Origin of the sequence: Wolbachia endosymbiont (group A) of Yponomeuta plumbellus, assembly GCF_947251575.1 — a bacterium.
GTDB lineage: Bacteria > Pseudomonadota > Alphaproteobacteria > Rickettsiales > Anaplasmataceae > Wolbachia > Wolbachia pipientis.
On record NZ_OX366353.1, the window covers coordinates 807401 to 865071 of the forward strand.

General features: G+C 35.2%; 48 protein-coding genes, 1 tRNA gene, 1 other RNA gene and 7 pseudogenes (2 of these 57 running past the window's edge). 22 read left to right on the forward strand and 35 right to left on the reverse strand.

Annotated elements, in window-relative coordinates; genetic code table 11:
- Positions 1–759 carry the 5' portion of a hypothetical protein gene (locus tag OPR39_RS04020; protein ID WP_406833344.1) on the reverse strand. It extends 588 nt beyond the left edge of the window, so 759 of the gene's 1347 nt are visible here — the first part of the coding sequence; the start codon lies at positions 757–759; its stop codon lies off the left edge, out of view.
- Between the two features lie 550 nt (positions 760–1309).
- On the opposite strand from OPR39_RS04020, the gene OPR39_RS04025 reads away from it, so the two are divergent.
- From OPR39_RS04025 to OPR39_RS04035, 3 genes are all read left to right on the forward strand, one after another.
- Positions 1310–2464: a hypothetical protein gene (locus OPR39_RS04025; RefSeq protein ID WP_265039153.1), complete on the forward strand. Its 1155-nt coding sequence runs from the start codon at positions 1310–1312 to the stop codon at positions 2462–2464.
- A gap of 93 nt (positions 2465–2557) precedes the next feature.
- On the forward strand, positions 2558–2785 hold the full coding sequence (locus OPR39_RS04030; protein WP_015589227.1) for a hypothetical protein: 228 nt from the start codon (positions 2558–2560) through the stop codon (positions 2783–2785).
- Between the two features lie 21 nt (positions 2786–2806).
- Positions 2807–5050, forward strand: a complete 2244-nt coding sequence (locus OPR39_RS04035; protein WP_265039156.1) for a hypothetical protein — start codon at positions 2807–2809, stop codon at positions 5048–5050.
- Between the two features lie 4 nt (positions 5051–5054).
- Here OPR39_RS04035 and terL read toward each other — a convergent pair.
- The 6 genes and pseudogenes from terL to OPR39_RS04065 all read right to left on the reverse strand — a co-directional run bounded on the left by terL (position 5055) and on the right by OPR39_RS04065 (position 10469).
- Positions 5055–6465 (reverse strand): annotated as a pseudogene (terL, locus tag OPR39_RS04040) (phage terminase large subunit).
- Positions 6466–6542: 77 nt separating this feature from the next.
- Positions 6543–6647: pseudogene (locus OPR39_RS04045) on the reverse strand (WPE palindromic element domain-containing protein); the annotation flags it as partial.
- 117 nt (positions 6648–6764) lie between these two features.
- Complete coding sequence (locus OPR39_RS04050; protein WP_265039158.1) at positions 6765–8258, reverse strand: DegQ family serine endoprotease; 1494 nt, start codon at positions 8256–8258, stop codon at positions 6765–6767.
- A 3-nt stretch (positions 8259–8261) separates the two neighbouring features.
- Positions 8262–9134, reverse strand: a complete 873-nt coding sequence (gene hflC, locus OPR39_RS04055) for a protease modulator HflC (protein ID WP_015589224.1) — start codon at positions 9132–9134, stop codon at positions 8262–8264.
- Between the two features lie 2 nt (positions 9135–9136).
- The gene (gene hflK, locus OPR39_RS04060; RefSeq protein WP_006279849.1) at positions 9137–10171 is read right to left on the reverse strand and encodes an FtsH protease activity modulator HflK; all 1035 of its coding nucleotides are present in this window, start codon (positions 10169–10171) and stop codon (positions 9137–9139) included.
- An 82-nt stretch (positions 10172–10253) separates the two neighbouring features.
- Entirely contained in the window at positions 10254–10469 is a 216-nt protein-coding gene (locus OPR39_RS04065; RefSeq protein WP_006279848.1) for a hypothetical protein, read from the reverse strand.
- Between the two features lie 155 nt (positions 10470–10624).
- Here OPR39_RS04065 and OPR39_RS07120 point away from each other — a divergent pair, with 155 nt between their 5' ends.
- On the forward strand, positions 10625–12547 hold the full coding sequence (locus OPR39_RS07120; protein WP_319606912.1) for an actin-bundling T4SS effector WalE1 family protein: 1923 nt from the start codon (positions 10625–10627) through the stop codon (positions 12545–12547).
- 252 nt (positions 12548–12799) lie between these two features.
- Positions 12800–13740, forward strand: a pseudogene (locus tag OPR39_RS07470) (IS5 family transposase).
- A gap of 106 nt (positions 13741–13846) precedes the next feature.
- On the opposite strand, the gene OPR39_RS04090 reads toward OPR39_RS07470, so the two are convergent.
- From OPR39_RS04090 to OPR39_RS04125, 8 genes are all read right to left on the reverse strand, one after another.
- A tRNA-Ser gene (locus OPR39_RS04090) sits at positions 13847–13933 on the reverse strand.
- 31 nt (positions 13934–13964) lie between these two features.
- On the reverse strand, positions 13965–14717 hold the full coding sequence (locus tag OPR39_RS04095; protein WP_255498595.1) for a DUF2163 domain-containing protein: 753 nt from the start codon (positions 14715–14717) through the stop codon (positions 13965–13967).
- Between the two features lie 489 nt (positions 14718–15206).
- On the reverse strand, positions 15207–17186 hold the full coding sequence (locus OPR39_RS04100; protein WP_265039160.1) for a WD0745 family porin: 1980 nt from the start codon (positions 17184–17186) through the stop codon (positions 15207–15209).
- Between the two features lie 207 nt (positions 17187–17393).
- Positions 17394–18215, reverse strand: a complete 822-nt coding sequence (locus tag OPR39_RS04105) for a 3'-5' exonuclease (RefSeq protein ID WP_015589180.1) — start codon at positions 18213–18215, stop codon at positions 17394–17396.
- Positions 18208–19092, reverse strand: coding sequence for a GTPase Era (gene era, locus OPR39_RS04110; protein WP_010082484.1), 885 nt, complete (start codon positions 19090–19092; stop codon positions 18208–18210). The genes OPR39_RS04105 and era overlap by 8 nt, the downstream gene beginning before the upstream one ends.
- Before the next feature lie 250 nt (positions 19093–19342).
- Complete coding sequence (gene cydB, locus OPR39_RS04115; RefSeq protein WP_265039434.1) at positions 19343–20365, reverse strand: cytochrome d ubiquinol oxidase subunit II; 1023 nt, start codon at positions 20363–20365, stop codon at positions 19343–19345.
- Positions 20358–21764 (reverse strand): cytochrome ubiquinol oxidase subunit I, encoded by a 1407-nt coding sequence (locus OPR39_RS04120; protein ID WP_006280502.1) that lies wholly within the window; start codon positions 21762–21764, stop codon positions 20358–20360. Before OPR39_RS04120 ends, cydB begins: the two co-directional genes overlap by 8 nt.
- A gap of 233 nt (positions 21765–21997) precedes the next feature.
- Complete coding sequence (locus tag OPR39_RS04125) at positions 21998–22141, reverse strand: hypothetical protein (RefSeq protein WP_265039161.1); 144 nt, start codon at positions 22139–22141, stop codon at positions 21998–22000.
- A gap of 412 nt (positions 22142–22553) precedes the next feature.
- Between OPR39_RS04125 and OPR39_RS04130 the strand changes: the two genes are divergently transcribed.
- Together OPR39_RS04130 and OPR39_RS04135 are read left to right on the forward strand one after the other, a co-directional pair.
- A complete protein-coding gene (locus tag OPR39_RS04130; protein WP_265039163.1) occupies positions 22554–23174 on the forward strand; it encodes a superoxide dismutase in 621 nt (206 codons plus the stop codon).
- The gene (locus OPR39_RS04135) at positions 23171–24442 is read left to right on the forward strand and encodes a M16 family metallopeptidase (protein ID WP_010962800.1); all 1272 of its coding nucleotides are present in this window, start codon (positions 23171–23173) and stop codon (positions 24440–24442) included. The genes OPR39_RS04130 and OPR39_RS04135 overlap by 4 nt, the downstream gene beginning before the upstream one ends.
- Before the next feature lie 23 nt (positions 24443–24465).
- Here OPR39_RS04135 and OPR39_RS04140 read toward each other — a convergent pair whose 3' ends face one another.
- The 4 genes from OPR39_RS04140 to nuoE form a co-directional block, all read right to left on the reverse strand.
- Positions 24466–25188 carry a hypothetical protein gene (locus OPR39_RS04140; RefSeq protein ID WP_265039165.1) on the reverse strand — a complete coding sequence of 241 codons (723 nt, stop codon included), beginning with the start codon at positions 25186–25188 and terminating at the stop codon, positions 24466–24468.
- The gene (locus OPR39_RS04145; protein ID WP_265039167.1) at positions 25185–26141 is read right to left on the reverse strand and encodes a hypothetical protein; all 957 of its coding nucleotides are present in this window, start codon (positions 26139–26141) and stop codon (positions 25185–25187) included. Before OPR39_RS04145 ends, OPR39_RS04140 begins: the two co-directional genes overlap by 4 nt.
- A gap of 733 nt (positions 26142–26874) precedes the next feature.
- Positions 26875–28092 carry a tRNA guanosine(34) transglycosylase Tgt gene (tgt, locus tag OPR39_RS04150; protein ID WP_015589173.1) on the reverse strand — a complete coding sequence of 406 codons (1218 nt, stop codon included), beginning with the start codon at positions 28090–28092 and terminating at the stop codon, positions 26875–26877.
- On the reverse strand, positions 28093–28593 hold the full coding sequence (nuoE, locus tag OPR39_RS04155; protein ID WP_265039170.1) for an NADH-quinone oxidoreductase subunit NuoE: 501 nt from the start codon (positions 28591–28593) through the stop codon (positions 28093–28095).
- Positions 28594–28817: 224 nt separating this feature from the next.
- Here nuoE and OPR39_RS04160 point away from each other — a divergent pair, with 224 nt between their 5' ends.
- Both OPR39_RS04160 and rnpB read left to right on the forward strand, forming a co-directional pair.
- Positions 28818–30833, forward strand: a complete 2016-nt coding sequence (locus OPR39_RS04160; RefSeq protein WP_015589172.1) for a hypothetical protein — start codon at positions 28818–28820, stop codon at positions 30831–30833.
- A 157-nt stretch (positions 30834–30990) separates the two neighbouring features.
- Positions 30991–31340, forward strand: an RNA gene (gene rnpB, locus OPR39_RS04165) — RNase P RNA component class A.
- 51 nt (positions 31341–31391) lie between these two features.
- Here rnpB and OPR39_RS04170 read toward each other — a convergent pair.
- Entirely contained in the window at positions 31392–32162 is a 771-nt protein-coding gene (locus OPR39_RS04170) for a response regulator transcription factor (protein WP_006280099.1), read from the reverse strand.
- 325 nt (positions 32163–32487) lie between these two features.
- Between OPR39_RS04170 and OPR39_RS04175 the strand changes: the two genes are divergently transcribed.
- Genes OPR39_RS04175 through OPR39_RS04190 form a run of 4 tightly spaced genes read left to right on the forward strand, consistent with a single transcriptional unit; the run spans position 32488 to position 35921 of the window.
- Positions 32488–33471, forward strand: a complete 984-nt coding sequence (locus OPR39_RS04175) for an NAD(P)H-dependent glycerol-3-phosphate dehydrogenase (protein ID WP_006280098.1) — start codon at positions 32488–32490, stop codon at positions 33469–33471.
- A 19-nt stretch (positions 33472–33490) separates the two neighbouring features.
- Entirely contained in the window at positions 33491–33973 is a 483-nt protein-coding gene (locus tag OPR39_RS04180; protein ID WP_141457025.1) for a phosphatidylglycerophosphatase A family protein, read from the forward strand.
- On the forward strand, positions 33963–34742 hold the full coding sequence (locus OPR39_RS04185) for a GNAT family N-acetyltransferase (RefSeq protein ID WP_006280097.1): 780 nt from the start codon (positions 33963–33965) through the stop codon (positions 34740–34742). The genes OPR39_RS04180 and OPR39_RS04185 overlap by 11 nt, the downstream gene beginning before the upstream one ends.
- Positions 34743–34784: 42 nt before the next feature.
- Positions 34785–35921 (forward strand): hypothetical protein, encoded by a 1137-nt coding sequence (locus OPR39_RS04190; RefSeq protein ID WP_265039172.1) that lies wholly within the window; start codon positions 34785–34787, stop codon positions 35919–35921.
- Positions 35922–35924: 3 nt separating this feature from the next.
- Here OPR39_RS04190 and OPR39_RS04195 read toward each other — a convergent pair whose 3' ends face one another.
- Both OPR39_RS04195 and ybeY read right to left on the reverse strand, forming a co-directional pair.
- Positions 35925–36713 carry a succinate dehydrogenase iron-sulfur subunit gene (locus tag OPR39_RS04195; protein WP_010082472.1) on the reverse strand — a complete coding sequence of 263 codons (789 nt, stop codon included), beginning with the start codon at positions 36711–36713 and terminating at the stop codon, positions 35925–35927.
- Positions 36714–36799: 86 nt separating this feature from the next.
- Positions 36800–37252, reverse strand: coding sequence for an rRNA maturation RNase YbeY (gene ybeY, locus OPR39_RS04200; RefSeq protein ID WP_010082473.1), 453 nt, complete (start codon positions 37250–37252; stop codon positions 36800–36802).
- Between the two features lie 24 nt (positions 37253–37276).
- Here ybeY and OPR39_RS07340 point away from each other — a divergent pair, with 24 nt between their 5' ends.
- A complete protein-coding gene (locus tag OPR39_RS07340) occupies positions 37277–37408 on the forward strand; it encodes a hypothetical protein (RefSeq protein WP_255322244.1) in 132 nt (43 codons plus the stop codon).
- A gap of 15 nt (positions 37409–37423) precedes the next feature.
- Positions 37424–37603: a hypothetical protein gene (locus OPR39_RS04210; RefSeq protein ID WP_022626337.1), complete on the forward strand. Its 180-nt coding sequence runs from the start codon at positions 37424–37426 to the stop codon at positions 37601–37603.
- A gap of 33 nt (positions 37604–37636) precedes the next feature.
- On the opposite strand, the gene OPR39_RS04215 is transcribed toward OPR39_RS04210, so the two are convergent.
- The 5 genes and pseudogenes from OPR39_RS04215 to OPR39_RS04240 form a co-directional block, all read right to left on the reverse strand.
- A complete protein-coding gene (locus OPR39_RS04215) occupies positions 37637–38035 on the reverse strand; it encodes an EVE domain-containing protein (protein ID WP_007549395.1) in 399 nt (132 codons plus the stop codon).
- Positions 38035–39231, reverse strand: a complete 1197-nt coding sequence (ftsZ, locus tag OPR39_RS04220) for a cell division protein FtsZ (RefSeq protein WP_010962790.1) — start codon at positions 39229–39231, stop codon at positions 38035–38037. Before ftsZ ends, OPR39_RS04215 begins: the two co-directional genes overlap by 1 nt.
- Before the next feature lie 238 nt (positions 39232–39469).
- Positions 39470–39934 (reverse strand): hypothetical protein, encoded by a 465-nt coding sequence (locus OPR39_RS04225; RefSeq protein WP_015589170.1) that lies wholly within the window; start codon positions 39932–39934, stop codon positions 39470–39472.
- Between the two features lie 83 nt (positions 39935–40017).
- Positions 40018–41489, reverse strand: a pseudogene (locus tag OPR39_RS04230) (YifB family Mg chelatase-like AAA ATPase).
- Entirely contained in the window at positions 41410–43041 is a 1632-nt protein-coding gene (locus OPR39_RS04240; RefSeq protein ID WP_265039177.1) for a recombinase family protein, read from the reverse strand. Before OPR39_RS04240 ends, OPR39_RS04230 begins: the two are co-directional and overlap by 80 nt.
- A gap of 318 nt (positions 43042–43359) precedes the next feature.
- Between OPR39_RS04240 and OPR39_RS04245 the strand changes: the two genes are divergently transcribed.
- Both OPR39_RS04245 and OPR39_RS04250 read left to right on the forward strand, forming a co-directional pair.
- Positions 43360–44556: a hypothetical protein gene (locus tag OPR39_RS04245; protein ID WP_265039178.1), complete on the forward strand. Its 1197-nt coding sequence runs from the start codon at positions 43360–43362 to the stop codon at positions 44554–44556.
- On the forward strand, positions 44522–45631 hold the full coding sequence (locus OPR39_RS04250; protein ID WP_265039179.1) for a hypothetical protein: 1110 nt from the start codon (positions 44522–44524) through the stop codon (positions 45629–45631). Before OPR39_RS04245 ends, OPR39_RS04250 begins: the two co-directional genes overlap by 35 nt.
- 12 nt (positions 45632–45643) lie before the next feature.
- Here OPR39_RS04250 and OPR39_RS04255 read toward each other — a convergent pair whose 3' ends face one another.
- From OPR39_RS04255 to OPR39_RS04285, 7 genes are all read right to left on the reverse strand, one after another.
- The gene (locus tag OPR39_RS04255; protein WP_265039181.1) at positions 45644–47665 is read right to left on the reverse strand and encodes an AAA family ATPase; all 2022 of its coding nucleotides are present in this window, start codon (positions 47663–47665) and stop codon (positions 45644–45646) included.
- Positions 47666–47687: 22 nt separating this feature from the next.
- On the reverse strand, positions 47688–48920 hold the full coding sequence (locus OPR39_RS04260) for an AAA family ATPase (protein ID WP_265039183.1): 1233 nt from the start codon (positions 48918–48920) through the stop codon (positions 47688–47690).
- On the reverse strand, positions 48917–49405 hold the full coding sequence (locus tag OPR39_RS04265) for a hypothetical protein (protein WP_015587751.1): 489 nt from the start codon (positions 49403–49405) through the stop codon (positions 48917–48919). The genes OPR39_RS04260 and OPR39_RS04265 overlap by 4 nt, the downstream gene beginning before the upstream one ends.
- A gap of 23 nt (positions 49406–49428) precedes the next feature.
- The gene (locus OPR39_RS04270; RefSeq protein WP_265039185.1) at positions 49429–50226 is read right to left on the reverse strand and encodes an ATP-binding protein; all 798 of its coding nucleotides are present in this window, start codon (positions 50224–50226) and stop codon (positions 49429–49431) included.
- A 51-nt stretch (positions 50227–50277) separates the two neighbouring features.
- The gene (locus OPR39_RS04275) at positions 50278–50769 is read right to left on the reverse strand and encodes an RNA polymerase sigma factor (RefSeq protein WP_182365598.1); all 492 of its coding nucleotides are present in this window, start codon (positions 50767–50769) and stop codon (positions 50278–50280) included.
- Positions 50770–51383: 614 nt separating this feature from the next.
- Entirely contained in the window at positions 51384–52184 is an 801-nt protein-coding gene (locus OPR39_RS04280; RefSeq protein WP_265039187.1) for a hypothetical protein, read from the reverse strand.
- A complete protein-coding gene (locus OPR39_RS04285) occupies positions 52162–52563 on the reverse strand; it encodes a hypothetical protein (protein WP_265039189.1) in 402 nt (133 codons plus the stop codon). Before OPR39_RS04285 ends, OPR39_RS04280 begins: the two co-directional genes overlap by 23 nt.
- A gap of 201 nt (positions 52564–52764) precedes the next feature.
- Here OPR39_RS04285 and OPR39_RS07265 point away from each other — a divergent pair, with 201 nt between their 5' ends.
- On the forward strand, positions 52765–52998 hold the full coding sequence (locus tag OPR39_RS07265; protein WP_406833339.1) for a hypothetical protein: 234 nt from the start codon (positions 52765–52767) through the stop codon (positions 52996–52998).
- A 279-nt stretch (positions 52999–53277) separates the two neighbouring features.
- Here OPR39_RS07265 and OPR39_RS04295 read toward each other — a convergent pair whose 3' ends face one another.
- Positions 53278–54342: an IS110 family RNA-guided transposase gene (locus OPR39_RS04295; RefSeq protein WP_458694311.1), complete on the reverse strand. Its 1065-nt coding sequence runs from the start codon at positions 54340–54342 to the stop codon at positions 53278–53280.
- A 219-nt stretch (positions 54343–54561) separates the two neighbouring features.
- Between OPR39_RS04295 and OPR39_RS04300 the strand changes: the two are divergent.
- The 4 genes and pseudogenes from OPR39_RS04300 to OPR39_RS04315 form a co-directional block, all read left to right on the forward strand.
- Positions 54562–54784: pseudogene (locus OPR39_RS04300) on the forward strand (IS5/IS1182 family transposase); the annotation flags it as partial.
- 568 nt (positions 54785–55352) lie between these two features.
- Positions 55353–55823 (forward strand): RuvC family protein, encoded by a 471-nt coding sequence (locus OPR39_RS04305; RefSeq protein WP_265039193.1) that lies wholly within the window; start codon positions 55353–55355, stop codon positions 55821–55823.
- 133 nt (positions 55824–55956) lie between these two features.
- Positions 55957–56434, forward strand: a pseudogene (locus tag OPR39_RS04310) (hypothetical protein).
- A gap of 3 nt (positions 56435–56437) precedes the next feature.
- A pseudogene (locus OPR39_RS04315) lies at positions 56438–57671 on the forward strand (ankyrin repeat domain-containing protein); it runs 213 nt beyond the window's last position.

Sequence of the window (57671 nt, forward strand, 5' to 3'; positions counted from 1 at the left end):
TTCTTCCTTTAATGATGTTTTTTCTGCTTTTTTATCTTCTTTTTCTGTAGATGCCTCTACCGCAGCCGCCAACTCAACTCCAAACATCTCTGCGAACATTGTAACAATCCATCCGACAACAGCCATTTGTAACCTGAGTTTCAGATCTTGCAATGCAGTTAATCTTTCTAACGCCCTTGCAAACTCTTCTTCTGATAACTCACCACTGCCTAATTTCTCCTGCAATTCTTTTATCTCTTTGTCCAACCTCTGATTGAAACTTAAATCGCGTGCAAAAATCTTCTTGATTAACTCCTTAAGCTTATCACGCAAAAACTTCATTATCGCAGCAATCAGGTTTTTTTCTTTCTTCTCCTTGAGCATTTGGTAGATTTTCGGATCATCTACATCTACTTCAAAAAGGGTAAAGAGAGATTCAAAGAAATTCCAGAAATCTCCGAGTACTCTTCCTTTTTCACCAGTGAAGTAATCCTCATCATCACCTTGCCCGATATGTAGCTCTGCTTGAGATGATATTTCATCGATACAACTAGAAGCCTGACGCTCACACTCGAGCCTCCCGAGCAAATCTTGTCTGGTGAGCTCCTCTATGGCTGCTTTTAGTTCATTTAGCTTCTGCTCTGCAGAGAAATCTTGCTCCCTGATTTTTCCTTGGAAGATCGAGCTACCGTTTCCGTTATTATCTGAAAAATTTTCCATTATTTTTGCCTCCTCAATAAAATTACTGCCTTTGTTGTTACCTGAAAAGCTTTCCACCATTTTTACTTCCTTCATAAAACTTAATAATTTAATTCTACAGTACTAAATATTTAAGAACTATTAATGTAAAGATGTCAATAAAATTATTTACATTTTTACACTATATATATATTATATCATGTGCTATTTAACCTTTCAATAATATTTTTTATTTTTACTGCTTCTTCAAACTCTAGCATGCACTTTTCTTAAATTATCCTTATTAATATTTGCTTTTGCCTCTATCCCACTTTTTCTTGTAAAGTATTTGATATAGATTTTATTATACTCTTTGGCATAACATTTGCAACATACTTTATCTATAAATGGAAATTATTATACTTGCAGCTAGACACAATTTGAAATAATTTACACTATAAAGTTAAGGAACGAGATCCCAGTGTCACGCACTGGGATGACAGCAGTCCTACGTCATACCGCGATTCATTCGCGGTATAGATTCCGCTAACAAGTAGCGGAATGACGAATTTTTGTTTTTCAAATTATCGTAAGTCACTTTAGCTATATCAGACAATAGAGGCAGTGCGTAGAGGAGCTCACCAGACAAGATTTGCTCGGGAGGCTCGAGTGTGAGCGTCAGGCTTCTAGTTGTATCGATGAAATATCATCTCAAGCAGAGCTACATATCGGGCAAGGTGATGATGAGGATTACTTCACTGGTGAAAAAGGAAGAGTACTCGGAGATTTCTGGAATTTCTTTGAATCTCTCTTTACCCTTTTTGAAGTAGATGTAGATGATCCGAAAATCTACCAAATGCTCAAGGAGAAGAAAGAAAAAAACCTGATTGCTGCGATAATGAAGTTTTTGCGTGATAAGCTTAAGGAGTTAATCAAGAAGATTTTTGCACGCGATTTAAGTTTCAATCAGAGGTTGGACAAAGAGATAAAAGAATTGCAGGAGAAATTAGGCAGTGGTGAGTTATCAGAAGAAGAGTTTGCAAGGGCGTTAGAAAGATTAACTGCATTGCAAGATCTGAAACTCAGGTTACAAATGGCTGTTGTCGGATGGATTGTTACAATGTTCGCAGAGATGTTTGGAGTTGAGTTGGCGGCTGCGGTAGAGGCATCTACAGAAAAAGAAGATAAAAAAGCAGAAAAAACATCATTAAAGGAAGAAAATAAAGAAGTTTGCGAAAACGTAGAAATGAAAGTGGATGAAAGAGAAAAACCTAAAGTGCCAGTTTTCCTTTTTGAAATTTCACCAGGATTTGTAAGGCCGGTTGTTCTGAGCAAACCAGAACTTGAAATTGTGTCAGATCCTTTGAAACATCTATTGCGTCTTACTGAGCTTGAAAGAAAATCTCATGAAAATTCACAAAAACAAAAAGTGGACAAAGAAGAGAAAAAAGCGAAGCCGGAGGAACAGAAGAAAGAGGTGTGTCCACAGAAACCTGCGGAGAAGGGGCCAATATTTGTTGAAAAGACAGGGCGGTCTAGTGAAAAATCAGAAAAGAAAAGCATGAATATTAGCGGGCAGACACCAACAGTAGGGTCAACTGGTGAGCAAAATATGAGAAATAGTGGTAATGCTAGCAAAGAAACAGTAGGGTCAATTGGTGGACAAAAGAGTAGTAATACTGGCAAAGAAACAATTGATATAGATAAAATTTGCGGTGAATTACTTGCTGAGCAGGATCAAATTTCACCAGAATCAGAACTTAATTCTATAAATGTTCAGCCTAAAGGAGGTTATAAAGGGAAATGAAAAAAAAATTTATGAAAATGCAAAAAAGTTGTTGCACTTATGATTTATTTATAATATATAGATTACATAATATTTTTATTAACGGAGGGTATTATGGATAAAAAACAACAAGCGAGCTCTAGTTCACAAGGAGATCCTCGTTTTAAGGTAGGCTCTGGTGGGTATGATTCTGCTGCCTGGCTAAAAGCTAATCCTAGAGAAGGTGGTGGACCAGACATGCACGAGGGTCGTAGTAGGTTTGATGATTGTGGTAAGTATCCTTATACGAGGATGAGTGGTACTAAAGCTGATAAGGCTGGGAGTAAAAATAAAGAAAAGTAATATTTTGATAGGGGAGGAGTTATGACTAGTTTAGATTTTGTTAAGGAGCTGGTTAATGCATTTAACGTTAGTAATTACGGCTCTAAAGTCAACACTAATTTTGTTGTGGAGGGCGATAATATCATCGTTAAGTTTAATTGTGGTCGGCGCTCTGCAAAGAGGTACTTATCACAGATGGCAAGAGACTTAGTAAGAGAATATTATTCTGATGAGTTTGTAGCTTGTCACGTTTTTGATCTTGAATCTTTTCCATTTCACTTTGATAAGAAATGGTTAAAGTATGACAAGAAAACAAGAATAACTAAGCTCACAGTTCCTATAGACTCTAGAGTAATTTTTAATCTCAAGGTGCACTTTGCTGAGGAATTTGAAAATGATGTCGAAGACCGAGTGATTAAGAAAATTGATGAAAAACATCATCTTGGTAAAAAACGCATTGAAGAGACTTTAAACGCAAGTATAAAGCAGGCAAAAATGGATCCGTCATCTAGTTATATAAAATGTCTGTTGTTTAATGGCCCAAATCTGCAAACGTATTTTGTGATGGCACTTCAAGCACAAATGGAGGAGCATGGTTGTAGTTATTCAGATTTCTATCATATTGATGGCAATAAGGTATATGTTAAAGATGTTGAAAATATTGGTTTCATTAGAAATATAACAGAAGCTTCTAAAAAAGAGGTGGGGTATAATTTTTACCTTCAGCACAGTGATAATTTAAAAGTGAAAGCTAAACACTACAAGGATGCTATAGGCGAGCTAATCTTTCGCTTAACTGAAATATCAATCCACAGGTATTACTATGATGAGTTTATCGATAAAGACAAGATAAGTAATGGAGATCGCTTTGCTTTTATACCTACAATCAAAGAGGGTAATATTTCAAGGTACCTAAATCGTGGTGAGGCAAATAAGATTAATGCTCAATTTGGTTATGATCTTTTGACTGATATTAAAGGTCAAACTGAAACCACACGATCAGGTAGATTTGGTGGTGTATATGCTTTTTCCAATAGACAGATTGCTCTTTTAATTCCTGTAATTATAGAAAACTCTGTAATCAATAAAGATGGTCAAATAGAGATTGATCCTGGGCTTCCTCGAACGCTATTAGCTGAAGCATCACCGACACAGAAGTTTCCCAAGCGAAGTTGTGGTGAAGGGTTAGAGAAGCATCCCAGGCAAGGATCAGAAAGAGAGAAAGAAACAGAGCCTTTTCGGGGGGTGCTGGGGGAAGAGATAGGTCAGGCTAGTACTTCTTCTCAGCAAACGGACATGCCATCCAGTTCATACGCGTACATAGATAAACGAGATGAAAGTATGCCAGAGGATTCGTACTTTTTGCCATCAACGTTAACTTCTTTTCCACGTGTTATAACTCCTCCAGTTCATTACACAATATCGACGAAACCAATTCTACTTACGACAAAGAATGATCAAAAGTCCTCAAGTCTTGAGTTTTCTGCACGTTCTCCATGTTTGAAAGATGTGAACATTTTGGGTATGAAATCTGAAGAACATGATAAAAGCGAGCAAGGGGCTTGCTCACAGGTGGGTGTGAGAGCATTGGAAGGTGATCAGGCAGATGATGAAAGTATGCTAATAAAGATTCAGGGTCAGCAAGTGAGCTATAGGCCATCATTGACTCCTTTTCCTACAGCATGGAATGATTCAATGTCCTTAAATTCTGTGGCTTCTAATGAGGAACCTGAAAAACAGCAAGTTACTGATGAAAGTGATCGAAAAAGTAGTGATGAGTATTCTGAAGCAAAGTCACAAGATAGTAAATCTCCGAAGAAACATGGGGGTGGTGTTCAAAAAATAAAAAAATTTTTCTTTTCACATTTTAAGAAGCAACATGACGTAAACCTTAAGCGACATGATGAAGGGCGTGATTCGGTGTGTTCGATATCTTCAAGTGTAAGTGCTCCTGGGGGTTCTGTAAGTAAAAAGCCACCTATTTCTAAACGACTTTCATTACCAAATAGAGTAAGAGCAGAAAATAATTCACTCTCAAAAGAGACTTCTCCTGTAAGTTCTCTAGATGGTGATCCAGGCCCGTCACAAGGTACTATTTCGGGGAAAGGGGAGGTACTACCTGTAGAGTATAGATCTGATAACTCTAGTTCTAAAAAAGTTGATAGAGATAGTGGTTTTTGTTCTATGGGTTCTCCTGATGTGCAACATAAGGGAAGTGTCTCTTCAGAGCTTAAACATCCGCAACAGGTAAAGCATACGTCAGAAGCTTTGGGGAAAGAAATTTAGGTTTTTAGATATATCTTAACCACCCAAGTGTTTTATTAGGGTTGGGACCAAAATCCCTGACCCTGAAAGCACTGGTGTTAGTTTTTCTCATCCATTGCAGATATTGCACCGTACTATCCACTTGATCATCGTAGCGAGCTTCTGGGAACATTAAAATTTCGTACTCAAAATCATTGAGCCATACCGCTTGATGCGGCAGAAAAACCCTGCCAGACTCTATCACCGGAACAATTTGATAAAATCGAGTGAGTTTGTCATTGTGTGGCACAATTTCAATAATCGGTAGATCGCTATTTGCTTTTAGCTCTTGTGTTAATTGTTGACTACTCGTTTTTGCTTCGATCAAAATTGCGTGTGGTGCCCATCTTGCAGCTAGTGACAGAACTTGCTCTTTAAGCTTTGGGTACTCAAGCTTTGCTCGATATACATCAAGTAAATAGAATTTATTATCTATTTTTGCCCAGGTGGTGCAGACGCTAAAGTCGCTGGAATCGTTTGTTGAAACTGCAGTGTCCCAGCTTTGAGTTACATGTGAGAGATTATCAGGGAAATTTTTATAGCGCTTTAGCCACTCTTGTTTTATTATACCACTTGAAAGCGGCAGGGGGTTTTGTTGATATTGAGCAGCAAAAGCGTAACTCCCGAGTTCAACTTTTATCATCTCAACTTCTTCTCTTTCTCCCTCCAGGGGATATAATAACTCATTCTCTTCTCTTGAATATAAACCTTTTTCTTGTGTTATAATTGAGTCGATTATCTCCACTTTTTCAGAAATCATTGGCAAACAAATGTGATGCCATATGTTTTTTGGCTTGGATAAGAGGTGCCCTGTTAAGTCTTCCAGGTGGAGCCTATGCATCACAAGCACAATTACTCCTTTTTTTCTATCGTTGAGTCTCGTTACTAAAGTCTGATCGAACCAGTTTGTGGCACGTTTTCTAAATGTTTCACTCAAAGCTTGAGCAGGGTTAAGCGGATCATTCACAATAATAAAGTCACCACCTTCACCGGTTAATGTTCCTCCAACTGATGTTGCGATTCTGTATCCTCTCTGTACTGTTTGGAATTTGTATTTAGTGTTCTGGTCTTTGGATAGTTCTACCTCTGGAAATAGCTTTTTATACCAATCAGATTGCATTATGCACCTGGTATCGAGCGAATGTTTTTCACTAAGCAACTTAGAATAACTTGCAACTATTATTCTTGCAGTTGCCCAGTATCCATGCGGGCCACGCAACACTCATACATATGGACTTCATTGAACGCGGAGGCATATTGAATATTATGCGCCTTACTTCGCCAGCATTCGCTGCTTCCAGCCTGTCTGCTATGACTTTTATGTACTGATAATCATTATACTCACATCCCGGCACCACTGTTTGAAAGCACAGTTCAATGAATTTTAGAAAGTTCATGTTAGACCTCCTATAGTATCACCCAAGTAACCCCTATGGTGTCATCCAAGTAGCCGACACTGGTTCCTTTATGACGGCGTCATGCAAGTAGCTGACACTGGAATCCAGTTTTTATTATACAGCTGCTCAATGTGCTCATTACAGTGAAGTTTCCAGTGTCTGGGCACTGGGATGACATCCTTTGGTTTTTTATATGGTTATGCAAGAAATCTAGTGTAGATTTTAATTTATTTTATAAGATTGAAGTGTTACAGTAGCGAGCTTACAACACTACTGTTTTGTAAATTTAGTGAATAAAATTACTTCTTTAACTTTATTGAAGCGAAAAATTGATTTCCATTGCGGTAAATGAGCAACATTATTGAATCTTTACCGTTTTTCTTTACTGCTGAATCAACTTGTTTTTGAAAATCATTAGTATTTTCTATATCGGTTCCATCTAATTGGATAATAATGTCTCCTTTTTTAATACCACGCAACGTGGCATTACTGTTACTATCTACATTGGTAACTATCACACCTTTTGTAGGTACATTATTTTTACTTTCTTTTGATTCTTTTGGCAGATTTGAAACAGTTAAACCGGTTACATAATCAGATGTTGATTTATTTTCTTCTTGATTGTTATCTTGGCCATCATTTGTAGATTCTCCGATCACAACTTTAATATTAACCTCTTTGCTCTTTCTAAGTAACTTAACTTGCACTTTTTTCTCAGGTCCAGCTCTTGAAACCATTTGAGGTAATTGTGTCATTCTATCGATTTTTTTACCGTCAAATTCTAATAATATATCACCTACTTTAATCCCACCTTTTTCTGCAGGACTATCCTTTACTATACTTGCAACCAATGCGCCTTTTATATCTTTTAAACCCAAGGACTCAGCAAATTCTTTCGTTATAGGCTGAACTTGCACACCAAGCCAACCATGTTTTATTTTTTTGCCACTTTTTAATGTGTCAATAATTGACATAGCTAAATTAGATGGTATGGCAAAACCTATACCCACATTGCCGCCAGACTCAGATGGAGAATAGATAGCAGTATTAATACCTATAACTTTTCCATTTAAATCAAATAACGGTCCTCCAGAGTTACCCCTATTAATTGCAGCATCAGTTTGAATAAATTCATTCATAGTGCCAATACTAATGTCCCTGGACCTTGCAGATATAATTCCTGTGCTTACAGAGCCACCCAAACCAAATGGGTTACCTATTGCCATAACCGTATCACCAACCCTTGCTTTATCAGAATCACCAAATGCAACAGAAGAAAGATCTTTATCAGAATTAATCTTAAGCACAGCAAGATCAGTTCTTGCATCATAGCCTAAAACTTCTGCTTTGAAATAAGTATTATCGTTCATAGTAACTGTGATATCTTTGGCGTTTTTAATAACGTGATAATTGGTTACTATAGTTCCACCCTTATCTATAATAAACCCAGAACCAAGCAACACCACCTCTTTGTTAACACTAGGGCCCCTATCCATAAAAAACTGATCAAAATGCTCAAAAAACTCTCTAAAATCATCAAAAAAATTATTTCCTGGCATAGATGGAACTCTAGTTCTGCTGTTATTTTCTTGTTTGATGATTTGTTCGCTTGAAATATTTACAACCGCAGGAATGAGTTCTTCCACTAAATCGGCAAGTCCTTGATTACAGTTGCATGCAGTAGTGCTAGCATCAACGACCTTTTTTGCATTCCAATCAAGCATATTAGCATACGAAGAAAACGCAATTAGAAAATATGCAAATATAGATAAAATAAATGCCTTACTTTTCATAAATTATTTCCATCCTTTATTTAAAATATCTAAAAAGTTATTGTTTGGTGAAAGTACAAATTTAGTATTATTTTCGGCAAATGATTTACTGTAAGCGCTCATAGAGCGATAAAAGTTAAAGAACTCTTCATCAACCTTAAATGCCTCATTATAAATTCTAGTTGCTTCAGCATAACCACGGCCCCTTATTTCGTACGATTCTTTTACTGCACTGGAGATAATTTCCCTTTTTAATTTATCAGCTTTTGATCTAACTTCCTGCCCAGCTTGCTCTCCTTCTGCTCTAATTTCTTTTGCTTCTTTTTCCCTTTCAGTTTGCATACGGCGAAATATTGCAGAACTATTTTCTTCTGGTAAATCTGCTCTCTTAATTCTTACATCTATTATTTCTATGCCAAATTTTTCAGCTTCAGAATAAACTCCACGCTGAATCAATTGCATAACCTCTGATCTTTTTTCATTCAACAAGCTAATCAACGAAAATCTGCCTATATTTTCTCTTATGTGAGCTTCTATAACCGGATATAATCTTCTAACCAGACCTGATTCATTCCTCACAGCCTGGTAAAAAGTAATAGGATTCGTTATTTTATATTTTGCATACGCATCTACTATAATACGTTTTTGATCTGCAGTTATCACTTCTCTTGGAGTTTTGTCAGGACTTAAATCTAAAACTCTTTTATCAAGAAACTCTACACTATTTATGAATGGCAACTTAAAATATAAGCCACTTTCCCTAACATCCCTTACAACTTTACCCAGTTGTATAACTATTGCTTGCTTTGTTTCTTGCACAACAAATATTGAATTAGATAAAGCAATCAATAAAACAACAAATACAGAAACAAAAACAATTTTAATATTACTACTCATGGTTATTTTCCTAAATTTGTAAGAGGTAAATAAGAAAACATACCTTTCAGATCATCAGTTACAACAACTTTGTCTACCTTACTGAAAATATTTTCCATAGTTTCAAGATAAATACGATTCTTAACGAGAGAAGGATTCTGTCTATATTCCTCATAAAGAGATAAAAAGCGATTTGCATTACCTTTTGCTTCATTTATTACTTCATTTTCATATGCTTGTGCATCTAATTTTATCTTTATCGCTTCACCCTTTGCTCGAGGTATAATATCATTATTATAAGCATATGCTTCGTTTATAGTACGCTCTTTGTCTGCACGAGCACTTTGTACATCTCTAAACGAACTGATTACTTTTTCTGGTGGATCAATTTTTTTCATTTGAACAGATAAAATCTCTATACCCATTTGGTATCCATCAAGAATCTGCTGCAATAGAATTCTAGTATCTCTAGAAATTTCTGGTCTGCCTTGACCAAGTGCAAAAGAGATCGTGTTTTTACCTATTATTTCTCTCATGGCACTTTCAGCAGCATTTTTAACACTGAAACCGGGTTTGTAATCCCGCACTTTGAATAAATAGTCCTTAGCATCTCTAACGCGCCATTGAACCTCGAAGTTAACGTTGACTATATTTTCATCTCCAGTTAGCATCACGCCTTCACCGCGATCTGTATCTCGCCCATAAGAACTACTTACCCCAATTTCTTCACGATTTACTTCCTTAACGTTCACTTTAAAAACCTTGCCAATAGGGTAGGGGAAGTGATAACGCAAACCAGGTGTTTCCGTATTAGAATATTTACCAAAGGTAAGTTCTATACTTTCTTCACTAGGATGGACAATATAAAAGCCAGTGCAAGCATAGAACAGCAAAATAATGAAAATGATGAAATAAGGTTTTTTGCCCCTGTTTCTGGTTAATCCATTAAGAAAGAACCTTATATCAGATACAGCTTTACTTAAAATATCTTCATTATTAGGAGTTTTGTTCCCTACCGGTTTCTTTCCCAGATTCCAAGGATTATTATCATCAAACATAATGATTGATTCTATAATTAATACGCTAATATTACTTCTTTAATAAGAAAATGCAAACATAAATTGCTATTTTATTTACAAATTAATCATCAGGATGGAAAACATGATCGTACACTTCCTTTTCTCTATGTAATATGGTCGACTCTATAGAATTTTCTGGCTTTTTTTTGAATTCTTTGTTGTCACTCTTTAAGTGCACTACGTCTTTGTGAAAATGGGAATTATACCTAAATAGTAAAGCTATTATTATTAAAGTTATAACAGCCAAAAAGATGAGTGTTCTTTTTCTATACTTCATAAATGCTGCAGCTTCTTGACCTAATTTTCTATGTTACCACAAAACACGTCAAGCGAAATTATTTGAAGACAAATAAATACTGGCAATCAATTTAACACTAACTTAAGAATCAAGGAATACAATTATAATATATTTAATTAATAGTGAGGTTTAAAATGTTACATAATGAAAAAAATTCAAATTCTGTTGGAACTCAACAAAACCAACCAGAAGATAGTTTTGATTTGAATAAAACGATGCAAAATCTACCAAATTCAGATATTGCTAATGATCCCAAGAAGCTAAAAGAAAGAATTACTGACCTGTTAAAAGGGGATACAGAATTCTCTAAGATGAAACAAGGAGATAAGATTCTTGTAGTAAGTGCAGCAAGTGGATTATTTACGGCAGTACTACCACTTTTGGCAGTTGGTGCAACACTTGCTATACCAGGTGCTATAGTTGGTCTTGCTTTATATTTCGCTGTAAAAGTCGCTGTAAAAACAGTTCAATCTGGATATAAAGGGCTCAAGTGGTCAGCAGAAAAAACAGTTGATGGGGCAAAATATACTGCTGGGAAAGTTAAGGACGCATCAACATACGCTGCCGGAAAAGTTAGAGATGGTGCTGTGCATGTTAAAGATAAGGTGAAAGAAGGTTATGAACATTCAGTAGATTCACTGAAAAAAGGCGCTAGTTTTGTAGGCGAAGGAGTGGCAAATAAATTCCATAAGGCATCTGGTGAGACGGACTATTTAGATAAGGTAAAAAGGTTTACTCCAGATGCAATTAAGAAATCTGACGAAATAAGAAATGATATGAAAGCAATTTTTGCTGATAAAGGAAATAATTCTGGGTTAGTGAAAAATGTACTTTCTGGAATATCGTCAGAAATTGATTTAAAAATGGCAGAGAAGGCAAAATCAGGGGAGATTGAACATACTTCTGGATGGCAAGTACAGAAAGAATTCATTAATAATTTAAATGAAAAAAGCTTGCATAACTTGTTAACACAAAGGTCATTACCTAAAGGTAGTTATTTCATCGACAGTGTTTTCTCTGAACATTACGATGAAATTAAGAAGGTTATTAAAGAATGTAGAGAAAATCATTTGTACTCAAGCGTAAGCAATATGTTTGACAGAGCAGAGAAAAAAGCTAACAGGCCTTCTGTCAAAAGTTTAACTAGGTCTGTGTCATCATCATTCTCTTCACTGGGAAGAAAAGGCTCTGAACAATCTAACAGCTTGTCAAAAAGCAATTCACTAAATTCTGTAAAGACTGACAGTACTGTTAGCAGCGAAGCGGAATTGTTAAATCCTGCGGAGCATAAAGAAGTAAAAGCACCTTCTTCACTTTGGGATAGGGTTTCATCACCTTTCAAAAGTGGCAAAAAGTCAGAAAAAACTTCTGAAGTTAAATATCAAGTTCTTTCTGAATCAGACACGTTGCCTAGAAAAATAGGAAATAGCACTTTTTACGTTGATACTCCTACTCCAATTGAGAATACTAATAAAACTGCAACAATAGGAGGAAGACCAGGAGTTGCACGACGTAATAGTACTAGCAACCTTACTAGGGTAGGAACTCCAGAAGTACCAACTAGAAGCGCCTCATTGACTAACTTAAATGGACAAAGTTCTTTCAGTGAAGATGTTCTCAGTGATCCTAAAGTAAACCAATATCTTGGTAATTCGAATAAAGGAACTCTAACTCGCAGTAATTCTTTTGATAGTGCAAGAGGTTCATCTGGTCCTTCTACACCAACAAGCTCATTAGAAAGATTGGAACAATCTTTCAGTAAAGATGAAGTTGGGGCAGCAATGGAGAAAAACTTAAAAGAATTTAGTTTAAGTGCTAAAACTGAATCTACATTACACAATTCTTTTAGTAATCGTAATGGTTCTGATAGTGGATTCAATTCACCAACTTCTTCTCCAACACATACAATGTTTACTGAAAATGGCAAGGCAAAAACCCAAGCTGACTTAAGAAAGACAGGTCATCTGGACAAACTGGTGGGACAGCCTTCTACGAAAGTAGCTGTTGACACTGACGTTCAACAGCAAGCTGCACAAACAGCTGTGAAAACGAACTAAACAAAGCTATCCACCTTCTCCAAAAGGATGTTACTCAATGAGTAACATCCTTTTTTGTTTTTAAATTATAGAAAAATCCTAGATCCCAGCGGTATGCGTACAACCGTATGAACATTGTGATTTCTCTGCTAGGAAAGGTGTCATCCGAGTAGCTGACACTTGGATGGCTTTGTTGCATCGCTCAAGTGAAAAGAACTGGCAGTTACTGACAAAATTCATTATAAATAGCCATTTAACTGTTGAAGAAAAAATATGCCACAAAAAATGAGAGTCAGTAACTGCCATGAATATAACAAATTTCTCCAAGAAAGAGGAAGCATTTTTTGTTATATCAATGACGCCATAGAAAATTGGTACGAGAATTGTCCAAAAATGCAGGGCGGCAACTATATTTATAGTGATAAAGTTGTGATTTTGGTGCATATAATCGTCAGTTTCTTTAGAATTGGTTTAAGACAAACAGTCGGGTTTATAAAAGGGTATTTGCAACAAATAGGAAGAGATTTGGCAGTTATCAGCTATTCACAAGCATCAAGAAGGTTTAAGAAACTTAATATTAAGATAAATGATTGCAGAAAATAATATGGAAGACATCGAAATTGCTATAGACAGTACAGGAATTAGTATATACAACAACACTCCTGGTCATAGCAAAGAAAATAGCGAAGATAGAAAGTATCGCAGCTATGAACAGACAAGAAAATTGCATGTAATGTTGAATACAAACAGCAAAAAAGCCATAGCTGTAAAATACAGTAACGGCTGATCACTATGGAGCTTGTGATTTGCTAAAAGAAGTCGATTTTCAGCATGCCATAAAAGCACTATATGCAGATAGAGCATGTGATAGGCACAAGTTTTATAAGTTGTGTAACGAATATGATATAAAGACAAAAATTCCACCAATAAACAATGCGGCAGAACATCCAGAAATAGATTATATGTCTGACAGGAATGCTGCTATTAGGTTAATAAAATTATACGGTGAAGATGGCATGAAAGAATGGAAAAAAGAAGTAAATTATGGGAAAAGATCTTATATTGAAGGGTTTTTCTCAAGATTAAAGCAAATATTCGGATTTAGTTTTAGGAATAAATCTGAGATAAATCGAGAAAAAGAACTGCCAATCAAATGCTATTTGCTTAATAAATTCACTGATATTGGTATGGCTAAATTTGAGATAGTTACATGAATTTATCGTAAATTACCACCGCATAGTTGTAACATTGTACCATATTACAATGTTCGTACAGTTGTGTGCGCGACCGGGGGTTTTATACTATTCTAGAAGTAACATACGGAAAAGGGGGGATTCGAACCCCCGACATATTTTCATATGTGCACGCTTTCCAAGCGTGTGCTTTAGACCACTCAGCCACCTTTCCATGCTTATTCATAATATTGAAAATTGTACTGCTAAACAATATAAAAACCTGGTATATAGGGTTCACCACGAAAATTCACAGTATTGTTAAACTTGCTTCTGCAGGTTGGAAATGTTTTATCGCAACCTGCGAGTATTGAATATTTATCTCCAGCAAAAATTTGGTATGGAGGCGAAGTAAACAACGTAACTACTTTATTTTTATATTCTTTTACTACACCTTCAAACGCTATTGAGCCAAAGAATTTTACTACTCCGTGCTTATAATATTCATCACTCTCAGTTAAATTCGTGTCTTCAAATCTTCTTTCGTCTATTACTTTAGTGATTGTACTTATTTTACTAAATTTTTTAGTATCGGCTTTACATTTATCATCGCAAAATTGTGCTCTGCATGCAGGAGAGTATAATTCTGCTATGCTTCTCTCAAGCTTTGCTGAAAGCCCTCTAATTTCAACAATAAATCTTCCACTACTTAATGTCACTTTACCAAAAATTCCTGAATGTAGATTCATTGTTCCCTGGGTCAAGTCTTTATAATTCACAAGAAATATCTCAATATTTGCAAAGTCGTACTTTCCTGATAAAACATCTTTTTCTTTGATATCAACACTATTTAATATTCCCTCAATTTCCAAATTATCAGTCTTTAAATCGCTGTTTAATATTATACTACTGGCTGTAAATCCACTTGAAGATTTATAGAGTATATTATCAATATTTAAGTCTTCATCATAGTCAGTGAATCCATTACTTCTCCACCTGCAAGCGTTAATTTCCAGCACGTAGCAGTGGTAAGTAATTCTCCAGCTAAATGATTTTTTAGTGTGGTTTGCATAGGGGCCTCCTGCTTAATTGATTAAATTTGAAAGTAGCTATACGGCCAGTAGAATAAGGGCAGTGTGTTCTTTTCTCATCATCTAAGTAGCCATAAAGCGTCATTCCGGTGACCATAGGGTGTCATTCCAGTGCTTGACACTGGAATCCAGGAAATTTTGCTTGTAAGTAAGCAAACTGATTTGGTGAGCATAAAAAGTGGCTGATCTTATGCTGAATAAACGCTTTTGATGAAGTTGCATGGAAAGCTGGATCCCAGTGTCTGGGCACTGGGATGACATCCTTCTTGGTGGAGTGTCCTCAAATCACAATGTTCGTACAGTTGTGTGTCACGCACTGGGATGACAGGAGAGAGGACACCATATGTTTATTTGATCGACAAATAAACACTAACAGACAAGAATACACCACAATTAACTGTGGTGTGTACTGGCTGGTTAGAAAGAAAACTTCACACCAGTAAGAAGGAGAATTCCTTGGTTAGAAGGTACATCAGCATCAGACTCATCTTTCAGCTTACCTGTTTCGTTAGTCATAAAATAATGGAGAGCTGCGTAAGGAACAAATTTATTCTTACTGCATGCAGGAGACAGATCATATTGAACGCCAAGTGCACCATCATGAAGCATATCTTTGTCATTCATTCTGCTGCCAAAATACGTCAAACTTGTGTAGATATTCTCATGTTGATACCCAGCTCCTACAGTCCAATACATGGTATCTATACTATCTTTACCAAATTGAGCTTTCAGCCCTTCCACTCTTTTGCCATCAGTAGCATCTTTACTATCAATTTCCGTATAGGTATCACCAATTAATTTTTTAATACCCTTCGGTTGACCAGATTTGCCCAAGTATGCAAAAGAGGCAGCAAACTTTACGCCTTGATCTTCATTAATCTTATAATCAGCGCTTACACCAAAATTAACACCCATCAGGTCATTATACTCCACAAATTCCTTATAAAGATGCTTATCTTTACTTGGTTGCTTTGGAAAGCCATATTCACCAACTGCAGAAGTTTTAACTTTTATGTTATGTTTATCAAAGTCATATTCATATGATGCACCAGCACTTACTATGTGCTCATAGTCTGGGCCGACATGCTTTATCGTTTCCTTATGTTCTATCTTACCGCCTTTATCTTCTGAAACTGTTTCTTTTACAGTAAACAAACCACTATCATAACGAGGTGAGTAGCTGATACCAAATCTTGCGCCCATATAATTTGGTGAGTAGTAAGCAACTCTAAATGGCAGTGTAGTCATAACGCCTTTGTTATATTTCCCTGCCATACGGAAAGAGAATTTTTCACTTTCACTCGAAAAACTTTCAGTGTAAAGACGTGGTGTTACATAAAATGGAAAGCTAGCAGCGCTTCCTTCTAAGTTCACTTTTCTGAACCAGTCACTATCTGCAGCTCCGTCAACAGTCGCAATTCTTGTTGCATCAAGCCTCATCAGAGCCTCAGGACCAAATTGGTAACCAAGCTTCACGTCACCATATTTTGAGTTAACAAACACATGCGCACTTCTGCCTTTTGCAGCATAAACACCCTGTGAAGCTCCCTTACCTTCGGTCACTGGGACATGAAACTGCACGTCAGCACCATAAAGAAGACCTAAATCTTCATTCTTATTTTCTGCTCTGAGGTGCAATATTGCATCAGCAATCATACCCATATCGTTGCTGTAATCACCAATATTTCCTATTCCTTCATAGAATATTGGATTTGCTCCTTTTGTTATATCTAGAGTGGCATTATAATACTCTGTAGATCTGTTTGGCATAACGTTATAACGTTTATAATCTGCGCCACTTGGTCTAGCTTTGCCATAACCTTGAGCATCAACAACACCACCAAAAGTTATTCTTAAATTACTTTGCCCTTGATTGGTATCGATAATATCAACTCCACCAACTGAAACAACAGGACTTGCCTTACCTTTTTCCTCTGTATTTTTGTTAACAACTTTTATATCCTTCTTTACATCTTTAGCTTCAACTTTAGCATTCTTAGTTTTAGAACGCTTAGTTTTTGAAACTTTACCTTTTTCTATATTAGAATTCTTAGCGTTTAGAGCTTTCGCTTTTGAATCCTCTATAAGCTTTGCTTTTTTCTCATTTGCTAGCCTGATCTCCTCTTTTTTCTTCTGCTCGGCTGCTAATCTTAGCTCCTCTTTTTTCTTAAGCTCTTCAGCTTTTTTTCTTGGATCAGCATTACATATTCTGTCCATCTTTTCTTTCAGTTTTTTATTTGATGTTTTCATAACTTCTGTTTTTCCAGAAGTTTTTGTGCTCTCTTGCTTTTTTATTTCCTTCATACTCTCATCAGGAAAGTCAGCTGCAAAACTGCTGAAAGAACATAAAGTTAATAAAGAAACTAGAGCAGTTCTAGTATACATAGACTTTTTCATGAAGTGCCCCCAAAAAATTTCGAAATCATATCTTAAATGTAAATAGTATAAAAATGTTGAAAATTCAACTTAAAGCAACCTTATAACAAAAATAAAAGTAAAATGCAATACCTTAAAAGCAACTTTCTTAATATGCTCAACGTGTATATTAACCAAAATTTAGTACAGAGGTTCGCTTGTTAGTGCATTATAACTCGACTATTTATTCTATGGAAGTAAAATTTTTCCACCACAAGTTATTTGCCATTCTTCTTTAAATTTCTTTAGGTATTCTTTTTTTTCGCACTCTAAAAGCAGCTCTTCCGCACTTTTGTTGTAGCTTTCAGTAGTAATCCTTCCCTGATGATGCATGAACCTTAAGTAAATCAAATAAGTGTTAATTACATCTGTTTCACAATAATCTCGAATCTCTTGTATCTTGCCGCTATCGTATAAGTCCATAACTTGTGACCCATCAACTCCAATCTTACCAGGAAGATTAAATGCTGCACAAACTTCGTTCATTTTTACTCTCGCAGAAGCTCCAAAATCAGAGAGGGATTCAAGCAAATCACAATGCCAATCACTGCTATATCTCTGATTGTAACTATTCCACTTATCGCCAGCTTTATGAAAATATTCCGCTTGAATGCCATGGACCATAGCACGATACTTCAGCACTGGTATATCAAAAGTGCGTCCGTTGAACGAAACTAATCTTGGCTTTTTCTCTGATATGTAGTTAAAAAATCCTTTCACTAGCTCCTTTTCACTGGAATTTAGTGTGCCTCCAGATCTTATTTCTTGCAGTGTGAACACCTCATAACCACTCTGGTAGCTTATATTGCAAAGTAAAAAACTAATAACTACAACAAGGTGAAAAGGCTGACGCAGAAAAGAGTTTTGCCCGTTTGTTATTTCAAGATGATATTTTGTTAATGCATCCCTCTTCTCTTCTACACTACTATCATCACTAATATTGAGTAAATTTTTGCAGGAATTTACATCTGGTATAGTTTCAATATCAAATACCAATAAAGAATTAAGCATTGCCTATATACTCCTCCGGACGGTCGATCCAAGGTCGCACTTTCACAAATAAAAAGAGGTGTACCTTGCACTCAAATAATTTTTCTAGTTCAGCACGCGCTTCGATATTAATTTTTTTAATATTACTGCCATCTTTTCCTAGCACTATTTTTTTATGACTATCTTTCAACACAAATATGATCTGTTTGATGACTAAACTCTTATCTTTTTTTTCCTCAAATTGTTCAGTTATAACAGCTGTAGAGTATGGCAATTCTTCACGCAAGTTCAAGAATAATTTTTCTCTCGTAATTTCTGCTGATAAAAAATTTGTCGAGGAATCGGTTATTTGATCTTCTTCATAAAACCAGGGGCTCACCGATGCAACTTCAGACAAGTAATTCATCAAATCAGAAAGTCCATCATTCTTTAATGCTGATATCATAAAAACCTTTTCAAATTTATAAAGCAAATTCAGATGCTCATGCGCCATCTTTAATTCAGGCCTTTTTACCAAATCAGTTTTATTGATAACCAAAATGCATCTGCCTTTTGTGCGCTGCAGCCGCATAAATATAGTCTTAATTCTTTCTATATTTTTCAAATAATTGCTTACATCAACAAGCAACAAAGTGATGTCACTATCCTTAACTGCCGACCATGCAGATTTGACTAAAGCTTTTTCAAGTTTTGTTTCTGCTGAGAAAATTCCTGGGGAGTCAGTAAAGACAATTTGTGTGTTGTTGCATGTTGCAACACCCCTTATTTGCGTCCTTGTTGTTTGCACTTTAGGGGTGACAATTGCAATTTTCTTGCCTATGATGCTGTTAATTAATGTAGACTTCCCAGCATTTGGTAAGCCAGCTATGGTTACAAATAAGCATTTTTGTTCTTTCACAAAGAAAATTATAAAGAAAACTGAATGCCCGCGTCAAGCTACTTATATGACAAGAAGGATGACAGAACCCTTTTTGGTTAGCATGCAAAAAGGAAAAAAACTTATTCTACAAATTAAAAATACAATATACTCAAAAACTTTTCAGAAAATCCATAGGAGGGTTTGCTAATGAAGGTTCTTGAGTTGACGCCATTGCCTGAATGACTGCTTGATTTAAGGGTAACGTTTTAACCATAAGGTCACTAACTCCTTAATATGTGTGTTCATAATTTGATTTTCCACGAAAGACATAATAGCAATAACCAGTATAAGTTAAAATGATTGGTAAAAGCGGTATTATAACAATGAGCATTAAAGATAAACTTGGCCCAGAAGCGGCTGCATCCAGAATGGTATATTGAAAAGGTATAATCCATGGGTAGATACTAATTCCTAAACCTAAATATCCCATAAAAAAAATAGCAATACTGAGAAAGAATGGACGGTACTCCCGTTTAGTATTCCGAAGATCAAACCACAGCATGAAAAATAGCCAAGATGTGAGTAATGGAATAGAAAATAAATAATAAAAATTTGGCATGCTAAACCAAAAGTTTTTAATACGTTCATTTAAAAATGGTGTCACTACACTCACTAGTCCCATGAAAATACCTACAAAACCAAGCGTATAAGAAGCAACCTTGCGTGCCCATTCTTGTGTTATATTTTCTGTCTTCATTATGAGCCATGTAGAACCTAAAAGTGCATATCCAAATATCACAGCAATGCCTGTCATTACACTAAAAGCACTTGCCCAATCAAATTGGCCACCAGAAAAGTTGCGTCCGTTTACTTCTACACCATGTATAAATGCACCTAAAATCATGCCTTGGCAAAATGCAGCACCAAGTGACCCAAAATGAAAGGCATAATCCCATAATCGCCTGTATTTTCCTTCTGCCTTAAAACGAAACTCAAAGGATACTCCGCGCACTATAAGGCCAAGCAGCATAATAATGATTGGAATATAAAAAGCAGGCATTAATATTGAATATGCAAGAGGAAAGGCAGCAAACAACCCTCCACCAACCAATACCAACCATGTTTCGTTTCCATCCCAAAATGGTGCAATTGAGCTTATCATGTGATCACGGCATTTATCTGACTGTGCAAAAGGAAGTAAAATACCAATACCTAAATCAAACCCATCCATTAAAATATACAGTAAAACAGCTATGGCAATTAGTAATCCCCAGATTAGGGGTAAATTAATTAAGGAAGAAAAATCAAACATGATTGTTGTCCTTTCCAGATGTACCAGCATCAATCACTGAAGCTCCAATACCGTGTTTATAAAATTGCTCTTCTTCTTTAATGACAGGAATTCCTTTGTATATAAGTTTCAGAATATAGTAACTACCCGCTCCAAATATAAGGGTATACATAACGATAAATGCAATCAAAGACCATGCAACCTGAGGACCGGTAATCGCAGATGAAAATGATTCAATTGTGCGCATAATTCCATATACAGTGTAAGGTTGACGGCCAATTTCAGTAGTAAACCAACCTGCAAGTAACGCTATGAACCCAGACGGCATCATTGATATCCACCATCCATGTAAGAAACAACTTTGGAATAATTTGCCACGAAGATACTGTATAACACTTACTGACCCAATTATGATCATTAAAATTCCAACTCCAACCATTATACGGAAGGACCAGAATACCCATACTACAGGTGGTCTATCTTCTTTTTTCCATTCCTTTAATCCTTTTACTTCTCCTAAAAAATCATGTGTTAAGATCAAGCTGGCAAGATTAGGAATTTTTATCTCGTAGTGATTAATTTCATTTTGCTGATCCGGATAAGCAAATAAAAGTAAGCCAGCCCCTTTTTCGGTTTCCCATATACCTTCCATTGCAGCAATCTTAGCAGGTTGATGCTTTAGTGTATTTAATCCATGCCTATCTCCCATGAACAGCTGAAATGGTGCAGCTAAAGCTACCATAATGGTTGCCATACCAAGCATAATTCTTGCTTGAGGAGCATGTCGTTTTCTCCAAAGATAAAATGCTCCTACACCACCAACCACAAAAGCTGTTGTAAGATAGGCTGCTGTTACCATATGAATAAAGCGATAAGGGAAAGAAGGATTAAAAATAATCTCTAACCAATTGGTTGGATATAGGAGACCATTCTCACCAATCGTGAATCCAGCGGGTGTTTGCATCCAACTGTTGGCCGCAATAATCCAAAAAGCTGAAATAAGCGTTCCCACTGCAACAATACAAGTAGAAGCAAAGTGCATACGAGAACTTACTCTATTCCATCCAAATAGCATAATACTCAAAAAAGATGCCTCCAGAAAAAAGGCTGTTAAAACCTCAAAGGAAAATAGAGGGCCGAGAACATTGGCTATGCGGTCAGAAAAAATCGACCAATTGGTACCAAGTTGATATGACATTACAACTCCAGATACCACTCCCATGCCAAAAGCAACGGCAAAAATCTTGATCCAGAATTTATAAACATCACGGAAACGTGTATCACCAGTCTTAAGCCAACACCATTCCAAAAAGGCTAGAAAACTTGCAAGCCCGATCGTGAAAGCAGGAAATATAATGTGAAAGCCTATTGTGAAGGCAAACTGAATTCGAGCTAATAATAAAGGATCAAATTTAAACATTTTACCTAATACCCATGTATTACAAATAATAGCCAAATCTGCCTATAATTCAATCCATTTTTTCACAAAATTGACCTTACCCAGAAAAAGTAGAGAGAAAGTTAAGACGTTTTTGTCATGAGAATAAATTGTGCAGGAATACAACTGTTCTCCCTTGTCATACCGTCACGGTATCTCTAGATCCCGCTAACACGTAGCGGAATGACGATTGTCAGGCCAGCGCCCCTATGATGTCATCCCAGTGCTCCTTTTTTTGTCATCCCAGTGTCAGCTACTCGGATGACATCATCCTTTTTTTTTGGGATTCCAGCGTCACGCGCTGGAATGACACCTTCCGTATAAACATTAAGAAATTTACCAAGCGGAGAAAAAGGCAAAAGAAACCCTAGGGTAGCTAGTTATTCACTATCCATTTTTAAGTTGGCGTTTTTTTATGTTTTAAACGCTTTATAAGCGCGTTTCAGCTTATGTAGGTAGAAATTTTATAAGACATAAGGTGCACATAGTGCAAAAAATTAAGCATGAGACGCCAGATACGTGAGTTTTTTTGTCATTTAATCTGTACAGAGAAGATAAATAAATAGCTTCAGTTTCATGATAAGGGGGTTGGCGAAGGGTGTCAAGTAACTTTTGCATTTAATCCATTTCTATGGCTTATATAATAATCGTTATTGTAGTATAATTTAGAATAATGCAATAGATACCTAAATGTTTTAGCTATTAATTATATGTTGCACAAAAGCATATATTGCCCTACCATCCAAGTAGGTTAGAAATAAAGAGGTTTTTATGAGTTTTACTTTACCTGAATTACCATATGATAAAACAGTTTTAGAGCCTTACATATCTGCAAAAACTTTAGACTTTCATTATGATAAGCATCATAAAGGGTATTTAAATAAACTCAACGAGCTGGTTGAAAATACGGATTATCAGCATGTGAAAATTGAGGGATTAATAACAGAAGTTCATGGTAATAGCAGCAACTTGCCTATATTTAATAACGCAGCACAAGTTTGGAACCACACTTTTTATTGGAACTCAATGAAAAAAAATGGTGGTGGTAAGCCTAAAGATAGTAGTCTTTTAGCAAAAAAAATTCAGGACGATATCGGTGGCTTTGATAAATTTTATGAAGAATTTTCGAGTCATGGAGTAAGCCAGTTTGGCAGTGGATGGGTATGGTTAGTGCTCGAAAAAGGTAGGTTAGGAAAGCTCAAAATCACCAAGACTCCAAATGCAGATTTGCCAATAATTTATGGCCAAGTGCCACTACTCACTATGGATGTGTGGGAGCACGCCTATTATTTAGATTGTCAAAACCGTAGAATTGACTACATAAAAGTTTTCCTTGATCATTTGATTAATTGGGATTTTGCAGAAGAGAACTTAGAAGAATATATGAGATGAATATACCCCGGGTAACAAAATTAGATAATGGTCTGCGCATAATAACTGAGCAGGTGCGTGATATTGATTCCGTAGCTTTAAGCATACGAGTTGGTGTTGGCAGTAGAGCAGAAAGTGCAAAGCAAAATGGAATATCCCATTTTTTAGAACACATGGCTTTCAAAGGGACGAAGACAAGAACTGCCTTTGAAATTGCAAAAGCTTTTGATGACATAGGTGGGGTTTTCAACGCCAGCACTGGTAGGGAAAGCACCACCTATTATGCAAAAGTCCTCAAGAAAGACATAAAAACTGGTATTGATATATTAATAGATATATTGATGAATTCCACGTTTCCAGAAGATGAATTGGAACGTGAGAAGGGTGTTGTAATACAAGAGATTTTTCAAACTAATGATTCACCAAGTGACATTATTTTCGACAAATATTTTGAGGCAGCTTATAAAGACCAACCATTTGGTAGGTCAATCTTAGGCACGCAAAATACTGTAAAATCTTTTACTCGAGGAGATCTAGATAATTACATAAATGAGCATTACTTTGGTGAGAATATGCTATTTGCCGTTGCAGGAAATGTTGAACATGAAGAAGTTGTTGCATTAACCAAAGATTTTCTCTCAAAGATTCATTCTAAAAAGCTGAAAAAAAGCCAAAATGCGAGCTGTACTGGTGGTGAGTATTTAGAACATCGTAAATTAGATCAGGTACACTTGCTAATTGGTCTACCTAGTGTTTCTCGCCATGACGATAAATATCACACGTTTCAAGTGCTTGATTCTATATTAGGGAGCGGAATGTCATCACGTTTATTCCAGGAAGTAAGGGAAAAGCAGGGATTAGCTTACTCTGTTTATTCATTTAATTCCAGCTATACTAATACAGGAATGTTTTCCATTTTTGCTGGTACAGACAGTAGTAACTTAGATAAGCTTTTAAAATCTATAACGACAGAGTTGAAGAAGTTGTCTACAGATGATCTGAAGGAAGAAGAAGTAAATAGAGTGAAAGAGCGAGTAAAATCCCAAATTTTAATGTCACGCGAAAGTGTTAGCTCACGTGCTGAAACATTGGGACACTACTACGGTAACTATAATAGGTACATCAGTAAAAATGAATTAATAGAAAAAATTAGTGCAGTTACCACTGCTAACGTAAAAAAAGCAGCAGAAGAATTGTTATCTCAGCATGAAAAAACCACTCTAGCTGCAATTGGAGAAATTGAATCATTACCAAGTTACGATAAAGTGGTTTCTATGCTTAAAGCTTAGCGCATTCTATTACATTAATTTGGCTACTTTACAATTGAAGCGGTGTGCTGTGAACTACACGCTTCTTTTATATTGCTTCTAGGAGGAGATGATGATACTTGACCTTGAGGTGTAGTGCTGCTTGCAGGATTCAAGTTTATATTTTTCTTTTGCTGAGGATAATTCCATGCTTCTTCACGAGTCTGAAATATAGGCTCTCCATTATTGTAGTTTCCTCTTACAGAGTTTGAGTTTATGTCTTTCTTTTGCTGAGGATAATTCCATGCTTCTTCACGAGTCTGAAATATAGGCTCTCCATTATTATAGTTTGAGTTTATATTTTCCTTTTGCGAACCAGCGTTCAATAATTTCGATATCTCTCGCCCTAGCTGATCACCTTTATAATTATTGTTAAGATCTTTGATTTTCTCCTCACCCAATTCCATTATTCGAATTAGAGAGGTATCAATAAAATCCGTTTTTATTTTGTCAATATCTATCGATTTATTACCATAAATCGTAATTTCACTTTTACCTTTTTCACTATTCACATCATAGCCTTGCTCTTTAACTCCTGTTATTACTTCCTTCTTTAATAATCTATGAATAGTATTTATTATTTTTTGACCACAATCTTGAAAAAAATCTCTGATTGTCTCAAATGCCTCTAATAAGGAGATGGTTTCAGTATGTGCGTATTTTTTACCTAGTGGTGGCTCTTCAGCATTCTGGTGTATAGATTCTATTTGCTGAGGGTCAAGCATCATTGCATGACGTTTTGAGCGTGTTGGTTGTGCTTTGGATGATGACATGTCTTTAATATCTTGTTTTTTACTCTCATCATCAACAACCACACCATCACTTGATTTCCTTTTTTAGTAGGTAATGATGGTGGCTCCTCATTATTCTGGGATACTGCATTTAAATTCTTAAGTTTAGGAGGTAATTGTGGTGGCTTTTCTTCAGGTGATTGTCTCTGAGTGTCTTGAAGATTTTGGTATATAGGTTCTTCTTTCCTTAAATTTTCATAAATTGGTTCTTGTACCAAGTTAGCATTGACAAACTCCTGTACTCTTTCTAGATAACCAACATTTTTGTCCTCTTTAGGTACTTGAACGCCTTCAAATTTAATATTGTTTATATCTTCAACACTCAGCCCATTTTCTTTAAGCCACCCCCCTCTTTTGCTCATTGATGCAACAAACTCATTAATCTTTTGAATATTTTTTACATCATCATCAACTAGCATGACAGTTTTTGGCAACTCACCGTGTTTATTCTTATACTTCACAATTGCCTCACAGATGTGCAAATTCTTTCCGACTTGACTTTGTTGTTCTCTAACATCTAACTCTTGCAACTGATTATCATAATCTCCTGGAAACCCACCAAATACAGAAATGCTACCTGTTTGTTCTTCAAATAAACCCAAGTGATCCTTTACAACCTCTTTTACAGCATCCGGATATTTTGTATATGATGCAATATTAACTTCTATTCCACTTGAAAGTGCAGATTGCAGTACAGATTTTAACCCCTCTTTATTTTTTATTCCGTCTGTATTTTCTAGAAAATTTTTTATGTCGTTATCAGTTGCTGCATTATTTTGAGTAGAATTAAAGTCACTTTTGCTTAACCTAGAAAGAGCATTGTGCATGTGCCCATTAGTAATAGTATTATCAAAGTCAAATATTAATAGAACATTATTTTTTATATTCATATCTTTATCTCTAACATTTACAAATTCAAGACAAAGGCTAACATTAATAGATTAATTATTTATTATAGCACTTCTGAAGGAAAAATAATAAAAGGAAGAGTTAACAGAATAGACTTCTTGCATAACCCAAACTAAGTAGAAAAAAGGTATAGCTATACCGCCGCGGTATCTCTAGATCCCGCTGGGATGACGATTGTCGTTTAGCCATAAATATTAAGGAATTTACCAAATGAAAAAAAAAGGCAAAAGAAGCCCCGTGGTGGTTGGCTATTTACTATGTACTAAAATATCGGCGTTTTTTTTATTCTAAAACGCTTGATTAAGAGCGATTTAGCTGCTTTTAACTTGCAACTAACCTACACCGCAAGTGTTTAAGAAATTTACTAAGCAGGAAAAAAGGCAAAGAAACCCCGTAGTAGCTAGCATTCAAATTCTCCCTTGTCAATTTGACGTTTTTTGCTGTCTTAAACGCTTTGTAAGCGCGTTTCGGCTTATATAGGTAAAAACCCAGAGATTTTTAAAGACATGCGATGCACGTAGTGCGAAAAATTAAACATGAGACGCCAAATACCCTAAGTTTTTTGTCATTAACCTGCACAGATTGCGAAGATAAATAAATAGCTTCAGTACCATGATAAGGGGGCTGGCGGAGTTTGTCAAGTAAGTTTTTTCGTTTCTATTTCCAATAAAAGTTCGTTATATGGTTATGCAAGAAGTCTAATGAAGAAAAGACTTAAAGAGAGGCCAAATCAAAGTGCAATGGTATTTCACTAATCCAATTATTTTTCTCCTGATCTAGCCTATCATCTAATATTGCCTGCCTTATTGATGCCATTAACTTATTCATAAAGAAAATATTATGAATGGTAACGAGCGTGTAAGCCAGGAGCTCTTTAGCTTTCAGTAAATGGTGTATATAAGCTCTTGAATGTTTTCTGCAGGTAAAACATAAACAGTCACTTTCAATTGGGTTATCGTCCAGCTCGAATTGTTGATTTCGCAAATTGATATGCTCTTTGCACTTTGAAGAAATAGAATCTCTATTTTTTACTTTAATCAGCGCACCACCATGCCTTGCTAAACGGGTTGGATGCACGCAATCAAACGTATCAATTCCAAGACTAACTCCGCGAAAGATGTCCACAATTCCACCAATACCAAGCAAATGAGTAGGCCTGTCTTTTTTCAAGTGGTCCATAGTGAAAGAAACTACATCGTACATCTGCTCTTTACTTTGACCAAGTGATCCACCTATTGCTTGACCGAAAAATGGTAAATTGTTGATAAAATCACAACTTTCTCTACGCAGATCGTGATATATTCCGCCTTGACTAATTCCATACAGTGCCTGCTTGCCATTATTGTTTTTTTCAAATTCATTTAAAGAACGTTCAGCCCATCTGTGGCTCATGAGCATTGATTTTGCTGTGTATTCTTTGCTTACGTGAAATGGAGTGCATTCATCTAAAACTAGGATTAAATCTGCACCTAATTTCTGTTGAATTTGTACAGATTTTTCAGGAGTTAAGCAATAAATTTTACCATTAATGTAAGAACGGAAAATTGCCCCATCCTCATTAATTTTGATCAAAGTTTTTTGTTTTTTTCTTATTCCTTTTATCTCTTCCGAAACTGATCCGTGGCCTAAGCTAAATATCTGATATCCACCTGAGTCAGTTAGCATTGGCCCATTCCATCCTATCATCTTGCGCAAACCACCAAGTTTTGCAACAGTATTCTCTCCTGGTTGAAGCATTAGGTGATAGGTGTTGGAAAGTATGATTTGGGTACCAGCTTCACTTATTCTTTCAATATCTGCAGCTTTAATTGCAGCTTTTGTTGCGCAGAATATAAAAGCGGGGGTTTCTACGCTTCCATTTGGAGTTTTAATTGTTCCAACTCTTGCAGAACCTGATTGCTTGATTCTCTTGAATGAAAATTCTTCTTTCATCTATTTGCCTGAAAGTTCTGTTATGATGTTTTCTACTTTCTCAGGAGTAAGATTTTCATAGAAGTCATTATTGATCTGCACAACGGTAGCATTAACGCATGCACCTAGGCATTCAACTTCTTTTAAAGTGAACAAATTATCTTTAGTAGTCTCACCGATATTGATTCCAAGTTTTTTTTTAAAGGTATTTAAAACTTCTTCACTATTGCACAACCAGCAAGGAGTTGTTCTACAAATTTGTATTAGATATTTGCCTACTGGTTTTAAATTATACATGGTGTAAAAATTTGCCACTTCATATACACGAATATGTGGAATATGCAGCATATCAGCAACATAACGCATAGCAGATTCAGAAACCCATCCGCATTGCTCTTGAACCAGATATAGTAAAGGCATAACAGCACTACCTTCTCTACCTTTGGGATACATCTCTATAAACTTTCCCGCTTTCTTGAGGTTTTCTGATGTAAAACTAAACTGCTCTTCTTTTTCTATCATTCATGAGACTCGTGTAAACTTTAACAGATTATACCTGTAGAACCAATGATTGCAATTGTTGGTTTTTTGAGAAATAGCATAAAGCTTCTTAGCCCTCTTCAAGCTTATATTTACCTTTTAGTATAAAATATTATATTAATTTTTTAATTTTAGTTAAAATTTTCATTGACATTAACACACAGGAGTAATCATAATAGCATTTTATTAATATTTTAAATAAAATTATGTCTATATTAAGAAGATTGCTCGGGATCAACTCAAATACACCGGAAATTAAAGAAGCGATAGGTTTTAATCCAACAAACGTAGAATTAATTGAGGGGAATGGAGTTGCTTACGGACTCAGCTATCAAGATAATGGTAATGGGAGCAGTAAAGTAAAATTACTTATTAGTCCATTATATCAATCAAAAACATACGAATGTGGTACAAATATCAGCGTAGCAAATGAATTCAAAGATCAATTATCTCTCACATTAATAGAAGATTCAGCTGAAATAGATAAAGTTGGAGTTATCTTTCCTGAAGAAGGAATTAGCGAAGAAGGAGAAAAATGCGTTAAAGGCTTATCTTTTAACACTTACGGAATTAAACAATCAGTTAATACTCCTTCAGTTGAACATTTAGATAAAAGAAAATTACAAAAGAATATTGATAATAATAGTCTTGCAAATGTGGGCAATAGTTACTTTCAACCAAGAGCAGTGAAAGTTGGTAATGGTGACGTAATTGTAATCGCCCATAACTTAAAGGATCAAACTTTAGTTTCTTGGTACTTAAAGTCAAGCGAGAGCGGAAAATTTAAGGTATTGACTGGAGAAAAAGGTGTTACAGAAAGAAAATTGTTCAATTTTGATAATCAGGGGCAATTGGCATTAAATGGAAACACGATGCTTTATTCGCAAGTGAGCAAAAGGATTACTAAGGAAAATCAAGAGGTGAGAAAAACACGTATTTTTAAATTTGATATGGCTAAAGTGATTCAGGGTCTGAAGGATGGAGTTAATGGCTTTTTACTTGGTAATCGAAAAGGTCAAATAGATAATAAAGCACTATCTCTTTCTAGAGAACATGAAATAAGCTTTTTGCAGTATGTTGAACAAACGGAAGGAAATGATCTAGTTGCTTTTCTTGAAAATGACCAATCAGCTAATGAGCAGAGGTTACATATAGCAACTCTACTTAAAAATGGATCAGTGTCAGATTTTCCTATCTATCAATTTACAGATCCTATAGAGCAATTATATATTAAGGGCAACGGTCAGGGTGGTTTTATCGTAACTGCGGTAAGTGGAGAAAATATTGTAACTTTTAATCAAAACGGCTCTGGAAAATCTTCTGAAGCAACAATAATACCGGCAAATAGCATCAAAACTCTCAGTGATTTTGTTAATATCATTAACGGTCGATTAACGCCAGATATTATTTCTAGTAGTACCGTGGCTCCTATAACTGTTGCAGAAACGGTTGTGACTTCTAAGAAAACGCCGACTGCTGCAATTACTAGCACAGCAGAAACCGACGCTGTGAAGACTACTAAATTGACAACGGAAGCCGTTGCACCTACTTCTACAATAAGTAAACCTTCAACGGAGTCAACGACAGTAGCAAAAACAACTACTACTTCACAAGCGACCACGGTTGCTACAACGTCAACTAGTGTGCCGATAGTAACTTCAGGGACTGAGACAAGTACTGTAAAACCTACAGCAGCGACTGGTGCGTCGACTTCTACGATGAGTAAACCTTCAACAGAGTCAACGACTCAAACAAGCACAGTAACAGTGGAACCAACTGCGCCAACAACAAGCTCAGAGAAAACTACACAAACAGTATTTAGTATACCAAGCACTAGAACAAAAGAGTCAACAACTCCTATATTCACCACGACTTTACTTCCTCAGTCTACTTCTTCACCACAACCTACTCAACTTGCTATAGGGTCTAATAAGGCAGGAATGATAGGGGGATCTTTGGTTGGAGCAATAGGTATTGTTGGAATTATAGGATTCATAGCATATAGATATGTTAAGGGTCGTAATGCTGCTTCTGTATTAGAACTAACTGATTTGGGTTATAGAAGGCGATCATCTTCAAGTAGCGATGAAGAAATTTTTACCACTGGTAACAGAATGCGAACTATATATCAATCTGAAACAGTGCTAAATAGTATATCAGTAGAAAGTAGTAGTCGATCAAGAAGTAGCTCATCGTCTTCAAGCGGTGGACCAGGCTCTTGACTAACTGAAGCGGAGTCTAAAAGTGAAAAAAGCTTATCTTGGGATAGTGATGATGTGCCGGAATATCACCTTTAGCTATTTGTCTAAATGTTTTTAATATGTAGACTGTTAGGAAATTGTCTTTTGCTTTTGTGATTTTCATGTTAAAGTATAATTCCTAGGTGAAATAAGTAGCTGCTGTTGTGTGATAAACATAGCAGAGGAAAGTCCGGGCTCCAAGGAAAAATAGTGACGGGTAATGCCCGCCGGAGGTAACTCCAGTTATAGGGCTACAGAAAATTACCGCCTAAAATATTTTTAGGTAAGGGTGAAAAGGTGTGGTAAGAGCACACCATGGCAATGGCAACATTGGTAGTCGAGTAACCAACACTAGGAGCAAGATTAAATAGAAGTAGATTTTATGTTTTCCTCATATCTACTCGGGTAAATCGCATGCGGTAAATGGTAACATTTACTCCAGATAAATAGCTACATAAACAGAACTCGGCTTATATTTCACCTAGGCGTTCACATGATACGTGCGATATAAGCCATGCTATATTTAAATGTGTAGGCATTTCATGCGTTGTCCTTCACTTGTTCTGCTTGATAGCCATCACTACTTTCGCCTACATTAACATTAGAATATTCATCATCATCAATATACTCTTTCAGAACATACCCTCTGCCCCAAACGGTTTCTATGTGGCTTTTTCCATCATTTGCACTTTCAAGTTTCTTACGTAATTTGCACATAAAAACATCAACTATCTTGTTATCTGAAGGTTCATCTAAGCCATTGTAAAGATGATTTAAGAACATTTCTTTTGTTAATACTGTTCCTTTACGCAGTGCTAGCAATTCTATCATAGAATACTCTTTATTAGTAAGGTGAACCGTTTTACCTTTCACCTCAACAATCCTGTGATCAAAATTGATATTTATATTACCAATCTTTATCACCGATTCAGGATGGCCTTTAGTACGACGCACTATGGCCTTAATTCGAGCTAATAACTCACTTTTATGAAATGGTTTGGTTAAGTAATCATCGGCACCATACCCGAGTCCTTTAGCTTTGTGATTGACAGCGGATATACATGAAAGTATTAAGACAGGAACTTTGATTTTTGCACTTCTTAGTCTTAGCAATATATCATATCCGTCAATATCACCAGGCAAGTGTATATCTAAAATAACTAGGTCATAGTAATCTCCGTTTGAGGAAACCATATTATTGTTATAATCTTGTGCAGAAGTAACAACGTCACAGAAATGTCCATCAGAAGTTAAGGCGTTAACCACAGTCTTTGCACTTACTTGATCATCTTCAATTAATAATATACGCATATTTTACACCCCATAAATAATTTATAATTTTAGTAATATATATAACTAAGGAAAGTAATAAATCAAATTTTTATTAACAAATGATCAAAATTACACTTATTAATTAATAGTAAATATATTGTTCCAAAGTTATATAAATAGATCTAAAATATAATAGACATACCATGATAGTAATAATATTTTTAGTAAATATTGAATTAAAGTTACTATTATTAAAAGAATACTTCGGTTAATAAATATTTAACTATTCTATATGTCTGTGTTATATTTTTAATTTACTTATCCTACTATTTTAAAGTATAAGTAATATTTTCAGGAATATTGTGTGGCAATATCAATTTTAGGTGCTGGTGCATGGGGTACAGCAATCGCAATTTCATTAGGTAGTAAGAAAGATGTGATTTTGTGGACTCGCAATGAAACTACATTTGAATCAATCAACGGGAAAAGAGAAAGTGACAAGCTACCCGGTTGTCGAATTTCTGATAATGTGTCAGTAAAATTGGCTATTGAAGACACAATTAATGCTTCAGTAACAATCCTCGCTGTTCCCACTCAGTCTCTGAGGAAGGTATGTCAGCAATTGCATAATTGTAATCTGAAAAAAGATGTAGCAATAATTTTAGCTTGTAAGGGAATAGAAAAGTCTACATTAAAATTACCTAGTGAAATAGTAAATGAAATTTTACCTAACAATCCTATTGCTATTTTTTCAGGTCCTAGCTTTGCTGTAGAAGTTGCAAGAAAATTACCCTATTCAATGGTTCTTGCATGCCAAAATAACACATTAGGTTCAAAGCTAGTATCAGAGCTGCAACAAGAAAATGTTAAATTGGAGTTTAGTAACGACATTATAGGAGTACAGATTTGTGCAGCGTTAAAGAACGTTTTTGCTATAGCGTGTGGGATTGTTCTAGGTAGTAAACTTGGGTTTAATGCTCATGCAGCATTGATTACGAAAAGTATGAGCGAAATTAAGGCTTTATACTCAGCAAAAATTGGTGACGGTAGTGTGGATATAAATACACTACTTGGGCCAGCATGTCTGGGTGACCTAATTATGACATGCACATCCTTGAATTCAAGAAACTTATCTTTTGGGTTTAAAATAGGTAATAGTGATAATGGCTTTAATGTTCAGCAGATTTTGTCAGAAGGCAAGTCAGTGATTGAAGGTTTTAGCACTGCTGAGTCCATATTTAATTTAGCAGGAAAGCTAAAGATAAAAATGCCTATATGTGAAGCGGTCTATAGATTATTGTATGAAAGCGCCTCTATAGAGGATACTATTTCTGTTCTTATAAGTTAATTTTGTATTTGGATATATTGTGAAATTTTTATATAAATTAATATCAACGTGGTGGCTGTCTGGAACAGTAAAAAAAATGCCAGGTACTGTGGGTAGTTTGGCTTCTTTTCCGCTTGTTCCTGTAATCCTGAGCAACAAAATTTTAGGTGCAGCAATTATTTCTTTTTTATTCTTAATTGGATTATGGTCTACAGGTAATTATATAAAACATTACAAGACTTCATGTGATCCAAAAGAGGTAGTAATTGACGAAGTGGTTGGTCAATTGCTGACGATACTTTTAGTTTCGATATTGTTAAGCCAAGAGATGAATTATTCTTCATTGTTGTTGTGCTTTTTTTCTTTTAGGTTTTTTGATATAATAAAAACGTGGCCTATAAATTTAATCGATAAAAATACCAAAGGTCCTTTAGGTATTATGCTAGATGACGTTATAGCTGCAATTTTAGCCTGTGTTCTTATAGGAGCCTTTTATTGTTTATTGTTGGTGTATGCAGGATAAAAAAATTTATTATTCAAGCTTAATTGTTCAAAATCTAAAGGATTATATACTGTACACAGCGAATTTATCTGAGTGGGAAGTACACGATGAATTTGATAACATCATATTTACAATAAATGGTACCAGGGAGTCATTATTTAATTTTGTGTTCTGTGGAGATCAATGTACCGAGCTTTCTATACAAAAAACTCTAGATTATCTCAGAACAAGAGATATAGAAGCAACATGGGTAATAAATTCACATATGAAAATAAGAGATATTTTAGAAAAGTGTGAAATAAAACACGTTAGCACACCAAAAAAAGCTTTACTTAATATGAAAAATTACTTTTTACCTGCTGATGTTATTCCAAACTTGAGGTTAAATGCTGTGAATGGTAGCAACCTCTTAGAACAGTTAGATCTACACACTTCTAAAATTTTTTATCATGGCGTTGGAATTGTCAGCACATTTTTTCGCGGATTATCAAATTATGATGATAAGAACTCAAGATTAAGATTTTTTCTTGTAACACTAAATAATGAAATTATTGGGACATGCGGTCTTTATGTTCAAGATAGCGTAGCTGGTTTTTATAGTGATGGAGTTTTACCAATTTACAGGAATCGTGGAATAGGTACCCAAATGGTTTTAGAAAGAATAAAGATAGCTAAACAGCTTGAATGCAAATATATAGTAGCACATTGTATGAAATCTTCTGTGAACCTTTATAAGAGATTGGGCTTTCAAATGTTAGGCAATCTTTACTTATATACCTCTTCAGCATAATTCTGAGCGGTTACAAATTTTTACATTTGTTTTAAAAGTGCTATGTTTTTTTTGTATGAAGTGGTTTTAATATTGATTCTAATATTATTCTTTCTCTCTTATTCTAAATTAAAAATTAGTAATAAGATTAAGAACTTACAGCATCAAAATGTTATCATAAATAATTTGATTGATACTGTGAATGATGGGTTTTATATTTGGGATGCAAAAAAACGTATAGAAAAGTTCTCTCCCAATTTACTAATTTTGCTTAATACTGTTTTTTACTCATTTAATGAGTTTGTGAATTTTTTTGAGCAATCAGAAAGCTTAATCAAAAATTTTGTTGAGGCAAAGGAAATAAATAAATCTTTTACTCTAGATTTAAAGTCAAAAGACAGTGAGGTTTATTGCATATGTTACGGTAGAAGCATAATAGATGATTCTAACAATGTGATAGGTGTGCTGTTATGGATAAGGAATGTCTCAAACTGTAAGATAAAGGCTAACGGACTTGAGTTAGAAAATAGTAAGCTTACACAGGAAGTGGAGAGCTATAAAAACGTTTTCAACTCTTTACCATTTCCAATACTAAGATATAACAAGAGTAGAAAGGTGGAATTTTATAACTTGTTTTATGATAAATATGTAGATGGTTCTAAGAAATTTGCTATTACCGGTAGCGCTCATAGCACAAAACCAGGAAGACATGTCATAACTTATAAGAACGAACCTAAGGTTTTCGATTTTGTTAAAATTCCAATACAAGGTTCTGGTAGCATAGTAATGTATGGGAAAGATGTTAGTGATGCAGAGAAATTATATACTGAATTAAACAGTTATTTAGCTACACAGAAAAATTTGCTTGAGAGGTTACCGGTTGCTATAGTAATATATAGTAAGAATCAAAAGCTAAAATTTTATAATAATGCTTTTATAAAAACCTTTCAATTTGACCCAAAATTTTTGGCATCTTACCCAACTTATCACGAAGTTATGCTTTACCTCTTCGAATCTAAAAAGCTTTTAGAAAAAGAGGATTTTCAAACTATTAGTAACCAAAGACATGAGTTGTTCAAAAAATTATTTGAATCGTACGATGATACGATGCACTTCACAAACGGAAAAGCGTTCAGGGTATTAACAATACCCTACGCTTCGGAAGGTTTGCTGTTCTCTTACGAAGAATGCAAAAGATAATACTTAAACTCCTTCTCTCTCTACCATGAGCTGTTTTACTTTCGCTATTGCTCTTGCTGGATTAAGTCCTTTAGGACAAGTTTTTGTGCAATTCATTATTGTATGACAACGATACAACTTGAATGGGTCGTTTAAAACATCAAGTCTTTCACCTGTCTTATTATCACGGCTGTCAGCAATCCATCTGTAAGCTTGTAATAGTATTGCTGGTCCTAAAAATTTATCACTATTCCACCAGTAGCTTGGGCAACCAGTCGAACAGCAAGCACATAATATACAGTCGGACAAGCCATCTAATTTTTTTCTATCTTCAGAAGATTGAGAGTATTCTTTATTTGGTAGGGCAGGCTTATCTGCTTGTAACCAAGGTTTAATTGATTTGTATTGCTCATAAAATTGGCTCAAATCCGAGACTAGGTCCTTTATTACATACATGTGAGGTAATGGATATATTTTTACGTCACCTTTTATATCATGTATAGATCTAGTACATGCAAGAGTATTGGTTCCGTCAATATTCATGGCACAAGATCCACATATGCCTTCTCTACAAGAACGTCTGAAAGTTAAAGTCGAATCTATTTCATCCTTTATTTTTATTAATGCATCAAGTACCATAGGGCCACAACTATCCATATCAATAAAAAATGTGTCTATTCTAGGGTTTTTCTCGTCATCAGCAGACCAACGGTAAATTTGAAATCTTCTGATGTTTTTTGCTCTAGCAGGAATAGGATAAATTTTGCCCTTTTGATTAATTTTAGAATTCTTTGGCAAAGAAAACTGAACCATATCACTTACCTTTTATTGTTTATAGCTAAAACCCTTTGTAGATAACATATTTTATTATCATCTACTATATTTTTATTAAATTCCTTTTAAATCGCACACATATTGTAGCCAAGCGAAGCTAAAATCTCTCTTTCTAGATTTTTCATTATAATTTCTTCATCTTTTTTTTGGTGATCATAACCAAGTAAATGCAGTAATCCATGCACTAACATGTGTGCAATGTGAGCAAGAATGGGTATATAATACTCATGCGATTCTCTTTTTATTGTGTCTATTGAAATTGCTATGTCTCCTAAATCGCACTCATTAGACAATTGTTCATACGGAAATGATAGTACGTTAGTTGGCTTATCCATTTCTCTAAATTTTAAATTAAGTTGATGTAGCAAGTCATCATCAGCCAGAGCTATTGATATATTTGGTTTATAGTGGTCTATTTTTAATTCTTTTAGAGAAGCATTGATGACACCTAATACAAAATTTTTAGGATTTTCTATAATGCTGCACCATTTCTTGTCAAGAATATTTACTTCTAACATGAGTGACACATCAGTAAGGGTGTCATGCAAATAGCTGACACTGGAATCCAAAAAAGAAGAGTTATAGACCCTTGTGTCATGTACACAACTGTACGAATATTGTACACTAGAAGGATGTCATCCCAGTGTCTAGGCACTGGGATCCAGGAATTTTGATTAGACATCAAGTTAGTGAATATAAAAGTAGCTAATCTTATATTAAAACACAACGGCTTTAATGTGGTTGCATTAAGGCTGGATTCCAGTGTCAAGCACTGGAATGACACCTTTGTGTTTGATGCAAAATCGGCTATAACGTTTAATGCACTGCCTTCGAGACAAATATTCATACAGCTGTGCGTTGTGTGCTGAGATGACATCATTTAGGAACTGAAATGACAGGTATTACACATCACTCATCCTTATTATTTCATTCCATTCAATTTCCGAAACTGGGGCAATTGATAAACGTGGTTGTTTTAATATAGTCATATTTTTCAAAAGTGGGTTTTGTTTTATATTATTTAACGTTACTTGGTTATTTAAAGGTTTCAAAAACTTTACATTCACTAATCCGAACTTGGGATCATTAACATGATAATACTCTTTAAATACTTCAACGATTCCAAGTATTGCTTTCTCTTTACCTGTATGATAAAAAAACGCAAGATCGCTTGCTTTCATAATTTTCATGTAATTTTGAGCTTGATAATTGCGCACACCATCCCACTCAACTACCTGCTCCTTTTCCATTTTTTGCCATGAGTATTCACTTGGCTCTGACTTAAGTAGCCAAAATTGCATTATTTTTTTCTTCTTAAGTAAGCTGGTATATCATAGATATTGCTGCCCCACTTAGCTCCTTCGCTTACCTGTTCAGCTGGTTTTGTTTCCAGTGTTTTGTCTTGTGTACTTTCACTTTGACTATATGGCCACTTAAATTTCTCTTTCTCTGAGTCTTCGCTCTGACTTATAGGTGAAGTTTCTGATTTATTATTGCGACCATCAATGCCAGTTGCAAGAACAGAAACTCTAACTCTTCCCTCCATCGCTTGATCAAAAGTAGCACCAAATATTATATTTGCATTTTCATCTACTTCTTCACGCACTCTATTGGCTGCAGCATCAACTTCAAACAGAGTCATATCTCCGCCACCAGTAATGTTAATTAATATTCCTTGCGCACCTTTCATTGATACATTATCAAGCAATGGATTAGATATTGCAGCCTCTGCAGCACTAATTGCTCTATCTTCTCCTTCTGCCTCTCCGGTGCCGATCATCGCTTTGCCCATCTCGCTCATTACTGTTTCTATATCAGCGAAGTCAAGATTGATAAGCCCTGGCATGACCATCAAGTCAGTTACTCCTCTGATGCCAATGTGCAGAACATTATCAGCAAGTTTAAATGCATCAGAAAATGTAGTTTTTTCATTTGCAATTCTAAATAAATTCTGATTTGGAATGACAATAAGTGTATCCACGTATTTTTGCAGTTCTTCAAGTCCAAGCTCTGCAATGCGCATACGGCGCACACCTTCAAAACCGAACGGTTTAGTTACAACTCCAACAGTCAATATCTTTTTTTCTTTTGGCGCTCTATCCTTAACTGCGGCTCTTGCTTCTCTGGCTGCTTTTGCAATTACCGGTGCTGCACCGGTTCCAGTACCACCGCCCATTCCTGCTGTGATGAAAAGCATATGACTATCTTTTATATGCTCCATAATCTCATCAATTGACTCTTCTGCTGCACCTTTGCCAACATCAGGCAAAGCACCAGCACCAAGCCCCTTAGTTAAATTAATGCCAAGCTGAATTTTTTTATCACATAACGACTTTTCTAGTGCTTGAGCATCGGTATTTGCGACAACAAAATTCACTCCTTGCAAATTAGATTGGATCATGTTATTCACAGCATTTCCACCAGCACCACCCACTCCCACAACGGTAATCCTTGGGTGCAATATAGGTAACTCCGGCAGACTAAGATCAATAGACATTTAAATTACTCAAATTTAGCGAATTCACTTGATAATAAGTTACCGCTTTTTTAATAATATGCAAATACTTTTCACTTCTATGGGCGTAAACAGTAAACGGGATTTACTTATTCTTAACATTTATACTAATAAGTGCCGTTAATTATAATAACTAGATTCTTAGATGACATCACTTAACCGATGCAAAAAATAGAAAACGTTTATAAAAAGGGACAGAAACCTATCCCTTTTTATTTTGTTAAAGATTATTAGCTTCCTTATCTTTCTCTTCCCCTTTCAATGCTTCAACCGCAACATCTTTTAATTTTGAGGCAATTTGATATGTTCCATAAAGAACAGCAGCTGCAGCAATTGCCATTATGGCACCCGCAACTATCTGACCAGCAACACCTGTTCCGATAAATCCAGGTAATGAAGCAGCTATTGCTTGATTTGTTCCAACAAAGTAACTGGCAGTCTTAGCAAGAAACCCAGAAGCTTCTGCTGCACTAACAAAGCCTGCTTTCATATGCATTGCTGTAAAGACAACACTTGCAACTGCAAGCGGAAATAATGCTGTTCTCCCTTTATTATGCATAGCGTACTGACCAGCTCCACCAGCAGCACCAGGAATTCCCCAGTATTTTTCAGCTCGTATATATCCTTCTGAAATAGCATGAAAAATGCCATCCCCTTTTCTATACTCATAATTTGTTAATGCCATAACTCTACTCCTTAAATAGAATGTTAAAATTTCATTAAGGAAGCATATAGTAAAAAAAATTGCCTGTCAAGTAAACTAATTTTTTAATATACCTTTATTCTGTGATTGAGCGCTTCAGCAATGTGTGCTCTTTTTACTTCTTCACTTTTTGCAAGATCTGCAATAGTTCTTGCAACTTTTAATACGCGTGTGTAGCCTCGATTGGAAATGTAATTTTCTTTCAGTACGTATTTTAGCAATTCTAACCCTGCCTGATCTGGTTCAGTAAATTTATTAAATGCTTCACCGCTTACTTCTGAATTGCAACGAATATTTAATTCACTATAGCGCTCAGTTTGAACTTTTCTTGCTGCTATCACTCTTTCTCTTATGATTTTAGTACTTTCTCCCTCCACAGAGATTTCAGGAGAGAGTATGCTAACGTTTGGCATTTCAATGCATATGTCTATTCTATCAAGCAATGGGCCTGATATTTTGTTTTTGTAATCTGTGCCACACTTTGGAGCTTTGTTGCACGATCTGCTTGCATCACCTAAATAACCGCACCTGCAAGGGTTCATTGCAGCAATCAGTTGAAAATTTGCAGGGTAGGTTATGTGAGCATTTGCCCTTGCAACGGTAACTTTTCTATCTTCAAGTGGTTGGCGCAGAGAATCAAGCACAAGTCTTGGAAATTCTGGCAACTCATCAAGGAATAACACGCCATTGTGAGCCATGGTAATTTCTCCAGGTTTTGCATTCTTTCCTCCCCCTATCATCGCTGGCATAGAGCATGAATGATGAGGTTCACGAAAGGGACGAGTTACTTTGAATATTTCATTACCAGTTTTTGTTATGCTGGAAATAATATTAACATCAATTATCTCCTGTTCGGTTAAATCAGGCAGCAATCCTATAAAGCGCTTAGCAAGCATTGATTTTCCAGTACCAGGAGGGCCAACAAGAAGCATATTATGCCCACCTGCTGCTGCAATTTCAGCTGCTCTTTTTGCAACAACTTGGCCTTTGATATCCTTCATATCGGGAACCAATCTTTTTTCTTTGGGTGCATCACTATAATTAAAAATTACTGGCTGAATTAATTGCTCACCCTTAAAGTGTCTGATAATATCAGTTAATTTCTCTATAGCCAGAATTGAAACATTCTTCACCCATACAGCTTCTACACCATTCCCTCTCGGGCAAATTACTCCTTTATTGTCCTTTTTGCATTAATTGCTGTTGGCAGCACACCTGAAACTGGAATAACTCTGCTATCAAGAGCCAGTTCACCCATGATTATATAAGACTGAACTTTTTCAACTGGTATCACATTCATTACAACAAGTAGTCCAATAGCAATAGCCAAGTCATAATGACTGCCTTCTTTCAGCAAATCCGCAGGGGAGAGATTAACTGTAATTCTTTTTGGAGGTAGTAGTAGATTGATTGAATTTAACGCTGCTCTGATGCGCTCTCTGGATTCTGCAACAGTTTTATCCGGCAAGCCAACAATATTGACTGCTAGTACAACATTGCATAATTCTATTATGGCTATTTTGATCAAAATTTGCAAGACTTTTTATGCGAAATACTATATACAAGTGATTGTGATTGATTTCAATTTGATGAATTAACATTCTAATAATATTTTGCTTAGTCTGCCAATCCACTTGATCAAGCTTTGATTCAACACTTGAGGAAAAGTTTTTCAAGCTATCTGTAACAAGGCTCAATTCTTGTTGTAGTTTTTTTTGATCAAGCGTTCTTTCTTTCTCTTCTTCAATTTCTTTCAAATGCTGTTTCATTGTTGTGATTCTTGGTTCAAATTCTTCTTGGCTTATAAACCCTTTAGCATAGCTATCAATAAATTTTTTGATACTTAATCTTAACTTACTTTCTTGCTTTTCACGTGTTTGATTATGTAAAGGTTTTTTGTTCTCTGATAATCTACGTTGATATTCATTTGCAATCCTATCTGGCTCTTTCAAGATACTCTTGACTTCTTCCCATATAACTCCATCTAATATATCAGTGCGTATTGATTTATTATCGCAGATTTTATTGCCATTGAATTTGCTAGAGTTTGTACCAGAGCAACGATAGTAATAATATGTCGACTTTTTATGAACGTGGTTTGTACCACAATAAGTATATTGACAACGTTGACATACCATTAAACCTTGCAATAAATATGTTTCTCTTCTTTGTCGTACTCTTGCTCTTTGCCTATTTTCAGTTAGTTGTGCCTGCACTGAATCAAATAAATGCTCATTGATTATTTTTGGTACTGGAATATAAGTCCAATTCTCTTTATCACTATTAAAGCGACCACTTTTAAGTTTACCACAAGTTCCTTTTTTTGATTTTTTTACTTGTGGTTTTGAGCATGTCCTAGTTTTACCATAAGCTGCTTGTCCTATATAAGCAGGATTTTTTAACATGTTCCAAATAGTGCTCCTTTTCCAATACCTTTTTCCTGTTCGTGTTATTACCGGTATCTTATTCAGTTCATGTACAACTTCTCCTATACTTGCTCTTTCTTGGCCAACCCGACTAAATATTTTACGCACTATATTTGCCTCTTCTTCATCAACCTCAAATTGAGCACTTCCTTCACCTACATGTTTTGCTATGTAGCGATAACCGTAAGGCGCCCTACCCATCACACTTATACACCCAGCTTTGGCCGCATGAAGTTTACCTCTACGGTTTCGTTCCATAATCTTTGCACGTTCATACTCTGCTATTGCTCCCTGAATCTGTAGAAATAAATGGGAATCCGGATTATCATCAAACTTATGATTCAAAAATACTATTTCAGATCCAGCCTTTTTAAACTCTTCGAGTAAGATCATTTGATATGAAAATTTACGTGATAGCCGATCAGGTGAATGAATATATATCTTATCAATCTTACCTTCTGCTACTCTATCACGTAAATTTTCTAAGCCAGGACGTTCTAAATTTGATCCACTATAACCATTATCGACAAACTTATGCTCATCTAATAACTCATGTCCATCGCTACTAATGCGACGCTCCAATTCTACAATCTGACTCTCTATCGTATTCTCCTGTGCTTGTTGTCTTGATGAAACTCTTGCATATAAGCTTACTGTTGTCATTTTCTTTCACCTCCTTTATTTTACATTTCAATAATTGTTCATAAGCATCTGCTAGATATGTATCTGCCAATCGATTAGGCTTATAACCCCAATAAATAGCCAACTCTCCTTTTTGCATGTTTTTCTTCCTGTGAATTTTTTTATAGGTTAGGAGACTTCTATTAAACTAAACCAATGCACACCTTATGTCTCGTTTAAGAAAGCTATCTAGTTCACACAAATTCTCCCTAATAAATATACAAGATTTGAAGAAATTATGTCCAAAAAATCTTTGCCTAAATCATCATATTATGTATAACATGGCTTATTTAATATGTTATGGAGATTTATCCAAGTCATAAATTCTGGGAGAGCGACTTAGAAGTTCCTGTTAACCTTTTATTAGATCGTTTTCAGGATTCTAATATACGTCAGTCTTGGTTAGATTCCCTTTCTGGTAAACAACTGAGCATTATTTTTCAGCATTGCTTTAAAAATCATTTAAATGGACAACTTTTTCAAGACGGAGACTACGATGATAGATCCACTCAACAAAAACGTAAGATACTTGCCAGTTACTCTGACTCTCTTTTTAACTATTATCTCATTAGCTACTTTGATCGTACGAAACTTGAAGCTACAGTCAGTGAAGTAGCAAGATTTGCCCTCACTCAAGAGTTAATGAGATCGTACCTGATAAAAAATAATACTAAGTATGATAAAAGATCCTTGTTATTTTTACTGTTTCACATAAATTGTGAATTTCTAAAATCTGTCTATCATTTTGATAAAGTACAAAAGAAAGGTTTCATATCATTTGCTCTACAGAAATCACCAAGACAAATAAACACTTCATTTAAAGAGTTTATGTCACAAGAAGCTGTAGAGCAGATACTTAAGGATGATGACCAGTTGCAGGGTTTTTTCCATCATCAAGATCGAATATATATGTTTGTACGTCGAGGAAGTGACATGGATTTACTGCTTAATTCAAACAAAGTTGTTCATGGTCATAAACCTGAGTGGATGATTTTAGATTTCTCTCTTGATGGCACTCAGGTTAATCTCTGTGCTAAAAATACTAATAAAGCTGTGGAAATAGCAAATAGCATTGTAAGTGGGTATTTTGACTGCGAATGTACTTTTGTAAATATACAAGATAAGAACTTTCCACTACAAGTGCACAAATTTCTTCAAGCATGTATAGATGGTTCTGACTCTGACATTTGTATATTTGAGTTAAATTTTAAGTCAGATTATTTTAAAAATAGTAATACATATCTTACTTTAAGTGTAAAACCGTATGATCCTATTGCACCAGAGTTACATATTTTAAAGCCAGCTATTGGCAACATACTACAATCTATTCAATCAGCTAAAGTAATGTTCCAAAACAAAAAGGTAACATTTTCTTTCAAAATAAGTGGGGAAGTTTATTATTCAGAGCATCCACTCAATAAAAAAGAAAGAGAGGACCTGAAGAAACATATGGAACAATCTTATGGTCTTAAAATTCTTTCACGAGCAAATTGCTGATCTTTTAAGTTCAAATGGTTCCTGGATTAATCCAAGCCAAAATCATATTAAAGCAGCAAGATACTTATTCGATCTTGGATTGATAAAAATGCAAGAAAGGTATTATATTGTTTGCTCTCGTGAAGAAGATCATCTTGATTGGCCAAATGTAATTGATTCAAGTTGTAGCAATGAGATTTTTATCGATTCAGACTTTGATGAAGCATGTGATGACGCTATTTGTGAAAACTGTTCTCGTCATATTCTGCCTAATACTTATCAAAAACAGAGATTTCATCTCTTATCCATATACTTAAATACAGAAAAGGTCATAGACTGGTTTGAAACAAAGTTGAATGATTCAAGACTTATGTGGGAAAAAGTGGAAAAAGGAGTTTATTATATTTGTAATCAAGGTCGTATTGTAAATCTAATAATCCTTGATTTTTGTACTGATGCGATATTTTTAACTATAGATAAACTTAGAGTCCATCCGACAGTTCTCATCACTCTAAAAAAAGATATACCAAATCTATTGCTGAATCTATATGTAGTGCCAATGGTGAAACTGTTTTGTCAGCTTAAGACTGTAACTGAGATATTCCAAGAGGCAGATAAAAGAGGAGTACCAGAGGTGGTAGAAAATACTTCTTTGCAAGTTTTACCAGCTTCATATATTTCGCTTAAACGTGTTGAACCAATTATACCAACAAAACTTTTGGAGTTACAAGTAGTTAAAGGTATGGTATATGTTAATAGTATTGAAGTTATAAATAAAAAAGCTGCATCATGCCTTAATATTTTTCGAATATTGTTCAAGCAATTTTTACATGACTGTGAGAAAGAATTACCACCTGAAAAACATACACTTCTCAATATTAATCAGTTAGAAAAACTCTTGGGACTTAGTTTAGAAGCAGATTTAGAACATCAAATCAGAAAACCATTAAACAAGATGCAAAAAACGATCAAAGCTACATTGGCTGAGAAATTAGGATTAAGTATTGAACGTGATGATGTAATACAAACCCTTGGTTGGCAAAGATCATCACATGGTTATCGTATTAACCCTTTTACTTTGACTATAAAAAAATAGAGTTTTTTGTTATCAAAAATAGTTTTTTTCAGCTCCATGAATAAATTTTCCCACTCCACGTGCAAATGGTCCTGTTTTAATATCGAGCCATTTATCCTCTTTTGAACCATTAGCCATTCCTTTAACTATTTGCTTTGCCTGTAAAAGCTCTTGCACTATACGCTCTAATCTATCTCTTCCCATACTATGAAAAACTTCAGGCAGTCTATGTCGTTGTTTATGTATTCCTGCACTTCCTGTGTGAGTAAATGGATGTCCTGAAATAGCAGCTCGCGCAATTGAATCAATAAGATATATTTTAAGATCTTTATCGCTAATATTTTGAGCTTTTAATTGTTCAGTGATGTCTTCCAATAGCCCTGTTTCTTCATTTCTTAGGTAAGTGCGTATGGTACGATCAGCCAGGCCATTTGCTTTAACAACAGCTCCATAAAATAGTGCATTTTGTCTTGGGATTTTTCTAATTGACCTAAAAATCATTGGTTTAGTCATATCTTCAACAGGCCAAAAAGCAAAAGAACACCTGACTCCATTTACGAGAGCAGAAGTGCCTCGAATAGCATCTCGTGCTTGCTCTACTGTTGATATAGGCTTTTCTCCCTTCAGCTTTCTCATATGATGTGCAGTAATTATTGAAGCTCCAGTGCTACATGCTAAATCAGATAATAAACACATGAGATAATCCCCTACTGCTGGATCAGCATTTAAATCTGCATGAATGAAAGAAGCAAGGGGATCAAATATAATGAGCTTTAAATCCTTTATCCTGCTCAGCTGCTTCATTACCGACTCAAATTCTGGAGAGATTTCTACAACTTTACCGCGAACGTTCTTAAGTATGGTAAGAGATCCTCCGATGTTTGGTAATGGTACAATAAATAGCCTACCTTTATATTTCAATCTCTCGCATTTTGGATCAAGTCGTTCTAAGCGACGATGTATTTCATTTGTATCATCCTCCGCAGAAAATACCACCACAGATCCATGTTCAGTAACAAGTGGACCAAATCCGCATACCTGATCTATGCTACCTGCAACCTTGAGGGCTAGGTCAAGAAGTAGCATACCTTTGCCTGTATCTCCCATTGCAGCCAAAATGGAGGTTACACCCAAAGGAAATAATCCTTCAACCAAGAATCTTTGCTTTGGTACTGGGCCTACAAAACGCTCTACGCTCCAGCTAAAAATATCAAGTGGTGGTTTAATAATTATTTTTCTTGAGTTTTTTTCGATAAATTCTTCAATATTTATTCCCTCTAACACACAATCAGCAGCATCCCAACTCTTTGGTTTATTCGGTGGAATCTTAAGCGTAGCAAGTGATGCAACACCAAGTTCTAAAAGTCTCTTTTCAGCGTTTTTGGTATATTTATTACCTGCTTCATCGTTGTCTGGCCAAATAATAATATGCTTGCCCTTAAGCGGAGTCCAATCTGTTTTATCAATAGGCGCATTTGCTCCAAACATTGCTGTTGTTGCAGTTATTCCTTTCTCTATAAGTGCTTCTGCGCATTTTTCTCCTTCAACCAGAATAACTTTATCGGACTTTAAAATACCTGGAATGTTGTAGAGTGGTCTTATCTCCGGCTCTTTGAATCTTTGTTTTTTAACATCAAATGGTTTAAACTGTTTTTTCTCTAGAGGAGGATCATAACGGTAGACTATTACGATTACTTGATTGTTCTCGTCGTAGTAGTTCCAGCTACAAGTCAGGTATTGTTCTAGATCTCTAATATTAATTTTTTCTTTGATGCCAAGCCATTCACTTATTGAAAGCATTACTTCAGGAAATTCTATTTTGGCATTCTTCCCATGTACCGTTGCCCAAAGGTCGATAATGTCACCGCCTTCTCCTGTTGCAAAATCTTTCCATAATCCAGCTCTTTCGCCTGTTAATTCTATTACAGTACTTTTGCCTTTGTTACCCTGTACATCACCTACATAAAACTTATCACCACGAAATGTCCCTCTTGGTAATAGATGAAAAAGACAAGATCTGATATTTTGCAAAAGCTGAGTCTTTAGCTCTACCATAGTATCCGTTTTTGCGGACAAGTTAAGCCGTAGCTATAATTTTAGAATTCTGCCAACGCCCATTTACCCTGCTAATGAATTTTGCTGGTATTGATTTACCGTTTCTTAGCTCATATACTACCTGCAAGACATTTGCGCGTTTACTTGGTTGAAACATTACCATACCAGACGTGTAAAAACTTCTTAAAGCATTAGCACCAATTAAAGCTTGAAAAGGACTTTTTGCTAGTGTAGCTGTGGATACTTTTCTGGTATGACGTGTAATAATGATTCCAGCCGTAGGATTAATTACAGAACGTAGTTTTTCTATTCTGCTTTGCAGGCCAGAAAATATATTTTCATAGTCAAGGGAATCCAAAACGATAAGGTCTATCATTTTGATATCAAACTTTTCTTTTATAATATCTTTTATTTTCTCTATACCTTCATCATTTAAAGTTAATCTCATCTTTGTAGTAACAATCAAGTTTTCTTCTGCTAGATTTGGCAGCCTTTGATTAGTTATGATTTGTTGTATGCGTTCCCTGATATAATTGTACTCCATCTCATTTTGTAGATAGATTATTTTTAGTGGTCTTGCTGACTTCATCTTAAGAAATGACACTCCTGCTGCAAGATGTGCAAGCAAAGAGAGAAGAAAATAACTTTTGCCAACCTTTGGCGTACCACCAATGACTAAAAGACCACCTGGAGTGAGAATTCGTGGAGCTATTATATCTTCTGGTATTGGTGATTGATCACTTAAGTACTGCTTTACAGAAAATATTTTTTCTTCTCTTTTCCGCCCTTTTTTTTCTCCACTCTTTGATTTTTTATTGAGCCACTTTCTAGCAGAATATATATCACCCTTAATTAAAATCCAAAGATCAATAATATCACCACCAGTTCCTTCAGTAAAATTACGCCAATCACCAGCTTCCTTACCTACTATTTTAACTGTAATTGTATTTCCATTTAAGTCTCCAATATAAGTTTTTTCTCGGTAAAACTCACCATTTGGAAGTAGGTAAGAAACACACTCCTTGATATTATCAATCAATAACATCTTTAACTCTTTTTGCTTTTTAGACATAAAATTCCCATACATATTTTTCATACGTGTAAAGTTGAGATTAGCTAGCTCACAAACAGTTTCAAAAGATTTTGAATTCAGCCAATTAATTGCTTCTTCTCTTAGCTTTGGGTTTTTTCCTACTGCGTCCTGAATACCTCTAGTAACGACAGCAGACCAAAGCTTTTCCTCGTCGTACTTCAAAATGGTACTCTGTCAATTTCATAATTTTTGCGGTATTCTGGAGTAACTACCGAGGCAATTTTGTTCTTCTCTCCATATTCATCAGTTATAACACCTACCTTTACTGTAAACTCTAAGCCATTTAATTCTGCAACTGAATTTAACTTACGAGCAAGGATTGCATTTTCTGAGTTATCATGTGGATGAATGTCACGTGCCGATTCCAAGATACTGCGAAGCATAGAACGACCCATTTCTCCCCAAGTATCTTCTGCTTTACTACTTTTAATACCAATTATTTGATAAATTTTGTGCTTTGCGTATGGGCCTTCAATAACGGTAAATTCTGTATTTAAATAAATGCTACCGGTAGTGGGGCTTTTAGTAAACCAATGCTCATAACCTCCAGGCTTGATTGTCATTTTTACTTTTACTATTGTCCCTTTAGGTATCAATCTACTTTGCGGTTTTACAGTGTTAAAATCAGTTAATAGGTTTTGTAACATATATCACTCTCCATGTTTAAATTTTAAAACTTGCTTTTAATCTTTGTAAGCAGCTTACCTAAGTGTGGTTCTTCAACCATACTCAGGCGTCCACTACGGTCCTTAGCTGGGTATCCCCAAGGGTTTAAAGTGTGGCAAACAAAAGAGCGCTTCTCCGTTCCATCATTTTTCTTGATTCCAATCATACTGATTACTTCGTCAACTATCCCAGGAATTTCACTAGCAGTTTTAGCCCCTTCGCATTGAGGTAGCCAAATTGGACGATTGAAATCATCGAGATATTGACCTAAAGTGCCAACTATGATGATGTCTTTGTCTCTGATGTGTTGAAATTGATTGAGCCAAGCCATCATTTCCTGAGCAAGTAATCCATATGCAGCTCTCATGTCCTGTTTTCCCGATCTCTCAGAAAAAGCCTCAGGTTGCATTTTTGCCCATAATAGACATAAACGTGAAGCAACGGTTATACTATCTACAAAGATGCATCGGTATTTAGAAAACTCAGAGAAAAGATCTTTGTACTTACCAGATACATGTTCATGGTGTCTTTGGCTATATGCTTGATCAGACTTCAGCGCAGGATTAGGCCCCCCTATAAGACAAGCAGTATCTCTAGCTTCATTCCAAGTGCGAAGACTAATTGAATCTCCTTGCCAATCTTGAACAGCAAGAAGCCCTGCTTCAAAATCAAGGCAAAGTGTTGGTTCATCTACGGTCTTTAGGAGACTTGTTTTACCAATACCATAAGGACCAAAGATGACCATTTTTACAGTTGATATTGTTTGCAATCTTTCATTATTATTCAAAATTTTAAGAACCATTATTTATCCATGCTACGATGTGTATATATACAAGAAAGGCAAAAATTTTGTTCAATTTTTCTTTTTGCCTGCGTAGTAAATAGGAAAAAGTTTGGCACGTATCTTCTTGATAATATTGTTTAAAGTGGTTCTTGAAACGTTGTTCATTTTGGCAACTTCATGTAAGTTGAAAAACTTAAGTTGCTCACATATATTTTGCCATTCCTTTGGTAAAACCGAGATCATATAGTCTACATCAATGCGTTTTGTTATTTCACCCTCAAATAGCTCTGTTACATCAATACTAATGTAATTGTTGATATCACGTTTCGCACATCGCTGTTTCTTTAGCAAGTTAATAGCTTTATTTTCAGTTAATCTTGCTACAAAGGTATTAAAGCTACTTTTGTCTTCATCATACTGATCAAGATATGGCCAAATTTCACAGAAGAGTTCTTGCTCAAGATCTTCGTGAGCTTCATTAATAAAGCACTTAGCAAGTTTCAGTCTATAAGCTTGATATTTTACATTTTTAATAACTATATGGTAGTTTTGTAATTTCATAACTTTCCTTAAAAACAAATTGATGCTTTTAAGGATGAGAGTTATTAATGCTGTTATGTAGGACAGGAGCAAAAATAAATAATACTGATGCGATTTTTAATCTATTGATATTCTGTTATTTTTTTTTGAGAATAATACTGATACAATTTAAAATAATACAGTTCAAGGTTTTAAGTTCCAAAGTGTAGTAGAGTGGGGTTAACCCAAAAGTATTAGTTACATATGAATTTTATAAAGAGTTGAATTGCTGAGAGTTTTTAAATGTTTTACATGAAGCTGTAAAGAGATTAGACCTGCTGCAAAACAAAAATGGAGCATTTTTCAAGGGTTAAAAAATGACCAGGTTTCGCTCCTGTAATATACTTTAAAATCAGATTTTTTTGAAAATAGACTACCGTAGAAACAGCAACTTTCCTTTTGCAGCAGGTCTATTCTTTAAACTGCTAATATAGTTCCACCATAGCATCTTTAATAAATGGAAGTTTTCTCGATTTTACAACAGTTTTTGGGTTAGTATATTGCTTCTATTGTTTTAACATATCTATGTAACTATAAGCCTCCTTCGTTAGTGATATCTAAGTAGTGAAACTTTCTGTCTATTCTCTTAATTATAACTACATCTTTTTCTGCATTATATTAGATATAGGTAGAGCAGAACTAATATCGCTGCTTGGCTCTCTGAAGAGTATTTTATAGTTCTCTGGAAACTCTTGCGAAAGATCTGGATATAGATTACCTAAAGGTGCAAATTGTTTCTCTTTTTCAGAAAGGTCCTCCTCTTTTTGTTCTAGTTTCTTTTTATCTTCAGTATTACTTAACTTATCTACATGTTGTATTTCTCCTACGAAATTTTCCATCTCCTTCACAAAACTTTGTTCATAATGCCTATTTGCTAAGTGAACCACACCTGCTATTGTAAGTGATATAGCAGCAACTGAGAGCATAATCGCTATTGTATATAAGTAGTATGTCTTAGCCAAAGATTCTTCATGATACCTACCACCTGCAATTGTACCAATCAAAAATCCGACAAAAGGAGCAGACGCAAAAAACACCATAGAAGCTCCTGCTGCTAATAGTTTTGCACCTCTTAACATCTTGATCTTTTCTGCTTTATTATTAAGGCTTTGATATGTTTTTTTAACATCAGCTTCATCATCCTTTACATAAGCTTTGAGTTTTTCCTCTATCACTTTTGTAAGTTCACCATTTAATATGGAATAATATTTCTGTGGATAAGTTCTGGGTGTCGCTTTTTTACCACTAAGAAGATTTTTTATGTCCTCTTTACATAACTCAATTTTCTCAATTCTAGATGCAGTTTCGGTAATTTTTGTACTCTTTTTAGCAAGCTCTTCACTCTGTTTTACATTCACTTCTTTACCAGATAACTCAGCTATCTCTTTGCGCGCCATCTTCTGCTCTTCCTGCAGCTTTTTTTATCTCCTCATTCATTGAATCTTGCAATTTTTGATTTATCTTATTCAAATCCTTTTTTGCTTCTTTTAGTAAATTTTTATGAGTAAAGTATTTTAATAAAATTGGTGAAATTGAAGGGTCTTTCCTATGAGCAACAGCGAAGGCTTCCAAGGTAATCAAATTAGGTATTATTTCTTTTGGCAAAATTACTTCTTTGATGGGATAATCACAATTCTCTGAAACTATATCTGCTAGGTAAGCTTTATAATTTTTTTCGCTACCATCAACTAATCTATAAATTTTTTTTCTACTAAATATCTCAGATAATGCTTTCACATCTGAGTCTCTAACTTGTTTTATAATATCACCTAACATATAAACCCCCTAATCGCTTAATATATACAGTTTAGCACTATTCCAAGTGATATGTCAAATTAGTATTATTGTTAACTATAATATTTAATTAATAAATTTTCATTTTTAAGTAGCTTTAGAATCTGTTCACAATCTTCTGAGAGCCTGTACATGATCTCAAAAAAGGAATAGACTAAGAGGATAAGGTATATAAAGTAGAATATGAGAACCAAGCGGCATAAGTCGAGAAAAGTTTGCGGTAATTTTATCAAACCTAGAGTCTTGCAGAAAGAAGACAAAACCAAGAAAACTTATGATGTATTTTGTGGAGTGTCTAAAAAGCTGTTGCCAGTGGAGCACAAGAGTTTCCAAAATGGAGAAGTTATTACGACTACTTTAAAAAATGAAGCGAAAAACCAAGCGAAGATAAAGAAAGTATTTTGGAGAGTGTTTTAAAAAAAATTAGTTAGAAAGGTCCGTATCAACAATGGTAGGAAAGAGAAAACCAGTTTCTGTATAATTGATGCTCAAAGTGTTAAAAACGCAGATACTGCTGAAAGAAAGGGCTATGATGCAGGTAAAAAAATTTCAGGTATAAAGTCATATTGCAGTTGATACACAAGGTCTTCCACACGCAATTCATATAACAACGGCAGAAGCAGCTAGTGCTGTAAAAATGGTTAAAAATGCTAAAGCAAAACTCTCTGAAGTCAAAAATATACTCGCTGATGCTGGCTATACAGCAGTTGTGTTAAAAGTCAATAGAAAAATTGATGTAGCTGTGAATAAATACTTAAAGTTTGTGTGGACGTATTTATTCACAGCTACGCTAGTACTAGATAAAAACAGAATTAGGATATATTCCTCAGTGAACACTCTACCATCTCTTACTAAAGAGTTAGCAAGAATAAGTAATTTTCTCATGGCAGCAGTAGAAACAACTTTATATGGTTTTTTGTATTGATCATATAGCCTATCAAAGAAGATTTTTATATAAGAATTGTACCTTTGTGCACTCAGAATACACATATACAAAACTGTTCTAACTTGCGATCTACCTCCTTGAATACACCTTTTTCCTTTACTAAAACCGCTGTCTCGATTAAATGGCGCAACTCCAGAAAGGCTAGATATTTCTTTATGTTTAAGAGTTCCTAATTCTGGCATGTAACAGATCATGGTAATAGCCAAGGTTTTACCGGCACCTGGTATACTAGTTATTGATATGTATTTTTCTTTAAGCTCTTGACTTTGATCAACTAATGCCATCATTTCATCTTCCAAGATTTGAATTTGATTTTGTAAAATTACAAGCAAATCTTCTATTTGTTTAATGATGGATACATCAGTTATCTGATGAGCTTGAGTTTTTTGTATCTTTGCCATTTCCACTAGTTGATTTCTGCGAGATAATTTTTGCTTCAAACAATCAATGTTACTAACTTTTAAAGGAGTAACACGCATGTCTGCATTATTAATATAACGTGAAATAATGCTGGAGTCTATTTTATCAGTTTTAGTAGTAATGCCAAGGCCTTTTGCATAATCTCTAATCCACCTAGGTTGAATGACATATACTTCGAAACCATAGTTTAGTAAGGTATAAGCACATAATTTTTCGTACCCGCCGGTTGCTTCAAATCCAACTTTGGTTACATTATGCAAACGTAGAAAGTCGAATATTTGATCAATAGCTTGAACGTTATTTTCAAATACTTTATGATGCTCAAGTGGATGAGCGTGGATATCTAATTTATTTTTGCTAACATCAACGCCAGCAATGATACTTGATGAGTTCATAATCTCTCCATAAGAATAATTATAATACTGCATTTTCCACCCTTATATACGAGCCTAAAAGCTCAGTCAGTTGTTCGGAACTTTCAGTATAATAAACAGAGAAGAGAACCTAGCTGAAAAACGGTCCTTATGACCAAGGAGAAAAACGGTTCCTCTTCTCTATATATCTTTCATATTACTACTTTGTAATACTTATAAAGACTTAATTTCAACATATAAGGAGAAAATTTTGCAACACAAATAAAAACAACTATTGGTGCAACTGTTGAGGTAATAAAACGGAGCGAATTACATACCTTTGCTATATTGCCAAAAAGATGGGTTGTTTTGCTTGGTTGGAAAAAAATGCAGACGGTTGTGGAAAAATTGCGAGCGTAAACTCAACACTAGCTTACAAATGGTTGTTCTTGCTTTCACTTCTTTGCTCCTCAAAAGATTATGAACATGTTCTAACAATTTTTTGCTCATCACAATTGTCAGCATCTTTTTAAAAAGATCACCTGAACAGAAAAGAGTAAGGATCAAAAAACATGGACTTCACTGTTAAAAGAATAGCTTAAATTTTTAAGAGGAAAATAGTTAAAAAATATACTCTCTATGGCCTTGAGTTCCGTTCCTAATTACTGGCTTCCTAAATCAGGAATTAGGAATCAGGAATCTAGAATTAGCCTGTATGGAGGGTTTTCACCATGCGTTCCTAAAACCGTTCCTAGGAACGGCATATCTAAAGTCCGCCAATATGGAGGATTCTAGCTTCCTGAAACCCTTATATATAATATATATATAATACATATATAAAAATATACACATATATAAAAACATATAAAATATAAGATTAGAATAATAAAAAAAACTCTAAAAGTAGAAAAATCATGTTTAGGATAAGTAAGGTTTTTAAATAAACATCTTCAAGAAAGAGTTAATTATAAAAAATTTTTCAAAAATTGAAGATTTTTTGGACGAAAATTTTCCAAATCTTGTATATATATGTACTCAGCAATTGAAAGGAAATGCTCACCCTAGATCTTGGCAAACAAACTGGTTGGACTATTTTACATGATGGAATAGTGCAAAGTGGAAGTAAGAGTTTTCATGTTAGCAGATTTAGTGGTGGTGGAGTGCAGTTTTTAAATTTTCGTAATTGGCTTAATGCACTTAAGTATAAATTTCCAGGTATTGAAGTTGTATACTTTGAAGAAGTGAGAAGACACTTGGGAACTGATGCTGCACATATCTATGGAGGGTTTTTAGCACACCTTTCTGCTTGGTGCGAGGAAAGTAATATTCCCTATCAAGGTGTTTCAGTTAAGACTATTAAACGTTTTATAACTGGCAAGGGAAATGCAAGTAAAGCTGATGTAATTGAAGCAGTGCAGGAAAAGGGTTTTTGTCCAACAGATGATAATGAAGCAGATTCTTTAGCATTAATGTTCTATGTTATGAATTTTAGTAAAGATTTTAGTGTATTAAAAACACTATAGAAAGTGGGTCCTTTCGGCCATACTGGCGGGTTTGGTGGTCCTGACCTCGGGCCTTCTTTAGCGTTAGATATATTTCAAATGTTAACTACTTACGAAATTATAGCTGAGCAGTGCTAAAAAAGGAGAAAAAAAGGTGAGAATTACGCAAGCAGAATGGGCAAGGGAAAAAGGGTTTTCAAAGCAATATGTCTGTTATTTAGTAAAAAAAAGGAATAGTTGAGTTGGAGGATGGTTTGATCAATAGAGAACAAGCAAATGAAGCAGTAGCGGCAATAAGAGATCCAAGTCAGCCACTGAGGAGGAAAAATCCAGAAAACGAAAATACAAGTAACCTTTCCACGATGTTGCTAAAAACTCGAATAAAAAATGAAATGGAACGAGGTAAACTACTTGAGGCGAAAGCTAAGGCTGAGATAGGAGAACTTGTAGCAGTAGAGGAAGTAAAGCGCGATGCATTTAATGTAGCAAGAGTTGTACGTAATAATTTGCTTAATATTCCAAATAGAGTTTCAGCACTGCTTGCATCACTGAGTGACACTGAAAAGATTCATAAGACGCTCACTGAAGAGATTACAAACTCATTACAAGAATTATCTAATATTAAGTTTTAAATAATGTCTGCTAACTTAAGTTTAGAATTAATAAAGTGTCTCATTAATCAGCAAGGAGTGGATGTAAATGTTAGAGGATTAAATGGAAAGACACCGCTGCATTATGCAGTAGAAATTAACGAGTTTGGTATGGTTGCACTCTTACTGAACAGGAAAAATATTAATCCACTGATCACTGATGATGATGGTAAAAGTGCGCTCTCTTGTGCAAGAGAAGAGATATTACAAGCACTAATCAATCACAAATATGGATTGGAGAAAGATAGCTTACTTCATTTAGCTGCGATGTTGAATGAAGCAAATGCTGTAAGGTTTTTACTCAACAAAGGAGTTAATGTTAATGAGCAGAATGCTTTACTACATACACCATTACACTTAGCGGCAGGAGCTGGACATGAAGAAATAGTAGAAATTTTAATTAGAGAAGGAAATGCGGATAAAGATGTTCTTGACGTGAGAAATCATGCAGCAATGCATTATGCAGTAAACAACAAGAAGCTAGAAGTAGTAAAATTACTTTCAAATCTTGGTGCGAATGTCAATATAGCTGGTAGCGGCAGAAATGCAATGAAATTATCTCCTTTGCACGTAGCTATAAGTAGCAGTAATTACGACGAAAGAGACTTATGTTTAGATATTGTAAGATGCTTAATAAATGTTCCTAATGCTGGAGTTAATTTACAAGACTATGAAAATAAAACACCACTACATTACGCTGAAAGACTTAAAACAGTAGAAGTATTACTAACCCGAGAGGATATAGATCCTTTAATTAAGGATGATAATGGCAAGACACCATTTTGTTATGCAAAAGAAGCAAATAGATTAGATATAGTAAAGATTTTAGCAAGATTTAGCTGCCAGAAAAGGATATGAAGACCTAATAGACGGTATTCTTGGTGAAGGAGTTGAAATAGATGCTGTAGATGAGAGTGGAAAAACGGGAATTTATGTTGCTGCAAAGCATGGTCACTTTAACGTAGTAAAGTTGTTGCTAAAGAGAGGAGCAGATGCCACGGATGTTTTTCAGTATGCAATAATAACGAACAATGCAAAATTAATAGAACTACTGAGTAAAGAGAAAGAAATAGTGTTATTTGGAAGACAGAAGAACTTTCCAACATTTCATTTATTGAGCAATAAATATTTTGAAGAAAGGAAAATAGCAGACAAAAAAATAAAGAAATATACCAATATCATCTGTGTCACTATAACAATATGCGCAATAGCGATAGTA

What these genes read in the sequence shown, in the direction of transcription:
- OPR39_RS04030 (WP_015589227.1), top strand. Translation starts at nt 2,558, where the DNA reads ATGGATAAAAAACAACAAGCGAGCTCTAGTTCACAAGGAGATCCTCGT.
- OPR39_RS04035 (WP_265039156.1), top strand. Translation starts at nt 2,807, where the DNA reads ATGACTAGTTTAGATTTTGTTAAGGAGCTGGTTAATGCATTTAACGTT.
- OPR39_RS04050 (WP_265039158.1), bottom strand. Translation starts at nt 8,258, where the DNA reads ATGAAAAGTAAGGCATTTATTTTATCTATATTTGCATATTTTCTAATT.
- hflC (WP_015589224.1), bottom strand. Translation starts at nt 9,134, where the DNA reads ATGAGTAGTAATATTAAAATTGTTTTTGTTTCTGTATTTGTTGTTTTA.
- hflK (WP_006279849.1), bottom strand. Translation starts at nt 10,171, where the DNA reads ATGTTTGATGATAATAATCCTTGGAATCTGGGAAAGAAACCGGTAGGG.
- OPR39_RS04065 (WP_006279848.1), bottom strand. Translation starts at nt 10,469, where the DNA reads ATGAAGTATAGAAAAAGAACACTCATCTTTTTGGCTGTTATAACTTTA.
- OPR39_RS07120 (WP_319606912.1), top strand. Translation starts at nt 10,625, where the DNA reads ATGTTACATAATGAAAAAAATTCAAATTCTGTTGGAACTCAACAAAAC.
- OPR39_RS04100 (WP_265039160.1), bottom strand. Translation starts at nt 17,186, where the DNA reads ATGAAAAAGTCTATGTATACTAGAACTGCTCTAGTTTCTTTATTAACT.
- OPR39_RS04105 (WP_015589180.1), bottom strand. Translation starts at nt 18,215, where the DNA reads ATGCTTAATTCTTTATTGGTATTTGATATTGAAACTATACCAGATGTA.
- cydB (WP_265039434.1), bottom strand. Translation starts at nt 20,365, where the DNA reads ATGTTTGATTTTTCTTCCTTAATTAATTTACCCCTAATCTGGGGATTA.
- OPR39_RS04120 (WP_006280502.1), bottom strand. Translation starts at nt 21,764, where the DNA reads ATGTTTAAATTTGATCCTTTATTATTAGCTCGAATTCAGTTTGCCTTC.
- OPR39_RS04130 (WP_265039163.1), top strand. Translation starts at nt 22,554, where the DNA reads ATGAGTTTTACTTTACCTGAATTACCATATGATAAAACAGTTTTAGAG.
- OPR39_RS04135 (WP_010962800.1), top strand. Translation starts at nt 23,171, where the DNA reads ATGAATATACCCCGGGTAACAAAATTAGATAATGGTCTGCGCATAATA.
- OPR39_RS04140 (WP_265039165.1), bottom strand. Translation starts at nt 25,188, where the DNA reads ATGATGCTTGACCCTCAGCAAATAGAATCTATACACCAGAATGCTGAA.
- OPR39_RS04145 (WP_265039167.1), bottom strand. Translation starts at nt 26,141, where the DNA reads ATGAATATAAAAAATAATGTTCTATTAATATTTGACTTTGATAATACT.
- tgt (WP_015589173.1), bottom strand. Translation starts at nt 28,092, where the DNA reads ATGAAAGAAGAATTTTCATTCAAGAGAATCAAGCAATCAGGTTCTGCA.
- nuoE (WP_265039170.1), bottom strand. Translation starts at nt 28,593, where the DNA reads ATGATAGAAAAAGAAGAGCAGTTTAGTTTTACATCAGAAAACCTCAAG.
- OPR39_RS04160 (WP_015589172.1), top strand. Translation starts at nt 28,818, where the DNA reads ATGTCTATATTAAGAAGATTGCTCGGGATCAACTCAAATACACCGGAA.
- OPR39_RS04170 (WP_006280099.1), bottom strand. Translation starts at nt 32,162, where the DNA reads ATGCGTATATTATTAATTGAAGATGATCAAGTAAGTGCAAAGACTGTG.
- OPR39_RS04185 (WP_006280097.1), top strand. Translation starts at nt 33,963, where the DNA reads ATGCAGGATAAAAAAATTTATTATTCAAGCTTAATTGTTCAAAATCTA.
- OPR39_RS04190 (WP_265039172.1), top strand. Translation starts at nt 34,785, where the DNA reads ATGTTTTTTTTGTATGAAGTGGTTTTAATATTGATTCTAATATTATTC.
- OPR39_RS04195 (WP_010082472.1), bottom strand. Translation starts at nt 36,713, where the DNA reads ATGGTTCAGTTTTCTTTGCCAAAGAATTCTAAAATTAATCAAAAGGGC.
- ybeY (WP_010082473.1), bottom strand. Translation starts at nt 37,252, where the DNA reads ATGTTAGAAGTAAATATTCTTGACAAGAAATGGTGCAGCATTATAGAA.
- OPR39_RS07340 (WP_255322244.1), top strand. Translation starts at nt 37,277, where the DNA reads ATGCAAATAGCTGACACTGGAATCCAAAAAAGAAGAGTTATAGACCCT.
- OPR39_RS04215 (WP_007549395.1), bottom strand. Translation starts at nt 38,035, where the DNA reads ATGCAATTTTGGCTACTTAAGTCAGAGCCAAGTGAATACTCATGGCAA.
- ftsZ (WP_010962790.1), bottom strand. Translation starts at nt 39,231, where the DNA reads ATGTCTATTGATCTTAGTCTGCCGGAGTTACCTATATTGCACCCAAGG.
- OPR39_RS04225 (WP_015589170.1), bottom strand. Translation starts at nt 39,934, where the DNA reads ATGGCATTAACAAATTATGAGTATAGAAAAGGGGATGGCATTTTTCAT.
- OPR39_RS04240 (WP_265039177.1), bottom strand. Translation starts at nt 43,041, where the DNA reads ATGACAACAGTAAGCTTATATGCAAGAGTTTCATCAAGACAACAAGCA.
- OPR39_RS04245 (WP_265039178.1), top strand. Translation starts at nt 43,360, where the DNA reads ATGGAGATTTATCCAAGTCATAAATTCTGGGAGAGCGACTTAGAAGTT.
- OPR39_RS04250 (WP_265039179.1), top strand. Translation starts at nt 44,522, where the DNA reads ATGGTCTTAAAATTCTTTCACGAGCAAATTGCTGATCTTTTAAGTTCA.
- OPR39_RS04255 (WP_265039181.1), bottom strand. Translation starts at nt 47,665, where the DNA reads ATGGTAGAGCTAAAGACTCAGCTTTTGCAAAATATCAGATCTTGTCTT.
- OPR39_RS04265 (WP_015587751.1), bottom strand. Translation starts at nt 49,405, where the DNA reads ATGTTACAAAACCTATTAACTGATTTTAACACTGTAAAACCGCAAAGT.
- OPR39_RS04270 (WP_265039185.1), bottom strand. Translation starts at nt 50,226, where the DNA reads ATGGTTCTTAAAATTTTGAATAATAATGAAAGATTGCAAACAATATCA.
- OPR39_RS04275 (WP_182365598.1), bottom strand. Translation starts at nt 50,769, where the DNA reads ATGAAATTACAAAACTACCATATAGTTATTAAAAATGTAAAATATCAA.
- OPR39_RS04280 (WP_265039187.1), bottom strand. Translation starts at nt 52,184, where the DNA reads ATGGCGCGCAAAGAGATAGCTGAGTTATCTGGTAAAGAAGTGAATGTA.
- OPR39_RS04285 (WP_265039189.1), bottom strand. Translation starts at nt 52,563, where the DNA reads ATGTTAGGTGATATTATAAAACAAGTTAGAGACTCAGATGTGAAAGCA.
- OPR39_RS07265 (WP_406833339.1), top strand. Translation starts at nt 52,765, where the DNA reads ATGAGAACCAAGCGGCATAAGTCGAGAAAAGTTTGCGGTAATTTTATC.
- OPR39_RS04295 (WP_458694311.1), bottom strand. Translation starts at nt 54,342, where the DNA reads ATGAACTCATCAAGTATCATTGCTGGCGTTGATGTTAGCAAAAATAAA.
- OPR39_RS04305 (WP_265039193.1), top strand. Translation starts at nt 55,353, where the DNA reads ATGCTCACCCTAGATCTTGGCAAACAAACTGGTTGGACTATTTTACAT.